This window comes from Croceitalea sp. MTPC5, from assembly GCF_036985505.1.
In the GTDB taxonomy this organism is placed as follows: Bacteria; Bacteroidota; Bacteroidia; order Flavobacteriales; family Flavobacteriaceae; genus Croceitalea.
The window spans coordinates 287,579-345,249 of sequence record NZ_BTGQ01000001.1 but is presented as its reverse complement, the minus strand read 5'-3'; the positions used below and the strand labels follow the sequence as shown (position 1 = coordinate 345,249).

At 40.4% G+C, this 57,671-nt stretch carries 60 protein-coding genes (2 of these 60 running past the window's edge); 34 read left to right on the top strand and 26 right to left on the bottom strand.

The genetic code is table 11. The features are described 5' to 3' along the window. The 3 genes from clpB to AACM45_RS01600 all read left to right on the top strand — a co-directional run. A protein-coding gene (gene clpB, locus AACM45_RS01610) for an ATP-dependent chaperone ClpB (RefSeq protein ID WP_339140316.1) crosses the window boundary here: on the top strand, positions 1 to 948 show its final stretch. 1,653 nt of this gene lie to the left of the window's left edge; only the last 948 of its 2,601 coding nucleotides appear in the window; its start codon lies off the left edge, out of view; its stop codon occupies positions 946 to 948. 100 nt (positions 949 to 1,048) lie between these two features. Beyond that, entirely contained in the window at positions 1,049 to 1,645 is a 597-nt protein-coding gene (locus AACM45_RS01605; RefSeq protein WP_339140315.1) for a TetR/AcrR family transcriptional regulator, read from the top strand. A 155-nt stretch (positions 1,646 to 1,800) separates the two neighbouring features. Then, positions 1,801 to 2,325 carry a SixA phosphatase family protein gene (locus AACM45_RS01600; protein ID WP_339140314.1) on the top strand — a complete coding sequence of 175 codons (525 nt, stop codon included), beginning with the start codon at positions 1,801 to 1,803 and terminating at the stop codon, positions 2,323 to 2,325. A 5-nt stretch (positions 2,326 to 2,330) separates the two neighbouring features. On the opposite strand, the gene AACM45_RS01595 is transcribed toward AACM45_RS01600, so the two are convergent. After that, complete coding sequence (locus AACM45_RS01595) at positions 2,331 to 3,065, bottom strand: DUF6503 family protein (RefSeq protein ID WP_339140313.1); 735 nt, start codon at positions 3,063 to 3,065, stop codon at positions 2,331 to 2,333. Between the two features lie 75 nt (positions 3,066 to 3,140). Here AACM45_RS01595 and smpB point away from each other — a divergent pair, with 75 nt between their 5' ends. Both smpB and AACM45_RS01585 read left to right on the top strand, forming a co-directional pair. Continuing rightward, the gene (gene smpB / locus AACM45_RS01590) at positions 3,141 to 3,602 is read left to right on the top strand and encodes an SsrA-binding protein SmpB (RefSeq protein WP_339140312.1); all 462 of its coding nucleotides are present in this window, start codon (positions 3,141 to 3,143) and stop codon (positions 3,600 to 3,602) included. A 190-nt stretch (positions 3,603 to 3,792) separates the two neighbouring features. Beyond that, positions 3,793 to 6,273: a DUF5686 and carboxypeptidase regulatory-like domain-containing protein gene (locus tag AACM45_RS01585; RefSeq protein WP_339140311.1), complete on the top strand. Its 2,481-nt coding sequence runs from the start codon at positions 3,793 to 3,795 to the stop codon at positions 6,271 to 6,273. On the opposite strand, the gene AACM45_RS01580 is transcribed toward AACM45_RS01585, so the two are convergent. Then, a complete protein-coding gene (locus tag AACM45_RS01580; protein WP_339140310.1) occupies positions 6,270 to 6,911 on the bottom strand; it encodes a protein-L-isoaspartate(D-aspartate) O-methyltransferase in 642 nt (213 codons plus the stop codon). The two genes, AACM45_RS01585 and AACM45_RS01580, sit on opposite strands and share 4 nt — an antisense overlap. A gap of 100 nt (positions 6,912 to 7,011) precedes the next feature. Between AACM45_RS01580 and AACM45_RS01575 the strand changes: the two genes are divergently transcribed. The 9 genes from AACM45_RS01575 to AACM45_RS01535 all read left to right on the top strand — a co-directional run bounded on the left by AACM45_RS01575 (position 7,012) and on the right by AACM45_RS01535 (position 15,790). Then, positions 7,012 to 7,977, top strand: a complete 966-nt coding sequence (locus AACM45_RS01575) for a Gfo/Idh/MocA family protein (protein WP_339140309.1) — start codon at positions 7,012 to 7,014, stop codon at positions 7,975 to 7,977. A 36-nt stretch (positions 7,978 to 8,013) separates the two neighbouring features. Further along, complete coding sequence (locus AACM45_RS01570) at positions 8,014 to 8,904, top strand: 3-hydroxyacyl-CoA dehydrogenase family protein (RefSeq protein WP_339140308.1); 891 nt, start codon at positions 8,014 to 8,016, stop codon at positions 8,902 to 8,904. Further along, positions 8,904 to 10,139, top strand: a complete 1,236-nt coding sequence (locus AACM45_RS01565) for a DUF1015 domain-containing protein (protein WP_339140307.1) — start codon at positions 8,904 to 8,906, stop codon at positions 10,137 to 10,139. The genes AACM45_RS01570 and AACM45_RS01565 overlap by 1 nt, the downstream gene beginning before the upstream one ends. A 109-nt stretch (positions 10,140 to 10,248) precedes the next feature. After that, complete coding sequence (locus AACM45_RS01560; protein ID WP_339140306.1) at positions 10,249 to 10,908, top strand: YggS family pyridoxal phosphate-dependent enzyme; 660 nt, start codon at positions 10,249 to 10,251, stop codon at positions 10,906 to 10,908. Between the two features lie 14 nt (positions 10,909 to 10,922). Next, positions 10,923 to 12,212, top strand: a complete 1,290-nt coding sequence (locus tag AACM45_RS01555; protein WP_339140305.1) for an exonuclease domain-containing protein — start codon at positions 10,923 to 10,925, stop codon at positions 12,210 to 12,212. 2 nt (positions 12,213 to 12,214) lie between these two features. Then, positions 12,215 to 13,057 (top strand): ion transporter, encoded by an 843-nt coding sequence (locus AACM45_RS01550; protein WP_339140304.1) that lies wholly within the window; start codon positions 12,215 to 12,217, stop codon positions 13,055 to 13,057. Next, positions 13,054 to 13,965: a tRNA (adenosine(37)-N6)-dimethylallyltransferase MiaA gene (gene miaA, locus AACM45_RS01545; RefSeq protein WP_339140303.1), complete on the top strand. Its 912-nt coding sequence runs from the start codon at positions 13,054 to 13,056 to the stop codon at positions 13,963 to 13,965. The genes AACM45_RS01550 and miaA overlap by 4 nt, the downstream gene beginning before the upstream one ends. A gap of 2 nt (positions 13,966 to 13,967) precedes the next feature. After that, a complete protein-coding gene (locus AACM45_RS01540) occupies positions 13,968 to 14,456 on the top strand; it encodes a gluconokinase (protein ID WP_339140302.1) in 489 nt (162 codons plus the stop codon). Continuing rightward, complete coding sequence (locus AACM45_RS01535; protein ID WP_339140301.1) at positions 14,453 to 15,790, top strand: GntP family permease; 1,338 nt, start codon at positions 14,453 to 14,455, stop codon at positions 15,788 to 15,790. The genes AACM45_RS01540 and AACM45_RS01535 overlap by 4 nt, the downstream gene beginning before the upstream one ends. Before the next feature lie 60 nt (positions 15,791 to 15,850). Here the strand turns inward: AACM45_RS01535 and AACM45_RS01530 are convergent, their stop codons facing one another. From AACM45_RS01530 to AACM45_RS01470, 13 genes are all read right to left on the bottom strand, one after another. Next, a complete protein-coding gene (locus AACM45_RS01530) occupies positions 15,851 to 16,573 on the bottom strand; it encodes a response regulator transcription factor (RefSeq protein ID WP_339140300.1) in 723 nt (240 codons plus the stop codon). 6 nt (positions 16,574 to 16,579) lie between these two features. After that, positions 16,580 to 18,160 (bottom strand): sensor histidine kinase, encoded by a 1,581-nt coding sequence (locus tag AACM45_RS01525; protein ID WP_339140299.1) that lies wholly within the window; start codon positions 18,158 to 18,160, stop codon positions 16,580 to 16,582. Positions 18,161 to 18,231: 71 nt separating this feature from the next. Continuing rightward, positions 18,232 to 18,822, bottom strand: coding sequence for a dephospho-CoA kinase (gene coaE / locus AACM45_RS01520; RefSeq protein WP_339140298.1), 591 nt, complete (start codon positions 18,820 to 18,822; stop codon positions 18,232 to 18,234). Next, entirely contained in the window at positions 18,819 to 19,772 is a 954-nt protein-coding gene (locus tag AACM45_RS01515; RefSeq protein WP_339140297.1) for a CdaR family protein, read from the bottom strand. The genes coaE and AACM45_RS01515 overlap by 4 nt, the downstream gene beginning before the upstream one ends. A 3-nt stretch (positions 19,773 to 19,775) precedes the next feature. After that, positions 19,776 to 20,807: a glycosyltransferase gene (locus AACM45_RS01510; protein ID WP_339140296.1), complete on the bottom strand. Its 1,032-nt coding sequence runs from the start codon at positions 20,805 to 20,807 to the stop codon at positions 19,776 to 19,778. A gap of 36 nt (positions 20,808 to 20,843) precedes the next feature. Next, entirely contained in the window at positions 20,844 to 21,656 is an 813-nt protein-coding gene (locus AACM45_RS01505; RefSeq protein ID WP_339140295.1) for an enoyl-ACP reductase FabI, read from the bottom strand. A 111-nt stretch (positions 21,657 to 21,767) separates the two neighbouring features. Then, positions 21,768 to 23,432, bottom strand: a complete 1,665-nt coding sequence (gene recN, locus AACM45_RS01500; protein ID WP_339140294.1) for a DNA repair protein RecN — start codon at positions 23,430 to 23,432, stop codon at positions 21,768 to 21,770. A 48-nt stretch (positions 23,433 to 23,480) separates the two neighbouring features. After that, positions 23,481 to 24,374 carry a type IX secretion system protein PorD gene (gene porD / locus AACM45_RS01495; protein WP_339140293.1) on the bottom strand — a complete coding sequence of 298 codons (894 nt, stop codon included), beginning with the start codon at positions 24,372 to 24,374 and terminating at the stop codon, positions 23,481 to 23,483. Then, positions 24,367 to 25,575, bottom strand: coding sequence for a bifunctional phosphopantothenoylcysteine decarboxylase/phosphopantothenate--cysteine ligase CoaBC (gene coaBC / locus AACM45_RS01490; protein WP_339140292.1), 1,209 nt, complete (start codon positions 25,573 to 25,575; stop codon positions 24,367 to 24,369). Before coaBC ends, porD begins: the two co-directional genes overlap by 8 nt. Continuing rightward, complete coding sequence (locus tag AACM45_RS01485; protein WP_339140291.1) at positions 25,576 to 25,902, bottom strand: DNA-directed RNA polymerase subunit omega; 327 nt, start codon at positions 25,900 to 25,902, stop codon at positions 25,576 to 25,578. Between the two features lie 17 nt (positions 25,903 to 25,919). Beyond that, positions 25,920 to 26,741 (bottom strand): outer membrane protein assembly factor BamD, encoded by an 822-nt coding sequence (locus AACM45_RS01480; RefSeq protein ID WP_339140290.1) that lies wholly within the window; start codon positions 26,739 to 26,741, stop codon positions 25,920 to 25,922. Positions 26,742 to 26,857: 116 nt separating this feature from the next. Further along, positions 26,858 to 27,748, bottom strand: coding sequence for a 4-hydroxy-tetrahydrodipicolinate synthase (dapA, locus tag AACM45_RS01475; RefSeq protein WP_339141174.1), 891 nt, complete (start codon positions 27,746 to 27,748; stop codon positions 26,858 to 26,860). Then, the gene (locus AACM45_RS01470; protein WP_339140289.1) at positions 27,748 to 28,284 is read right to left on the bottom strand and encodes a DUF6913 domain-containing protein; all 537 of its coding nucleotides are present in this window, start codon (positions 28,282 to 28,284) and stop codon (positions 27,748 to 27,750) included. Before AACM45_RS01470 ends, dapA begins: the two co-directional genes overlap by 1 nt. A 68-nt stretch (positions 28,285 to 28,352) precedes the next feature. Here AACM45_RS01470 and AACM45_RS01465 point away from each other — a divergent pair, with 68 nt between their 5' ends. The 4 genes from AACM45_RS01465 to AACM45_RS01450 all read left to right on the top strand — a co-directional run bounded on the left by AACM45_RS01465 (position 28,353) and on the right by AACM45_RS01450 (position 33,422). Next, complete coding sequence (locus AACM45_RS01465; protein WP_339140288.1) at positions 28,353 to 29,117, top strand: 5'-nucleotidase; 765 nt, start codon at positions 28,353 to 28,355, stop codon at positions 29,115 to 29,117. 1 nt (position 29,118) lies between these two features. Next, positions 29,119 to 30,033: a metallophosphatase gene (locus AACM45_RS01460; RefSeq protein ID WP_339140287.1), complete on the top strand. Its 915-nt coding sequence runs from the start codon at positions 29,119 to 29,121 to the stop codon at positions 30,031 to 30,033. A 214-nt stretch (positions 30,034 to 30,247) separates the two neighbouring features. Next, entirely contained in the window at positions 30,248 to 31,279 is a 1,032-nt protein-coding gene (locus AACM45_RS01455) for an endonuclease/exonuclease/phosphatase family protein (protein WP_339140286.1), read from the top strand. A 310-nt stretch (positions 31,280 to 31,589) separates the two neighbouring features. Next, positions 31,590 to 33,422 carry a Xaa-Pro dipeptidyl-peptidase gene (locus AACM45_RS01450; protein ID WP_339140285.1) on the top strand — a complete coding sequence of 611 codons (1,833 nt, stop codon included), beginning with the start codon at positions 31,590 to 31,592 and terminating at the stop codon, positions 33,420 to 33,422. Positions 33,423 to 33,458: 36 nt separating this feature from the next. Here the strand turns inward: AACM45_RS01450 and AACM45_RS01445 are convergent, their stop codons facing one another. Next, positions 33,459 to 33,764, bottom strand: coding sequence for a hypothetical protein (locus AACM45_RS01445; RefSeq protein ID WP_339140284.1), 306 nt, complete (start codon positions 33,762 to 33,764; stop codon positions 33,459 to 33,461). Positions 33,765 to 33,773: 9 nt separating this feature from the next. After that, positions 33,774 to 34,355: a M23 family metallopeptidase gene (locus AACM45_RS01440; RefSeq protein ID WP_339140283.1), complete on the bottom strand. Its 582-nt coding sequence runs from the start codon at positions 34,353 to 34,355 to the stop codon at positions 33,774 to 33,776. A 22-nt stretch (positions 34,356 to 34,377) separates the two neighbouring features. Between AACM45_RS01440 and AACM45_RS01435 the strand changes: the two genes are divergently transcribed. Continuing rightward, the gene (locus tag AACM45_RS01435) at positions 34,378 to 35,397 is read left to right on the top strand and encodes a DUF3089 domain-containing protein (RefSeq protein ID WP_339140282.1); all 1,020 of its coding nucleotides are present in this window, start codon (positions 34,378 to 34,380) and stop codon (positions 35,395 to 35,397) included. Here AACM45_RS01435 and ligA read toward each other — a convergent pair. Genes ligA through AACM45_RS01415 form a run of 4 tightly spaced genes read right to left on the bottom strand, consistent with a single transcriptional unit; the run spans position 35,394 to position 39,368 of the window. Beyond that, the gene (gene ligA, locus AACM45_RS01430) at positions 35,394 to 37,388 is read right to left on the bottom strand and encodes an NAD-dependent DNA ligase LigA (RefSeq protein WP_339140281.1); all 1,995 of its coding nucleotides are present in this window, start codon (positions 37,386 to 37,388) and stop codon (positions 35,394 to 35,396) included. The two genes, AACM45_RS01435 and ligA, sit on opposite strands and share 4 nt — an antisense overlap. 36 nt (positions 37,389 to 37,424) lie before the next feature. Continuing rightward, complete coding sequence (locus tag AACM45_RS01425; protein WP_339140280.1) at positions 37,425 to 38,006, bottom strand: LOG family protein; 582 nt, start codon at positions 38,004 to 38,006, stop codon at positions 37,425 to 37,427. A 3-nt stretch (positions 38,007 to 38,009) separates the two neighbouring features. Next, on the bottom strand, positions 38,010 to 38,876 hold the full coding sequence (prmC, locus tag AACM45_RS01420) for a peptide chain release factor N(5)-glutamine methyltransferase (protein WP_339140279.1): 867 nt from the start codon (positions 38,874 to 38,876) through the stop codon (positions 38,010 to 38,012). Between the two features lie 3 nt (positions 38,877 to 38,879). Then, positions 38,880 to 39,368, bottom strand: coding sequence for a GNAT family N-acetyltransferase (locus AACM45_RS01415; RefSeq protein WP_339140278.1), 489 nt, complete (start codon positions 39,366 to 39,368; stop codon positions 38,880 to 38,882). Positions 39,369 to 39,397: 29 nt separating this feature from the next. On the opposite strand from AACM45_RS01415, the gene ribD reads away from it, so the two are divergent. The 4 genes from ribD to AACM45_RS01395 are packed head-to-tail and all read left to right on the top strand — an operon-like array spanning position 39,398 to position 42,519. Beyond that, positions 39,398 to 40,450: a bifunctional diaminohydroxyphosphoribosylaminopyrimidine deaminase/5-amino-6-(5-phosphoribosylamino)uracil reductase RibD gene (gene ribD / locus AACM45_RS01410; RefSeq protein WP_339140277.1), complete on the top strand. Its 1,053-nt coding sequence runs from the start codon at positions 39,398 to 39,400 to the stop codon at positions 40,448 to 40,450. Next, positions 40,443 to 41,045: an HAD-IA family hydrolase gene (locus AACM45_RS01405; protein ID WP_339140276.1), complete on the top strand. Its 603-nt coding sequence runs from the start codon at positions 40,443 to 40,445 to the stop codon at positions 41,043 to 41,045. Before ribD ends, AACM45_RS01405 begins: the two co-directional genes overlap by 8 nt. After that, the gene (locus AACM45_RS01400) at positions 41,045 to 41,908 is read left to right on the top strand and encodes a DMT family transporter (RefSeq protein WP_339140275.1); all 864 of its coding nucleotides are present in this window, start codon (positions 41,045 to 41,047) and stop codon (positions 41,906 to 41,908) included. Before AACM45_RS01405 ends, AACM45_RS01400 begins: the two co-directional genes overlap by 1 nt. Next, on the top strand, positions 41,908 to 42,519 hold the full coding sequence (locus AACM45_RS01395; RefSeq protein ID WP_339140274.1) for an IMPACT family protein: 612 nt from the start codon (positions 41,908 to 41,910) through the stop codon (positions 42,517 to 42,519). The genes AACM45_RS01400 and AACM45_RS01395 overlap by 1 nt, the downstream gene beginning before the upstream one ends. Positions 42,520 to 42,521: 2 nt before the next feature. On the opposite strand, the gene AACM45_RS01390 is transcribed toward AACM45_RS01395, so the two are convergent. Then, positions 42,522 to 42,917, bottom strand: coding sequence for an acyl-CoA thioesterase (locus tag AACM45_RS01390; protein ID WP_339140273.1), 396 nt, complete (start codon positions 42,915 to 42,917; stop codon positions 42,522 to 42,524). A 205-nt stretch (positions 42,918 to 43,122) separates the two neighbouring features. Between AACM45_RS01390 and dnaA the strand changes: the two genes are divergently transcribed. From dnaA to AACM45_RS01375, 3 genes are read left to right on the top strand one after another with little or no spacing between them, the layout of a single operon-like run. Next, positions 43,123 to 44,547, top strand: coding sequence for a chromosomal replication initiator protein DnaA (dnaA, locus tag AACM45_RS01385; protein WP_339140272.1), 1,425 nt, complete (start codon positions 43,123 to 43,125; stop codon positions 44,545 to 44,547). A 12-nt stretch (positions 44,548 to 44,559) separates the two neighbouring features. Then, entirely contained in the window at positions 44,560 to 45,012 is a 453-nt protein-coding gene (locus AACM45_RS01380) for a low molecular weight protein-tyrosine-phosphatase (RefSeq protein WP_339140271.1), read from the top strand. Next, entirely contained in the window at positions 45,009 to 45,734 is a 726-nt protein-coding gene (locus AACM45_RS01375) for an SAM-dependent methyltransferase (RefSeq protein ID WP_339140270.1), read from the top strand. Before AACM45_RS01380 ends, AACM45_RS01375 begins: the two co-directional genes overlap by 4 nt. 44 nt (positions 45,735 to 45,778) lie before the next feature. Here AACM45_RS01375 and AACM45_RS01370 read toward each other — a convergent pair whose 3' ends face one another. From AACM45_RS01370 to dapF, 4 genes are all read right to left on the bottom strand, one after another. Then, on the bottom strand, positions 45,779 to 46,423 hold the full coding sequence (locus tag AACM45_RS01370; RefSeq protein ID WP_339140269.1) for a hypothetical protein: 645 nt from the start codon (positions 46,421 to 46,423) through the stop codon (positions 45,779 to 45,781). Positions 46,424 to 46,574: 151 nt separating this feature from the next. Further along, positions 46,575 to 47,621 (bottom strand): endolytic transglycosylase MltG, encoded by a 1,047-nt coding sequence (gene mltG, locus AACM45_RS01365; RefSeq protein WP_339140268.1) that lies wholly within the window; start codon positions 47,619 to 47,621, stop codon positions 46,575 to 46,577. Beyond that, entirely contained in the window at positions 47,618 to 48,142 is a 525-nt protein-coding gene (locus AACM45_RS01360) for a GNAT family N-acetyltransferase (protein WP_339140267.1), read from the bottom strand. Before AACM45_RS01360 ends, mltG begins: the two co-directional genes overlap by 4 nt. Next, positions 48,136 to 48,924 (bottom strand): diaminopimelate epimerase, encoded by a 789-nt coding sequence (dapF, locus tag AACM45_RS01355; RefSeq protein WP_339140266.1) that lies wholly within the window; start codon positions 48,922 to 48,924, stop codon positions 48,136 to 48,138. Before dapF ends, AACM45_RS01360 begins: the two co-directional genes overlap by 7 nt. 124 nt (positions 48,925 to 49,048) lie before the next feature. Here dapF and AACM45_RS01350 point away from each other — a divergent pair, with 124 nt between their 5' ends. From AACM45_RS01350 to AACM45_RS01315, 8 genes are all read left to right on the top strand, one after another. After that, positions 49,049 to 50,437 carry a trypsin-like peptidase domain-containing protein gene (locus AACM45_RS01350; RefSeq protein WP_339140265.1) on the top strand — a complete coding sequence of 463 codons (1,389 nt, stop codon included), beginning with the start codon at positions 49,049 to 49,051 and terminating at the stop codon, positions 50,435 to 50,437. A 124-nt stretch (positions 50,438 to 50,561) separates the two neighbouring features. Beyond that, complete coding sequence (locus tag AACM45_RS01345) at positions 50,562 to 52,010, top strand: glyceraldehyde-3-phosphate dehydrogenase (RefSeq protein ID WP_339140264.1); 1,449 nt, start codon at positions 50,562 to 50,564, stop codon at positions 52,008 to 52,010. Between the two features lie 85 nt (positions 52,011 to 52,095). Next, a complete protein-coding gene (locus tag AACM45_RS01340) occupies positions 52,096 to 52,698 on the top strand; it encodes a tRNA (guanine-N1)-methyltransferase (protein WP_339140263.1) in 603 nt (200 codons plus the stop codon). Positions 52,699 to 52,704: 6 nt separating this feature from the next. Then, positions 52,705 to 53,157 carry a GNAT family N-acetyltransferase gene (locus AACM45_RS01335; protein WP_339140262.1) on the top strand — a complete coding sequence of 151 codons (453 nt, stop codon included), beginning with the start codon at positions 52,705 to 52,707 and terminating at the stop codon, positions 53,155 to 53,157. 30 nt (positions 53,158 to 53,187) lie between these two features. Next, positions 53,188 to 53,862, top strand: a complete 675-nt coding sequence (trmD, locus tag AACM45_RS01330; protein ID WP_339140261.1) for a tRNA (guanosine(37)-N1)-methyltransferase TrmD — start codon at positions 53,188 to 53,190, stop codon at positions 53,860 to 53,862. Positions 53,863 to 53,994: 132 nt separating this feature from the next. Then, a complete protein-coding gene (gene rplS / locus AACM45_RS01325) occupies positions 53,995 to 54,345 on the top strand; it encodes a 50S ribosomal protein L19 (protein ID WP_339140260.1) in 351 nt (116 codons plus the stop codon). A 619-nt stretch (positions 54,346 to 54,964) separates the two neighbouring features. After that, positions 54,965 to 57,181, top strand: coding sequence for an NADP-dependent isocitrate dehydrogenase (locus AACM45_RS01320; protein ID WP_339140259.1), 2,217 nt, complete (start codon positions 54,965 to 54,967; stop codon positions 57,179 to 57,181). Positions 57,182 to 57,514: 333 nt separating this feature from the next. Then, positions 57,515 to 57,671, top strand: partial view of a TonB-dependent receptor gene (locus AACM45_RS01315; protein WP_339140258.1) — the 5' portion only. It continues 2,243 nt past the right edge of the window; 157 of the gene's 2,400 nt are visible here — the first part of the coding sequence; it begins with the start codon at positions 57,515 to 57,517; its stop codon lies beyond the right edge, outside the window.

Genomic DNA, 57,671 nt, shown 5'->3' with positions numbered 1-57,671 from the left:
GGCGAACGTGAAAAATTATTACAGCTTGAGACCGTATTACATGAAAGGGTCGTAGGGCAAGAAGAAGCGATTGAAGCGGTTTCAGATGCCATCAGAAGAAGCAGGACCGGTCTACAAGATGAAAAGAAACCAATCGGTTCCTTCTTATTTCTAGGTACGACGGGTGTCGGTAAAACGGAGCTGGCCAAGACCTTGGCGGCTTATCTTTTCGATGATGAGAATGCAATGACCCGAATTGATATGAGCGAATACCAAGAACGGCATTCGGTAAGCAGGCTGGTCGGTGCGCCCCCGGGGTACGTTGGTTACGACGAAGGTGGGCAGTTGACCGAAGCGGTGAGGCGTAGACCCTATTCCGTGGTGCTATTGGATGAAATCGAGAAAGCACACCCCGATACCTTTAATGTTCTGCTACAGGTATTGGATGAAGGTAGGCTGACCGATAATAAAGGTAGGGTAGCCGATTTCAAAAATTGCATCATCATTATGACCAGTAATATGGGAAGCCATATCATTCAAGAGAAGTTCGAGACCAATAATGATAGTTTCAGTGCGACCGAGGCTGCAAGGGTCGAAGTAATGGGTTTACTGCGTAAAACCATTCGACCTGAGTTTTTGAACCGTATTGATGATATTATTATGTTCACCCCGCTGAACCGGACGAACATTCAAGAGATAGTCCATCTACAACTTAATGGGTTGAAAAAGATGTTGTCTAAACAGCATATAACGTTGGATGCGACACCCGAGGCCATAACCTATTTAGCCAATAAGGGTTATGACCCACAGTATGGTGCAAGGCCAATAAAACGTCTGCTACAAAAGGAAGTTTTGAATAAACTCTCAAAAGAGTTACTGTCAGGCACCATTAAAAGTGAAAGCATCATCTTGCTTGATTCATTCGACGATGAAATGGTCTTTAGAAACCAAAATGAATTGGTCAAGTAATACGCACGAATATGAATTGAAAAGCATCCCTAACAGGATGCTTTTTTTTGATATACCATACAGTATCTTTTTTTATCTTCGCTAAAACCAATTCTCTAAGATGACTAGAAAGGCTGAAAGGACCACGCAATATATTATCGAAACTGTAGCCCCCATATTCAATAAATATGGTTATGTAGGAACGAGTATGAGCCATCTGACAGAGGCAACCGGGCTTACCAAAGGGGCACTCTATGGTAACTTCGAGAATAAGGAAGCATTGGCGCTGGCGGCCTTTCAATACAATCGTACTATTTTACTGAAAAAAATAGATGGGCTTTTGACCGCAGAGGGCGATGCCCTTGCAAAAATCGAGTCGTTGATCAATTTTTACAGGCAATATGATGTTTTTACCTTACCAATAGGGGGCTGCCCAATTTTAAATATAGGGGTCGATGCACAACATAATAACTCCCTTTTGGCCGCCGCAGCGAAAGAAACCATAAAAGAGGTCGAAGGTAAAATCGCATTGGTCTTAGAGAATGGTGTTAAACGCAATGAAATTAAAATTCCCGTGCCACCGTTGCAATTTGCAAAACAGCTTTACACCATTCTTCAAGGGGCAGTTGCCATGGGCACCATGACCCGCGATAGAAAATATCTAATAAATACGGCAGCATACCTGAACTATTTGGTTTCCAACGAAATCAAAAAATGACTTGGTCTTCTACCAATCACAAGATGAAACGAAATAGACAGGTTGCGTTTATGTAGTAAGGCTTGTTCATGGCCGATTTAATAATTAAGTACTATTTTTAACTATATTCTAAGGTATTACACATGGGGACTGAAACAAAATATCCAATAAAAAAAATGCTTAAGTCGTTCTTCCCTTTTTTTATTTTTTTGGGATTATTGAGTTGTAACACTACCGAAAAAAGTGAGGCGATACCGAACGAACCGACCGTTTCAAGCTTTTATTTAATACGCCACGCCGAAAAAGATCGTAGTGATTCAACAAATATTGACCCAGAGTTAATGCAGAAAGGTTTAGACCGTGCCATTCGCTGGGCAGAAGTATTTGACGACATTCCCCTTGACGTCATTTATTCCACAAACTACGAACGAACTAGAATGACAGCAGCCCCGACCTCTGTCAAAAAAGATATCGATATCGATTATTATGACCCAAGGGAATTGGACTTCGAAGCATTCAAAGCTGAAAATGTGGGGCTGAACGTCTTAATCGTGGGTCATAGCAACACCACACCGCAATTCGTTAACGAACTGCTAGGTCAAGAAAAATATGGAGCTCTTGAAGATACCGATAATAGTAGCCTCTTTATAGTCACCCTAGTAGATAGCGTTGCAACGGATATCCACTTGCGAATCAATTGATTTCGTCAATTGACCTCTATTTCGGCCAGTTCGATTTTTGAGAGCATTTCCAATTCCTTTTCCTCAAATAAACCGTCAATTTCGTAGATGTCGGCATCTTTAGTTTTTGGTTTGTAGTTATTGTAATCCACAAATCGAATACCATTCACATAACGTTCATTGAATGCTTCCCTAAAGCGTATGCCGCCACCATCAACATGGAATTCATAAGCTAAGAAATCGGGTTTAAAGGTCTCTTTATTGAACCAATAGATATAAACATCATCAAAATCATCACCTCCCCCTTCGGTATCGAAGGTCACCTTGACTTTGTAATAGGTCTTTCCCTTTAAGTTGGTCTCCCCAAGTAATTCCCTGTTCACGGCCGGGTCATTCAACCCGAAGGGCAATCTCGCAAAGTAATGTACCGAGTTGACCGAATTGGCATATCTATTGGCCATCGAATCCGATAAAATGAGTAAGCTGTCATTAAAGAAGCGTTGAAATCCTGAATTTGTCTTAACATCCGTTATTTTTAAAGAATCCGTGTAGGTAATCCTTTGTAATATTTTCTTCCCATTTGTAACCTTCGATAGGTATTTTTTGTTTCTGAACGAGAATGAAGTTCCCTTCTCTTTGTATAATTGACCACCACTCACCTCAATCGATTTGTTTACGATTTCATCGACCATTGGTTGTTTTGCAATTTTGGCACAGCCTGATAGAACTAAAAAAAGTACTCCAACTAAAGAAATTTTCATAATACCTATTTGATTTATAATCGTAAAAACAAACCCTACATTACAATTTGCGAATTAAACTTATTTTTGCCCAGTATGCAGAAAAATATAAACATAAAAAATAAAAGGGCCCGTTTTGATTATGAGCTATTGGATACCTATACCGCGGGTATAGTACTTTCAGGTACAGAAATAAAATCCATTCGCCTAGGGAAGGCATCCATATCGCAAAGCTTTTGCGAATTTAATGATAAGGATGAGCTTTTCGTTATCAATATGCAAGTTGATGAATACAGTCACGGCGGATATTACAATCACAAACCCAAGGCAGAGCGTAAACTTTTATTGAATAGGCGGGAGCTGAAGAAACTAAAGCGCGAGGTGGTGACCTCTGGTTTGACCATAGTTCCCTTGAACTTATTTACCAATGATAGGGGCCTAGCCAAATTGAATATTGCATTGGCAAAAGGTAAAAAACAATTTGACAAGCGCGAAACAATTAAGGACAGAGACAATAAAAAGAACTTAGATCGAATCAAAAAGAGCTTTAATAGCTGAAAAGACAAATTTTAACAAATACTAAACAGCGCTTTATCCGAGCATTATTTAATATTACTTTGAACTAAATACCAGCAATTGACGACTAACCCTATTATAAAGCGATTTTCACATTAGCACAACAATAGTATTCGTAGCAGCAAATTTTATGGGGCATCATTGTCTTACTAACCCTTCTAAAAAATAAACCGTGCCAAAGGTCTTTGCAATTTCAAGGCAAATTTATCTTGTCATAGTTCTTTTCATATTACCCTTGGCCATCTCGGCACAGATTCAAGGTCGGGTAACGGACAATAACAATGAACCACTTTCTTTTGTCAGTATCTATTTTGAGGGCACGCTGAATGGTACCATTACCAATGATAATGGGTTTTATGAGCTCGAACTGCAACGGACCGGCACCTACACCATCGTATTTAAGTATTTGGGGTTTAAAACAAAAAAAGAAACTATTACCATCGAACGTATTCCTTTCACATTCGACATGGTACTGGAAGAAGAAAACATTACACTGACCGAAGTCGCGGTCACTGCTAGCGAAAACCCTGCGAATAGGGTCATTAGAAACGCTATTGCCAAAAGGAAAGCTTACAAAAAGGAAATCACTTCCTATACTGCCGATTTTTACTCGAAAGGACTTATAAAAATCAAGGATGCCCCTGAAAAAATACTTGGGCAAGACCTTGGGGATTTTGGTGGGGGACTTGATTCTACAAGGTCTGGTATTATATATCTTTCTGAGACCATCTCAAAGATCGCGCAACGCAACAACAAGTTCAAGGAAAAAATCTTTGCTTCTAAAGTAAGTGGAGACGACAACGGTTTTAGTTTTAACAATGCCTCTGATGTCAATTTCTCATTCTATAAAAATACCATCGAGTTTGGCAATCAACTCGTGTCACCTATCGCTGATAACGCTTTTGCGTACTACAGATTTAAATTAATCGGTACTTTTTACGATGACAACAATAACCTTATCAATCAAATAGAAGTCTTACCAAAAAGGGTTAAAGACCGTGTTTTTAGTGGTATCATTTACATCGTAGAGAATAGCTGGGCCATCTATGCGGTCGATCTAAGGGTGACCGGTGAGCAAACGCAGATTTTACCCGTTGACACAATCTCTTTAAAACAGACCTTTAACTATTCCCCAAAAGATAAAACCTGGCTCAAGGTGCTGCAAAGTCTAGATTTTCAATACAGCATATTTGGTTTTAAAGGCGATGGAAGGTTCACTGCGGGATATAAAAATTACAACCTAGACCCACAATTTCAAAAGAAGGATTTTACAAATGAAATTCTTTCTTTCGAAGAAAATGCAAATAAAAAGGATTCATTATTTTGGGAAGAAGTTCGCCCAGTGCCTTTGACCAATGAAGAAACCGTAGATTATGTAGTCAAAGATAGTGTTCAAGTAATTCGAAAATCGCAACAGTATTTAGATTCCGTCGATGCAAAAGGAAACAGACTTACCCTTGGTTCACTACTTTTTGGCTATACCCATAATAATACCTTTAAGGAAAAATCATATACCCTAAAAACGCCTGTTTCGGCTACGTTTTATAATACCGTACAGGGTTGGCATGGTGGCTTTGGTCTTGATTACGTAAAACGGAATGAGGAAAAAGGTACAAGGTTCAATGCCAGTAGCAGTTTCGATTATGGCCTTTCAGACAAACGCTTTAGACCTAAGGTATCAATTGCATACCGTTTTAATAATTTCTCAAGACCCTACCTTAGGCTAAGTGGTGGCAATGAAGCAGTTCAGTTCAATAATAACAATCCCATAACACCCTTTGGCAATACCTTGGCCTCACTACTGTTCGAAGATAATTTTGCCAAGTTTTATGGAAAAACCTTTTCAGAGGTATTTTACTCGCAAGAGCTTACCAACGGAATTTATGGGTATTTGAATTTTGGTTACGAAGAAAGAAGACCTCTTTTCAACACTACGGATTATGTTTTGTTCGGTGATGAAAATGAGGATTATACTTCAAATAACCCCCTAGCCCCTTTGGATTTTGAGAACCCTGCTTTTGAAAGACACAACATATTAAAATTGTCATTGACAACAAGAATACGGTTCGGGCAAAAGTATTTGAACTACCCAGATGGAAAGTTCAATTTTTCTGAAGATAGGTTTCCCACACTTTTTATTGGCTATGAAAAAGGATTTGCCAGTAGTGACGCACAAAACAATTTTGATCAGTTTAAAATAAGACTGGTGCAAGACTTTTCAATTGGTGACAAAGGAAGGTTCGCCTATAACCTCAAAGCCGGTACATTCGTGAATGCCGAAGCTATATCTTTTGTCGATTTTCAACATTTTAACGGTAACCGAACACGGGTCACAAGAGGTAATTATCTAAATTCGTTCTTCTTGCTGCCCTACTATGACCTAAGTACCAATGGCGATTACTTTGAAGGCCATGTAGCACATAATTTCAAGGGATATATCATGAACAAAATACCCTTATTGAACAAACTCAATGGAAATTTGATAGTCAGTGCAAAATTATTGGCGACTGAGGGCACTAGCATGTATTCTGAATTCGGTCTGGCCTTGGGAAATCTAGGTTGGAAAAAATTTCGGTTTTTAAGGGTAGGCTATGTTCAAAATCATTTTGAGGGCATCACGGAACGTGGTGTGAATTTTGGTGTTCAATTCTAATTTTTGTCCTCTAATAAAGGTACGAACCTGAAATCACCAAATTCCTTTTTTTCAAATTCCTTATCCGATTTTCTAATAAAAAGGGTCATTATCTGGCTCTCAACCCCAACGGGAATTACCAACCTACCCCCTACCTTTAATTGTGCCAATAATGGTTTGGGTACTATCGGTGCCCCGGCGGTTACGATTATCCCATCGAAGGGAGCCGCTTCTTGATATCCCTTGTACCCATCGCCAAAAATCACCTTTTTGGGGCGATAACCCATTTTTGAAAAAAACAGTTTCGTTTTTTTGAACAACTCTTGTTGCCTTTCAATAGTGTACACCTTAGCTTTTAAATGAAGAAGAACCGCGGTTTGGTAACCACTACCGGTACCAATTTCCAAAATTTTGGCGTTTGGCCCCATATTCAAGAGTTCGGTTTGAAAAGCAACCGTATAAGGTTGTGAAATCGTTTGGTCGGCCCCAATGGGAAAAGCCTTGTCTTGATAGGCATGGGCTTCAAAACCACTATCGAGAAACAGATGTCGGGGCACTTCACGAATCGCATTTAGTACTTTTTCATTGGCAATTCCCTTACTGGCAACTACCCCTGCCAATTGATTACGCATTCCCTTGTGTTTGAAAGTATCTTGCATGTCGTGGTTTGGATTACGAAATTAAAAAGTTCTATGATCTTGTGGTATCAATTGACTTAAATTCTAGTGATATTCCTATTTTTGAAAAAAGAAGAAATTCATGTTGAGAGTAGGAGTCTTAGGAGCTGGACATTTAGGTAAAATCCATTTACGTTTACTCAATCAATCCTCAAAATACGAACTTGTAGGTTTTTATGACCCCGACGAGATCAGTGCACAAAAGGTGGTCTCTGAATTAGGGTACACCTTTTATGAAAATATCAATGCCTTGATTGACGCCGTTGATGTAGTCGATATCGTGACCCCTACCCTTTCGCATTTTGACTGTGCAAAAAAAGCCATGGAAAAAGGCAAGCATGTTTTCATAGAAAAACCCATTACCAATACCCTTGAAGAGGCCGAACGATTGGTCGCGATGGAAAAAGAACACCGCGTAAAAGGCCAAGTAGGTCATGTAGAACGATTTAACCCAGCTTTCATCTCGGTGAAATCGAAAATTGAACGGCCTATGTTCATTGAAACACACAGGTTGGCTGAATTCAATCCGAGGGGTACCGATGTTCCTGTCGTCTTAGATTTAATGATACATGATATTGATGCGATTTTAAGCGTTGTGCATTCCGATGTGAAACAGATCAATGCAAGTGGGGTTTCCGTTATAAGTAACTCCCCAGATATTGCGAATGCGCGAATTGAATTTGAAAATGGATGTGTGGCCAACCTAACGGCGAGTCGTATCTCTTTAAAAAATATGCGTAAATCACGTTTTTTTCAAAAAGACGCCTACATCTCCGTTGACTTTCTCGAAAAGAAAGTAGAAGTCGTTAAAATGAAGGATGCCCCTGAAAATCCTGGGGATTTTGATATGATCTTACAGAATGCGGAAGGGGTCAAAAAACAGATCTATTTTGAGAATCCCAATGTCGAAACGAATAATGCCATTCTCGATGAGTTAGAGACTTTTGCAGAGGCCATAACCAATGATACCACACCGGTGGTTTCTTTGGCGCAAGGTACCAAAGCGTTAAAAGTAGCCTTACAGATCATCAATGCCTTCGAAAAATAAACAAGCACATATAAACGCGATAGAAAATCCAATAATATGAAGAATATAGCAGTCATAGGTGCCGGCACGATGGGTAATGGTATTGCCCATGTATTTGCACAAAATGGGTTCGGGGTACGGCTTATCGATATCTCAGAAACTTCATTGAAGCTAGGTCTGGAGACGATTTCCAAAAATTTAGATAGAATGTTGGCCAAAGGCCTTATTACGGAAAATGATAAAAACGCCACTTTAGGCAATATTAGCCCATTTACCAGCTTAAAAAGTGGTGTTGAAAATACCGATTTGGTCGTCGAGGCAGCCACCGAAAATCTAAAGGTAAAGCTGGACATCTTTAAAGAATTGGACCGCATTTGTGATGCGGAAACGATACTGGCTTCCAATACTTCCTCCATATCAATAACCCAAATCGCCGCGGTAACGCAAAGACCTGATAAAGTAATAGGCATGCATTTCATGAATCCGGTCCCCATCATGAAATTAGTGGAAATTATTCGGGGTTATAGTACTTCAGACCTCGTTACCAAAAGTATTATGCAGCTTTCGGAAAAACTGGGCAAGACGCCTACTGAGGTCAATGACTATCCAGGTTTTGTGGCGAACCGCATTCTTATGCCCATGATCAATGAAGCAATCGAGACCCTATACAATCAAGTAGCTGGCGTCAAAGAAATCGATACTGTTATGAAATTGGGCATGGCCCACCCTATGGGGCCTTTACAATTGGCTGATTTTATTGGCTTAGATGTGTGTTTATCCATCTTAAAGGTGATGTACGATGGGTTCAAGAATCCGAAATACGCCCCTTGTCCCTTACTTGTGAACATGGTCAGGGCGGGTAAACTTGGCGTGAAATCAAAAGAAGGGTTTTATGATTATTCGGCATCACGAAAAGCTGAACAAGTTGCCGTACAATTCAAAGCATAATGGCGACCATAAAACCTTTTAAGGCCATAAGGCCGACCAAAGACAAAGTCGCATTTGTTGCCTCAAAGTCTTATGAGGAATACGACATGGAAGAACGCAATGCCATACTGGCCTACAATCCATTTTCATTTCTGCATATCATAAACCCAGGATTTAAGTTCCACAAAACCATATCAGGTAAAGAACGCTTTAAGCTGGTACACAACAGGTATCTCGAATTTTTAGAGGAAAACATTTTTCTTCAAGATGAAAATCCTTGCTTCTACCTTTATCAAATCGAAAACGATGACTTTAAAAGCCTAGGTTTCTTTTGTGCGACCAGTGTTGATGATTACACTGCCGATATTATAAAAAAGCACGAAGATACTTTAAGAAGTAGGGAAGAACTGTTTGCAGACTATCTCAATACCGTAGGGTTTAATGCAGAGCCCGTATTGATGACCTATAAAAATAATCCAGAGATAGCCCAATTACTATCCCAACAGATCAACAATACCCCCGAATATGATTTTACTACGACTGATCGGGTCAGACATCAGGTCTGGAAGGTAGTCGAAAGCGACGTGATCCATCAAATTCAAGAAATCTTTGAGGCATCCGAAGCCCTATACATCGCAGATGGTCACCACAGAAGTGCCTCTTCCTTTTTGTTACGAGAAGAACTAAAGGCCCGTAATCCATCACATACTGGCAACGAAGCTTATAATTTCTTCATGTCATATCTGATTCCAGAGTCAGAGGTAAGGATTTATGAGTTCAACAGAATGGTCAAGGATCTAAATGGATTTTCAAAAGAAGGGTTTTTAATACAATTGGACACCTATTACCGAATAGAGGAAAAGGATGATGGAATTTACAAACCTTCTAAAAAGCATCACTTTAGTATGTATCTAGACGGTCGGTTCTATTCGCTATACTTGCGCAAAAAAGTCTATGATTTCACAGATGCCCTAAGCACCTTGGATACACAGATCTTATATAAGACCATTTTAGAACCCATATTGGGAATCAGTGATTTGCGAAACGATAGTAGAATAGCCTACGGTTACGGTAAATACAATTTATTGAAAATGAAGGATACGATTGATAACGGTGAATTTGCGGTAGGGTTCAGTTTGGTGCCGATAACCATTGATGAGGTCAAGGCAGTTGCCGATGAGGGTCTCGTAATGCCACCAAAAAGTACGTATATCGAACCTAAATTGCGAAGTGGACTTAGTATATATAAACTATAAGTGCCCATTGCCAATTTTTTAGCGCCATTATCGCGTCAATTTTATATAAAACCCTTATCATAATCGGCCTAGTTTTAATAGGGTCAACAGTAACAAATAGCAAATTATAATGTCAATAGCCGACAACTTAAAAAAGATTAAAGAAAAGCTTCCTGAGCAGGTAACACTGGTCGCCGTTTCAAAAACGAAGCCAATAGGCGACCTGCAATCGGCATACGAATCGGGACAACGAATTTTCGGGGAAAATAAGATTCAGGAGATGACCGAAAAATGGGAATCCCTACCAAAAGATATCAAATGGCATATGATAGGCCATGTACAACGCAATAAGGTCAAATACATGGCTGAGTATGTTGATTTGATCCATGGGGTCGATAGTCTGCGGTTATTAAAGGAAATCAATAAACAAGCCCTAAAAAAGAAACGGGTGATTTCTTGCTTACTGCAGGTACATATTGCCGAAGAAGAGACCAAGTTTGGCCTGAGTCAAAAAGAGCTTTTGACAATGGTGGACTCAGACGATTTTAAAGTATTAAAGAACATCAAGGTGAAAGGTCTAATGGGTATGGCCACCTTTACCGACGATACGACACAAGTACGCAAAGAATTTAAAACGTTGAAATCTTGCTTCGACCTTCTAAAGACAAAATTGCCAGACCTGCACGTCCTTTCCATGGGAATGAGTGGTGATTATCAAATAGCGATAGAAGAGGGTAGCACAATGGTGCGTATTGGAAGTAGTATCTTTGGGGCCAGAAATTATTCATAAAACCATCATTTTTCATGTTTGCCATTTTAGATATCGAGAGTACCGGGGGTAAATACAATGAAGAGGGTATTATGGAAATAGCCATTCATCGGTTCAATGGCCACGAAGTAGTCGATAAATTCATCGGGCTCATAAATCCTGAAAGAACCATTCAACCTTTTGTGGTCAATTTGACTGGTATCAATAACAAAATGTTGCATTCGGCACCTAAGTTTCATGAAGTAGCCAAAAGAATCATTGAAATCACCGAAGATGCCATTTTGGTGGCCCATAATGCACAATTCGACTATAGAATATTACGAACCGAATTTCGAAGATTAGGGTATGATTTCAAACGAAAGACCCTTTGTACCGTTGACCTCTCCAAACAATTGATTCCTGAGGCAGAATCGCACAGTTTGGGTAAACTGGTGCGTTCACTAGGCATACCGGTTACCGATAGGCACAGGGCAAATGGAGATGCAATCGCCACTTTAAAATTATTCAAGTTGTTATTGGCAAAAGATTCTGATAAGACTATAATCAAATCGGTCATTAGGGAAGAATCAACCGGGGAACTTTCTTCAAAACAGCTTGACATCGTTGAAAACCTGCCATCTGAGGTCGGGGTATATTATATGCATAATAAAGATGGGGAAATTATTTATATAGGTAAGACCAAGAACATTAAAAAGAGGGTGAACCAACACTTTACCAATGTTGGCGAGCTCGCCCGTAAACTTCAAAAGGAAACCAAAAAAGTATCATTCGAAAAAACCGGAAGTGAACTGGTAGCCCTACTCAAAGAGTATCATGAAATAAAAGGTAATTCCCCTAAATACAATAGTAAGAAAAATAAAAACGGGTATTCGTATGGGTTATACCTGAATCAAGATAAAAAAGGTAAGCTCGGTTTCGTAGCGGAAAGAGCAAACGGACAAAGCAACAGATTAAGTAGTTTCGGCAGTCTTAAAGCTTCAAAGGCGTTTCTGCAAAAATTGAATCGGGAACTCTCACTTGACCAGACCGAAAGCACCGTTGAGAGAGAGCAACGTATTGCACAGGTCTTTCAAAAGTATAGTATCGATCATAGAAGCTTGGCCCTAGTAGACCGCGGTCGTGAGCTTGGGGAAAAAAGTGTGATACTCGTCGAAAAGGGGCATTTTCTGGGTATCGGTTTTGTAGAATTGAATTACCAACTAAATAATATTGCTATCTTAGAAAAATTGATTACTGCAATGAATGGTGATGAAAATAGCACATTTATCATTGAATCCTACCTCAGGAAAAGAAATAGGTTATCAGTTTTAGAACTAAACCAGTAAGATTGGAAAAAGAAGAGGTTCATTCCGGTTGGAAACATCGACTGCATGAAATTATTTATGAGGCCGATACCCCCTTAGGTAAATTATTTGATGTTTGCCTATTCATCTTGATCATTTTGAGTGTGATCCTTGTCATGCTTGAAAGCGTTAAAGAAGTAGATGTAAAGTATCACCGACTTCTACTAATTCTAGAATGGGTGGTCACCGTATTTTTCACCATCGAATACTTCGCCAGGATAATCAGTATCAAAAAACCATGGAAATATGTTTTTAGTTTTTATGGTATTATAGATTTTATTTCAACCATCCCCCTATACCTGTCGTACATTTTTGCCGGTTCACAAGTACTTTTAGCGGTGAGGGCATTTCGATTATTACGTATTTTTCGAATTTTAAAATTGGTGAAATTTTTAGGGGAGGCCTCTCAATTAAAGTCTGCATTAAAGGCCAGTAGGGCCAAAATAGCGGTATTTATTTATGTTGTTTTGATATTGTCGGTAATCATGGGAACCCTCATGTACTTGATTGAAAGTGACGAAGCGGGTTTTACAAGCATCCCCCGAAGTATTTACTGGACCATTGTTACGCTTACAACGGTAGGGTATGGCGATATTGCCCCACAGACCAACTTTGGTCAATTTATAGCGACGATAATCATGGTCTTGGGGTATGGCATAATTGCGGTTCCGACGGGTATCGTGACCGTTGAGTTTTCAAGACATGGCAAACAGAAAGATAATGCAGGGCCTATCGTCCATTCGAACACACAAGCTTGTCCATCTTGTAGTATCGAAGGCCATAGGGATGGCGCAAAATATTGTTTTAAATGCGGTGATCCCATATGATGGAAAAAACGCTGATCGCGGTTATCGGACCAACGGCCATTGGAAAGACGAACATGGCCATCAAGCTCGCCCAATATTTTAAAACAGAGATAATATCTGCAGACTCGAGACAATTTTACCAAGAAATGGAAATAGGGACTGCTGTTCCCAGCCCAGAAGAATTAGGGATGGTTCCACATCATTTCATACAACATAAAAGCATTTTTGAATCGTATAGCGTAGGGGATTTTGAGAAAGAGGCCATCGCAAAATTGAATCGCTTGTTCAAATCAAATGATGTGATAGTTATAGTCGGTGGAAGTGGACTTTATGTGGATGCTGTGGTAAATGGTTTGGATGATTTTCCGGATATTTCGGAGGAGATAAGGACCAATCTAATTTTAGAACAGCAGCATAAAGGGCTACCTTATCTTCAAGAAAAATTGAAAGTACTTGATCCTGTTTACCACAAAACGGTGGATTTGTCAAACGCACATCGCGTCATAAGGGCACTTGAGATTTGCATTGGAACCAATAAGCCTTATTCTTCGTTCTTATCAAAAAAAAAGAAAAGCCGTTCGTTCAAGACCATATATGTTGGTTTGCATGCCGAGCGTACTTTGATTTATAAACGAATCAACCTTCGAGTTGATAAGATGTTGGAAGCTGGTCTATTGAAAGAAGTCAAAAAACTGGAGGAACATAAACATTTGAACGCCTTACAGACCGTAGGCTATAAAGAACTTTTTTTATATTTAGAGGGGCGTTGTTCCTTAAACGAAGCCGTAGAGGAAATTAAGAAGAATACGCGTAGGTTTGCCAAACGACAATTGACTTGGTACCGTAAAAACCAAAATATCCTTTGGGTAGACCACAATGCGGACTTAACAGCGGTCATTGCTAAATTGCATATTACAGGACGACCATAATAATGGAAAAAAAGATCTTTTACGTAATGGGGGTCTCAGGAACCGGAAAAAGTACCATTGGTACACTTCTCTCGAACAGATTGAATATACCCTTTTTCGATGGTGATGATTACCACCCGAAGGAAAACATTGCCAAAATGAGCTCTGGCAAACCTTTGAACGATGACGACAGAAAAGATTGGTTACTGCGCTTAAATATACTTGCATTCGAAAATAGCGACAAGGGCGCGGTAATAGCTTGCTCGGCTTTAAAGGAGTCTTACAGGACCCTGCTCAAGAAGAATATTGAAGACAGCGTAGTTTTTATTTATCTAAAAGGCTCTTTTCAAGAAGTTCAAGAACGTTTGCGCAAGAGGGGAGGCCATTTTATGCCCGCAGCACTGCTACAATCGCAATTTGAAACTCTCGAAGAACCAAGAAATGCGATGGAAATATCCATTTCAGCACCTCCTGATGTATTATTGGAAACGATACTAAACCAACTATCATGATTGAAATCAACCTAATATTGGCAGTACTAGCGGGAATAACCGTTTTACTGGTCTTAATACTGAGATTCAAGATCAATGCATTTATCGCACTGCTAGTAGGCAGTATAGTGGTAGGTATCATAGCAGGCCTCGATGCGCAACAAATTATCAAAACCATTCAAGAGGGAATGGGCAATACACTTGGTTTTGTAGCAACAGTAGTTGGCTTGGGTGCCATGTTCGGTGCCATTTTAGAAGCTTCGGGTGGCGCAAAGACCATAGCCGACTTTATGATAACAAAATTGGGAATCAAAAATTCACCTATTGCTATGGTGATTTCGGGTTTCTTGATTGCGATACCCGTTTTTTTTGATGTGGCCTTTATCATCTTGGTACCCATGATCTATGCGTTACAGAGAAAAACAAAAAAATCACTTTTATTATATGCCATACCCCTGTTGGCCGGTTTGGCAATTACCCATGCGTTCATTCCCCCTACCCCCGGGCCCATTGCGGTAGCGGATATTATCGGAGCGGAATTGGGTTGGGTGATTTTAACCGGTTTTTTGGTCGGAATCCCTACAGCATTAATGAGCGGTTTGGTTTTTGGAAAATACATTGCAAAAAGAATACATGTCAAAGCCCCGGAAACTGTTGAGGAAGAGCTTCCGGCAGAATTACCCCATATAAGTACTACTTTGATTATTATTGCCATACCCATTTTCTTGATTTTGTTGAATACGATAACATCAAGTGGTATTCTGGGAGTGAATAATGAATCCGTATTAAATGTTATTGCCTTGATAGGTCATCCATTTACGGCATTGTTGATAGCGAACTTTTTAGCCTGGTACTTTTTTGGGATAAAAAAGGGATTTTCAAAAAAGGAGTTGTTTCATATTACCGGCAAATCACTGGCACCGGCCGGTACTATTATATTACTGACGGGTGCCGGTGGGGTTTTCAAACAAGTCTTGACCAATACCGGTGCGGGCGAGCTATTGGCAAATTCATTGAGTACGATTGGTTTTCCATTACTGGCATTTGCCTTTATAAGTGCTGCCATTGTAAGGATTATTCAAGGTTCTTCTACTGTTGCGATGATTACCGCCGCTGGTTTGGTCTCACCGCTGATTGCACAAGCAGCATTCAGTGAAATGCAATTGGCCTGTATGGTGATCGCCATTGCATCAGGGGCCAGTATTTTTTCACATGTCAACGATAGCGGATTTTGGTTGGTAGGCCAATATCTGGGCATAAGCGAAAAACAGACCTTCAGATCATGGACCATGATGACCACCATACTTGCCTTTACGGGAATTTTGAGTGTTTCGATACTCTATCTATTTCTATAAAAAAACCGTTTCAGTATTGAAACTGAAACGGCATGGAAACATTTTATAGAAATGATTTCTTTACGCTGTTGTCTCGCCCTCGGTTTTCACAACAAGTCTAAAGCCTTCTCCGTGAATATTGAGAATTTCGACGACATCATCGCGTTTTAAATATTTACGAAGCTTGGCAATATATACATCCATACTTCTAGAGGTGAAATAATTATCATCCCTCCAGATTTTTGTTAGCGCCAGCTCCCTTGGCATTAAATCATTCTCATGAAGTGCCAAAAGACGTAACAACTCGTTTTCCTTGGGTGACAATTTTATGGCCTCTTCATCTTTATACTTTAAGAAGCGTAGTTTTGAGTTTAAATGGAAATTACCGATTTTAAATTCAAATTGCTTGCTATCGGCTAAGGTATTGGAAGCTTTTCGTTGCATGAGCGCCTTGAGTTTCATTAACAAGACCTCTGAATCAAATGGCTTGTTCAAATAGTCATCGGCACCTGCTTTATACCCTTTGAGAACATCTTCTTTCATGGTTTTCGCGGTCAAGAAAATGATAGGTACATTTTCGTTTTTTTCGCGAATTTCCTTGGCCAAGGTAAATCCGTCCTTATAGGGCATCATAACGTCAAGAATACACACATCATAATTGTCTTTCTTGAACTTCTCAAAACCTTCCATTCCGTTCTTTGCAAGAACCACATCAAAGTCGTTCATCTGCAAATAATCTTTTAAGACGATACCAAAATTTGGATCGTCTTCAACCAATAATATTTTCTTGTTTTCTGTTTCCATAATATTTTAAATTAGAGGGAGCTTGATATAAAAAGTACTTCCTTTTCCTTTTTCACTTTCTACATAAACCTCACCTTGGTGATCATCTATTATTTTCTTGACATAAGCCAGGCCTAAACCATGGCCTTTGACATTATGTATATTTCCCGTATGTTCCCTATAAAACTTCTCAAATACTTTTTTAAGTACCGCTTTGCCCATACCGGCACCTTGATCCTGCACTTTTACGATGATATGGTTCTTTGCCACCTCGGTATACACATCGATTTTGGGGGCTTCCGGAGAATACTTTACCGCATTGTCCAGAATATTCACAATAACATTGGTGAAATGCATATCGTTGGCCAAAACGTCGGTTCGCTCCGCATTTAAATGAGCGTTGACGTATCCGCCCCTGTCTTGTACGATTAATTCTACATGGGTGATGGCATCGTTTATAATGTCGTGTACATCTACCCTATCCTTACTGATGTCCAATTGATTTTTTTCCAATTTAGAAATCCGTAATACGTTTTCTACCTGTGCATGCATTCTCTTATTCTCATCACGAATCATACCCAAATACCGTAAAACCTTATCTTTATCCTCAATGGACTTTGGGTTTCTAATAGCCTCAACCGCAAGGTTGATCGTCGCTATCGGCGTCTTAAACTCATGGGTCATATTATTGATGAAATCCGATTTTATCTCCGAAATCTGTTTTTGCTGGATCAATTGATAAATCGCACTTGAATAGGCAACTACGATTACCAGTGTGAACAGCAATGACAAAATTGCCATGGTCATAATACTACCCAACAAAAAACGCTTCTTTTTAGGAAAAGAAAGTAGCAATGAAAAGTTGGTCTGCCCCTCGCTGTCCCGAAATATGGGTGTCTCATAAATCGAGGCGTTCGAAAATTTAAACTTTTTCGATTTTACCTTGGTCGGAAAACCCTGACTGTAAACCCCATATTCAAAATCTATGGTAATACCCCTATTTTGCAGTTCACGCTCTAAAAGCAGCTCCAATTCTTGTTTTGTTACCCTTTCGTGAATTGGGTTTTTATTGGCCATCTCTCGAAACAGGTCATCGAACTGCGCCTTTTCCATCGAGGTCAAACCCCCGATTTTCTCGATTTTTTGTATGGGCGTCATTGCGTAACGTTTACCATCCAATCCAAAATCCTCTTTGAAAATCGTAGTGGTTCGCTTGCTTGTGAAATTCTTTATTATCGTTGAATCATCACCATTTTCACTGTCAAAGAACATTGATGAAATTCCGTAATCCTCTTCCAAGATTCCGTGTTCGTAAAACTTGATCTCATCTGAATTCAAATCTCGGTTAACGTAAAAAATACTGCTTACTTGAGAAGATTTTGGCGTACCTACACTATCCACTAGAGCCGCTAGTTTATCGGAATAGTCTTTGCGCTCCCTACTTTCAATCCTCTCCGCAACTTTATCCAGAATATCTTCAACCGCATTTGAAAATTGCTCTTTCTTATCATCTACCGATTTCTGGATCCAATAGACTTGAACCGAAATAATACCAATAAGAGAGAGGCTCATCAAAATGACTAGAAGTACAAACCGCTTCTTGTTCATCAAAGTAAAATTAGAAATTTAACATTCAGCCTATCGACCGTTTAACCTAACCTTAACAAAAATGTTAAAATTTAGGATGATTTTGCCTTGGCCATGAGCTTTTGATGGATTTTCGCTACTTCTTTACCAGTAAGCACTAAATCGTCGTTTTCAATCACAAAATCTGCGAGTTGTATTTTGGTGTTTTGCGGTAGTTGGTTGGTCATTCTCCGTAATACTTGGTTTTTTTCGACTTTATCCCGATTAATAACCCTTTGTATCCTAATAGCTTCAGGGGCAGAAACCACGATAATCATATCGTAACGACCTTGGGTTTTGTTTTCATAGATCAAAGCATTCTCTTGAATTACGTACGGAAAGTCCTGTTTTTCTTCCCATTCCTTAAAATCCCGTTGTACCGCGGGGTGTACGATTGCATTCAATGCTTTTAGTAGTTCTTTATCTTTAAATACTTGCTTGGCAATAAAGGTCGTATTCAGCTTTTGATCGGCATACGCCGCTGTACCTAAAAGGTCAATAATCGCTTTTCGCAAGCTATCGGAACTGGTCATAAGTGATTTTGCCGCACTATCGGAATCATAAACGGGAACGCCGATGTTCTTGAACATATCAGCTACGGTACTTTTACCGCTTCCTATTCCTCCTGTCAGCCCAACAATCATAATTTTTCCAGTACAAATTCGATTTCACTCCGCAACAAGCGCACGGCAAAGACATCGGGAGGGGTTTTTAACAATTCTACTTGCAAGGTATTCTCTCCCCTTTCGATTTTGGAACAATCAACAACCACATCGAAATCACCCTCATTCAAATTTTTTAAACGATCTACACTTGCTTTGCAAACCACATTTATCGTATTGGGAAACATACGTATGCGGTATCCTGTAGGAGTATTAATCGCAGCGACAGGTACTGTAAACTCTTTCTCTGAAAAACGTGTGACCTTACCCGATAATCTAACGGTTTTAGTCAGCAATTGCGTGTTTACCAATAAATCTGGTTTTATCAGTGTCAATTTTTGAGTGAAATCTTGAGTCAATCCATTGAATTCAAAAGGTACGGTAGTTATTTTATCAATCTTAACCAGTTCTGCCCTTGGCCCCTTCAAAGTTGCAACACTGGGTTCTAACAACAAATTTCCCTTCATCAAATGGTTTTGCGCGAGGTTAACGGAGACATCGGCTTGAATGGGCACTTCTTTTAAAATAACCTGATATAAATCGACATACAGTAATTCAGATTCCAATTCAAGAAGCGAAGTGTTGTTTGGAAACTGTTTCTCAAACTGTACCTTCAAATTCTCATCGGTAACGAAATAAAGTTCATCTTGAACTTGTACCGACGATAAGTTTACCTTCAACTTCTTTTGACCCATTTTGTATCTTAAAAATTGAAAACCACTCGTTCTTAATTTAATTTCGATATTCTTTTTATCAGCCGTATTGAGCAGCAAACTATCAGGAAAGCTATGAAACGTAAGTTCGAATGAGGCCCTAGATTCATATGAATCGGATAGTTTACTTATCGTCCATGCCAAAAATGAGCATAACAAAAAAAGTGAGAACACCTTTACTTTGCGCTTATTGATCGTGGCTAATAGATTTTTGAACACATGCTACTTTTTGGTGAAAAACAAATTTGGAAACAGTTCTTCAGCAGGTTTATTGTTAAAGTTAAGCACAAAGGTCGACTTTATGAAACCTATTCCGTAACCTAAAAATTGTATGATAGCGGCAAAAATGGAAAGTATGGCAATTACAAGGCTTTTATTTTTAAACCACGCATCGAAAAACAATAGCGTAAAGTAAATACCATACAAATACAAAAACAAGGGTGCCCCTAGGGAATATAATATGCCTGAAACCAGAAAACCAATACTAAAAACAGAAGGGAACCAATAGGTAAGTCTTGACGTGTTGGGGTGCCATTTATTTAATATCGGCCTTACCAAACCAAACTTATTTACTTGTGTATAAAATTTTACCCAATCGATCCTTCTTTTATGGTACACCTTGGCTTTTGGGAATAATCTTGTGGAATATCCCTTCTCCCATATCCTAAATGTTAAATCTGGGTCTTCACCGGGGTGAATGGTACCAAACCCACCGGTGGCCTCAAAAACTTCTTTTGAGATTCCCATATTGAAACTGCGTGGTTGAAATTTATCAATGGCATTTTTTCCGCCACGAATACCCCCAGTGGTCAAAAATGAGGTCATGGCATGATTAATCGCCTTTTGAACGATGGTAAAAGATGCATGTGCGGTATCAGGGCCCCCAAAGCAATGTACATATTCATCGTTCAATGCTTTTTCTACTTGCTCCAAATAGTTCGGTGGAACAATACAATCAGAATCTAAAATGATAAAATAATTGCCCTTAGCCCTTTGCATACCATAGTTTCTGGAATCTCCCGGACCTGAATTCCCCTTATAATAGTATGAAATCTGAAGTTTATCTTGAAATGCCTTTGCAACTTCTTGCGAACGATTCGTAGACCCATCTTCGACAAGCACCACCTCAAAGGCCTTGTCGTATTCTTGGGTGGCTAAACTATCCAGTAATTCCTTAATTTCATCTGGTCGGTTATATACCGGAATCACAAAGGAAAAAAATACGTTGTCCATGGGTATAAATACAAAGGCCATTCTTTAAGGAATGGCCTTTATTTGTTTTATTCAAGTTTACTTGGTAAACTCATCGATGACCTCTTGACTGACCCCCGTATTGGAGAAACCACCATCATGGAACAAATTCTGCATGGTAACTTTTTTCGTCAAGTCGGAAAATAAGGTCACCGTATAATCCGCACACTCCATCGCAGTGGCATTACCCAAAGGGGACATTTTCTCGGCATATGAGATAAATCCATCAAAACCTTTAACGCCCTGTCCGGCTGTGGTGGGTGTTGGGGATTGTGAAATCGTGTTTACACGCACCTTCTTTTCCTTACCGAAAAAATAGCCAAAACTACGTGCGACAGATTCCAAATAAGCCTTGTTGTCGGCCATATCATTATAATCGGGAAAAGTCCGCTGTGCCGCCATATACGTCAAGGCCACAATACTGCCCCATTCGTTCATGGCATCCGCTTTGTATAGCGATTGCATGACTTTATGAAAAGATAAAGCGGAAACGTCCCAACCCTTTGTGGTGAAATCGTATTTTTCATCGGTATAGGCCCGACCTTTACGAACATTGACTGACATTCCGATGGAATGCAATACAAAATCCAGCTTACCATCCAGAATCTCGACGGATTTCGCAATTAAGTTTGCTAAATCTTCCTCATTGGTAGCATCGGCAGGAATAATTTCAGAACCCGTTTTTTCGGCCAATTCATTAATTTGGCCCATTCGCATCGCTATTGGGGCATTCGTAAGAACAAATTTTCCGCCTTCTTCATGAACCCTTTCCGCGGTTTTCCACGCTATGGAGTTGGCATCTAACGCCCCAAAAATAATACCTCGTTTTCCTTTCAATAAATTATGACCCATATAGTGTGATGTTGGTTTGAGTGGCAAATATATTTAAAAAATGATTGTTGATTTTATATTTGATAGTAATGCCCAAAGAAAAACACGGCAGCCCGATTATTCGATTCTTGGCTAGTTTTGAGGATTCTCGAGCAATTCACGGGCATGCGCCAATGCAGAATCAGTCAGGTTCTTACCACCCAGCATTTCTGCTAATTCATTGACACGTTGCTCAGCGCTTAATTCACGCATTCCCGTTCGGGTAGAATCACCTAGTTCTTCTTTGTATACTTTGAATTGCGCCACCCCCTTTGCAGCGACCTGCGGTAAATGTGTAATGGAGAATACTTGCATGGTATTGCCCATTTTCTCCATTATTGCTCCCATTTTAGAGGATATTTCGCCTGATACCCCCGTATCAATCTCATCAAACATCAAGGTAGGCAATTGTTCATAATTGGCCAATATTGATTTGATGGTCAGCATGATTCGCGAAAGCTCTCCGCCAGAGGCGACTTTTTTAAGTTCGCCATAATTAGAACCTTTATTCGCTGAAAATAAAAATCGGAGCTCATCTTTTCCATTGGGTTTGAACTCAGTATCTAAATTAACCGATATGTCGAATGTTGCCGAGGGCATACCTAATGTAGTCAATTGCCCAATGAGCATCTTCTTTAAATCAGGAATTACGGCATTGCGCTTTTTATGTAACGCTTGGGCGTGCGCATTCAAAGATTGCATGGTATCATTAACAATCTTTTTCTGGGCCTTGATCTTGGTCGTAATATTAATCGCCGAATCGACTTTCGTACTCAGGTCTTCTTTAATTTGAAACAGGGCATCAACTGAATTGACCTGGTGTTTTTTCAACAAATCATGAAGCAATTGTAGTTGGCCGTTGACTTCGTCTAAACGATTCGGGTTTGCCTCAACATTTTCTTGTAACTTTTCCAATTCGGTGGCGACATCAGCCGTTTCAATGACCATTGCCTGAACGCGCTCGTTCAAATCATGGAACTGCTTGCCGTAACCGCTTAATTTTTGAACTGCTTGTTGCAATTGTGAAAACGTGTTCAATATCCCTATTTGCTCATCATTTAAAAGCTGATGGCCTTGAGATAGTAACTGCATGATTTGCTCCACATTGCTCAACTGTTCATATTCCTCCTCCAATTCTTCTTGAATACCTTGTTTTAAGGATGCTTTTTCAAGCTCTTCAAGTAAAAAACTATTATAATCAAGTTCTTTTTGGGCGATTTCTTGATAATCCTGTAACCTGGTCAACTCTTTAAGGGCATTCTTGTAGGTTTCAAAAGTATGTTGATACGAAGACAGGTCCTCTTTCGTATTTGCCAAGGCATCAATGACCCGAAATTGAAACCCATTCTCGGTCAACTGAAGCGTTTGATGTTGCGAATGTATATCTACCAATTGATTGCCTAGACCGGAAAGCACATCCAAGGTCACGGGGGTATCGTTTACAAAGGCCCTTGATTTGCCACTTGGTAGTATCTCCCTACGTAGTAAGGTTTCTACATCGTAGTCAAGATCGTGCGCTTCAAAGTAGGTCTCAAGCTGGTATTTGCCCAAGGTGAACGCTGCTTCAATAATGCATTTTTCTTCTTTATTTTTTAATGAGGATAAGTCTGCGCGTTTGCCCAAAACCAATGAAAGTCCACCTAAAAGAATGGACTTACCGGCACCGGTCTCACCTGTTATCGTAGTAAAACCAGGGCTGAATGAAACTTCGAGTTCATCAATCAGTGCATAATTTTTAATGGAAAGTCGTGCGAGCAATTCTTACGGGTTTAGCTTCGCAAAGATATAAGTATTACAACTAAAAATTCAATACTTTATCGCATTCCAGGTGCTGGAATAAAATGGGGCTACCCGATTCAAGGTTTCCTTTAGTTTTACGATATCGATCTTTGGTCCATCTGAAAATACATTTTGGATTTCCTCTGATTTGGCATCAAAAAAAGTTTGGATCAAAAATGCATTGGGGCGCCGCTTGATCAAGGTCTCAAACAATCGCAAACTACCTGAGATCACTTGTTTACCCGTACTGTTATTATCGCCTAACACATCCATACCCTTGCGGTGGTAATTGTACATTGCTATTCGATACTCTCGAAAGGTATTGGAAAGAAGGTCGTCTATCAAGTCAAAACGTGTCCTGTTATCTTGGGCGGTTTGGGTCCAACCCGAAAAACTTGTTCCTTGTGCCTGGGTAACTATATTTTGAGCTATCCTGTAGTATTCATCCCCACCTTGAAGTGAAAAAGTATCCGCATCCAAGCCCAAAATAACATACACATAATACGAAATCACACCGACCAGATTGGAATCAAAGGAATTGGGATTGTAGACTAGAGGTTCAAATTCTTGATACTGAAAGTCAAAACTGTTGTCTTTATAATTGAAAATAGGGGTCTCGTATGAGGTATTGTACACTGGCCTTGAAGACTGTATTTGAATGTTGGCATTAAAACGATCTGACTCGTATTCCGTAACCGTAATGAACATACGCGCACTTACACGCTCATTCTCCGCATATATCCTATCCGTCCATTTATTCTTGTTTACAAAATCATTCAAAGAACGCTCTAAGGTCTTAAAAATTTGTTGGTTGGTTTGACCGACTTGGTCAGAATTTACCGTGATGGTACAATTAAGTTCTTGCGCCGTCGCCTGAAAGGCAAAAAGAAGTAAAAAAACAAAGGTAAAAACCTTATTCATTGCTTTGAGAGATAATTTCATGCCAAATGTCTGAGGCAACCTCGGCTTTGTTCTTTAATTCAAACGCTTTTACATTCAAATTCTTATCTATAAAACTGACTTTATTAGTTCCGCTACCAAATCCCGCACCTTTATCTTGCAACGAATTCAAAACTATGGCATCAAGGTTCTTCTTGGTAAGTTTACTTTTCGCATTTTGCAACTCATCATTGGTCTCCAGTGCGAAGCCCACCAAGAACTGATTTTTCTTTCGTTCACCCATCGATTTCAAAATATCCTTAGTACGTTCTAAAGTCAAATGCAAATCGCCATCACCAGTTTTCTTAATTTTTTGTGCAGCAATGGTTTTTGGCCTGTAGTCTGCTACGGCAGCAGCGCTTATGGCATAGTCAACGTTATCGTAATACTCATGAACGGCCTCGTACATCTCTTGGGCTGCCGTTACACGAACCAATTTGATATTCGAATGGTCTGTAGCCAAACTGGTTGGCCCCGATACTAAAATAACATATGCCCCGAGATTGGCGGCATGCTCAGCTAGTTTAAACCCCATGGTACCAGAGGAACGATTGCCGAGATAGCGTACGGGATCCAATGCCTCATGGGTTGGGCCTGCGGTAATCAAAACCCTTTTACCTGACAACGATAGGCCTTTCGCCAAATGATCTTGCAAAAAACTTAGGATATTCCCTGGTTCTGCCATACGGCCCTCACCACTTAATCCACTGGCCAATTCACCCGATTCTGCAGGTATAATGGTGTTGCCAAAACTTTCTAGCTTGACAAATGTGTTTTTTGTCGAGGGATGTTTGTACATATCCAAATCCATCGCTGGAGCCACATAAACAGGGCATTTGGCTGATAAGTACGATGCCAATAACAGGTTATCGCAAGTTCCGGTAGCCATTTTGGAAAGTGTATTCGCCGTTGCCGGGGCAATCAGTACAAGGTCTGCCCAAAGCCCTAGATCAACGTGATTGTTCCATGAGATACTTCCATCTTCATCATTCACAAAATCCATGAGTACCGGATTTTTAGATAAGGTGGATAAGGTAAGGGGAGAAACGAAAGAGCTGGCACTTTGGGTCATGACTATCTTGACTTGGGCACCAGCTTTTATCAATAACCGAACAAGAAAGGTGGTCTTGTAAGCGGCAATCCCCCCGGTAATACCCAAAAGGATGTTTTTTCCGCTTAACATTTACGTGTCTTTCTCGGTATTTCTGTAGTAAATTTTATCTTCCAACCACTCATGTACTGCAAGGGCATGTGGTTTCGGAAGTTTTTCATAAAATTTGGAAACCTCTATCTGCTCTTTGTTCTCAAAGACTTCCTCAAGACTATCGCTATATGTTGCAAATTCCTCAAGTTTTTCCAACAACTCCTTCTTAATCTCAGAATTTATCTGGATAGCCCTTTTAGAGGCAATGGAAATCGCTTCGTAAATGTTATCTGTTTTCTCGTCAAATTCGTTTTTGTTATGGGTAACCGTTGAAACCGAGGCTTTTGTGTTTTTTAAATCGTTCATACGTTCTAAAAGTAAAATTATTTGGACAAGTCTTTTGACTCGCTCAGGTTATTGTTTATTTTTTTTAACAAAGAGGCTACTTCTTTACTATACTTTGTCTCAGGATATGCCTTCATTAGTGCGTCGTAATGAACCTTTGCTTCTTTAAATCGTTCAGGTTGTCTGCGTAAGGTACTGTTCTCGGCTAAGTGGACCGCCGATTTCACCCTGTAATAAAATGCATCTTCCCTATATACCGAGCCTGGGTTTTCGGCAATGAAATTATCTAGGGCCGCTATGGAAGATACCAGTATAGGAAAATTAAACTCGCCTAGTTTATCAAACTGTTTGGCAATTTCGATTTCCTTTTTTTGTTTTTTTCTGGTCAGCTCTTGTGCCATTTCGTTGGCTTTTGCAAAATACTCAGAATCAGGATAGGTATTCACGAAGTTCTGTAACTTACTTAGTGCCTTATCCGTTTCAGATTGGTCCAGCGAGTACCTAGGTGATAGTTCGTAATAGCTTTTGGCCTCTAAATACAATGCTTGTTGCAACTTTTCGCTCTTTGGATATGACTTGACGAAACGCTCGAATTGATACCCAGACAAATAGTAATCACCAGATTGAAAATAAGAATCCGCAAAAAAGAACATAACACGTTCCCCTTGAGGTTTTCCAACATAGCGCGGTGCAATCTGTTCAAAAAGTCTTTTGGCCCTTTTGAAATCCCCTTCTTTGTACAATTTTTCAGCTAAATCGTATTTTGGCTTAACTTCTTCATTTTTAAGTACTTTTTGGTACTCATTACAAGAAACTAGAAGGAAAAGGGTGCAAACGATTGTGGTAAAAGGTATCCTCATTTTCAAAAACATCCTGCAAAATTAGTGATTATCAATCGATTTCAAAATTATTACAGAAAATAAAGTTAAACCACATTTGAAGCCAACCCAATGGTTTTGGGCAAAATTTAACGCAATCAAGCAGTAACCAAATGTGTGGATTTCAAAAAAGTCTTGATTCTTTTCTTCAAATCGGTGCTGGCTTTTACCAAGGGCAACCGAACGGTATCCGTGGAGAGATCGTAATGCTCCATAATCACTTTTATTCCCGCGGGATTCCCCTCTTCAAATATCAGGTGCATGCCATTCAATAAGGTTTGGTGGATTTCATAGGCAGTTTCCGATTCACCCCGTAGCCCTAGAGTGATCATTCTTGAAAATGCTTTGGGTAATCCCTGTCCTAAAACCGAAATCACCCCAGAACCCCCTGCAAGTACTGTTGCAAGGGCAGTGAAATCATCCCCTGAAATCAAATGGAAGTCACTGGGTTTGTTTTGAAATATCTGATCCAGCTGCAACATATCGCCTGAGGCCTCTTTGATTCCAATGATATTCTCAAAATCACGGGCTAATCTTAAGGTAGTTTCCGGCAGCATATTACTACCTGTTCTAGAAGGCACGTTGTATAAGATAATCGGTAACGGTGAAGCAAGTGCCAATGCTTTGAAGTGCTGATATATACCCTCTTGCGTAGGCTTGCTGTAGGCAGGTGATACAGATAGTATGGCCTCATAGTCCATGAAATCGGTTTGCCGTAATTCTTCTACCAAGGCATGGGTATTATTACCGCCAACCCCGAAAACAAGGGGTAAGCGGCCAGCATTGGTTTTTGAGACGGCACCCATGACCAAGGCTTTTTCAGATTTGGTCAATGTAGCGGATTCGGCAGTAGTACCCATGACCACAAGATAATCGATTCCACCGGCGATCTGATATTCCACAATACGCTGTAATGCCCCAACATCGACCCTTCCGTCACTATCAAAAGGGGTAATCAAAGCAACCCCGGTACCAACAAATTGTTCCATCATTCAATTTCTTTAAACACTTTTAAATACTTTCTCAATTCACTTTTGAACATTTTAAAGTCTTTCAAGTCCGTATGGAACATCAAATCGTTGATTTTAGCATCTACACCAACAAAACCTACGCGCAAACGGGCATGTACCTTTACCGATAACAGCTTGAGCATAAGACGGTCCTCATTGTAATAATTCAATAGAAGATCGTATTCCCTACTGATGAATTCGGCAACATGGCTATTCTCTATCGAACCATTCCAACCCATATCCTTATCGGTGAAAAATTGTATGGAAAATGGAGTATTCTTGTCTTCCCCCCTTTTGTAACCGATAATCTGTATGGCATTGGGTGCCAGTGAAAAATCATTCCGAAGCTCATTGAGCATTTCCGCATTCGGAAAGTTATCCATGTCAACAACACACGCCACAGCCTTAATGCCCTTTTCCCGATTCGTAGGTACTTTTGATTTTACCAACTCATCCTCTAAATACTTTAGACTTGACTTAACCTTAAATTTATCCTGTATGGAACGAAATATCATTTACAATTCTGCATTTTTGCAAATGTAATTAATATACTCGCTTTCCTGTAGCGAAGATAAAACGGAATATGCTTTTAAAAATAAAACAATTTGTTGTATTTGTAACATTTCTAGCATTATATTCCTGCTCGAACAAGGCAGGGAATCCATCACATATCACTGCAAAACAATTGCCCATTGGCAAAACACTACAGGTCGTAGATTCCATACAGGACTTTGTTGCCCCTTATCGTGACCGTATCAATACCATATTGGATAGTACCCTGGCCTATGTGCCTAAAACCCTTGTTAAAGACGATGGCAAATTGAATACTTCGGCCGGTAATTTTATGGCCGATGTCGTTTCGGCACAGGCGAATCCCATTTTTGAATCCAGAACCGGAAAATCCATTGATTTCGTAGTGCTTAACCATGGAGGTATACGCTCCATCATTTCAAAAGGCCATGTAAATGCAAGAACCGCTTATCAAATCATGCCTTTTGAGAATTATATCGCCATCGTAGAAATGAATGGGAAAGCAGTTAAGGACCTGTTGGATTTTTTAGCAAGATCTGGTAGGGCCCACCCTATTTCAAATATGAAATTGGTTATTGATGCCTCAAGAAACATTGTAAAGGCCCATATTAATGGTAAACCTTTTGACGAAAATAGCACGTATTACGTAGCCAGTAACGATTATTTGGTACAGGGCGGTGATGATATGGGTTTTTTCAAAAACCGAACGGCAGTTACCTCTACCGATTATTTAGTGCGAAACGCCATTATTGACTACTTCAAAAAAACAGATACCATCAAGGCAACGGTCGATGACCGTTTTATTCAACTCAACTAATATGCGACGACGTTCTTTTATTACAAAAACCGCTGCTTCCAGTACGTTGTTGGGGCTTGGCGGATTGGCTTTGAATTCTTGCACAACAGTAGGCAAAAAGCATCTAACGATATTGCATACCAATGACGTGCATAGTCATATCGACCCGTTCCCCAGCGATCATTCACGTTACGCCAACCTAGGGGGCTTGGCGCGAAGGGCAAGTTTGGTAGAACGAATACGCCATGAAAACCCAAATACCCTATTATTCGATGCCGGCGATATTTTTCAAGGGACCCCCTATTTCAATTTTTATGGTGGGGAATTGGAATTCAAGTTGATGAGTATGCTCAAATACGATGCCGCTACCATAGGTAACCATGACTTTGACAATGGTATCGATGGACTTCTTGCCCAAATGCCCCATGCCCAATTTGAATTGATATCGGCCAATTATGATTTTACCAATACCGTGATGGACGGTTTAGTAAAACCTTACCAGACCTATCTTATTGACGGTATTAAAATCGGTGTTTATGGCTTGGGCATTGCCCTCGACGGGTTAGTAACCAAAAAGCTCTACAAAGAAACCCAGTATGAACATCCTTATGATGTAGCTTTTGATATCGAGCGTCGGCTAAAAAATGAAGAGCATTGTGATATTATTGTATGCTTATCCCATTTAGGCTATGACTATGACGGAAATCCGAATCGGCCCGATGACGTGCGTCTGGCACAAAAAACCTCATACACTAACCTAATTATCGGGGGCCATACACATACGTTTCTAGAGAAACCCCATGTTTTCAACAACAAAATGGGGATGCCCGTTTTAGTGAATCAGGTAGGCTGCTATGGCCTGAATTTAGGACGGATTGATTTTTACTTTGATGCTAGCAAGCATATTTCTGTAGATGGTATCAGTATTTCGGTGTAGTCGTCTTAGATAGCATCATGTTCTGAACGGACATACGGTACCTGTTTCATTTTAAGATTACCATCTTCACATACCTCGTATTGCCAATTATGGAATAGTGGCTGCCAAGCATACAATAATGAAGTAAATCCTTACAAAAAGATATGTATCACTGTAAGTAAAAACTTAACTTATAGGCTTTATGTAACAGCTAATTCACCTTAAAAACAAAATGATGGCCCGAAGGACACAACTGAGTTTTGCTACTTTCAATTTGTACAATCTACATACTCCTGGAAACCGTATATATAGGGATGCCGATGGATGGAGTCAAGCGGAATATGATAAGAAGATCACGTGGTCAGCAAATATTATCAAAAATACGGATGCCAAGGTATGGGGTTTTCAAGAGCTTTGGCATAAGGATGCCTTGACAGCCCTATTTGAAGAAGCCGATTTGATGGCAGATTATGATTTGTTGCTGCCTGATAATCATGGCAATACTAAAATCATTTGTGCTGCCGCCGTAAAGAAAGGGCTTTTGCAGGGTACTCCCAATTGGATCGTTAATTTTCCAGATAAGATGCGGTTGGAAAGTTCTGGCGACGATGACCAAACACCCGATATATCCATTGCAATAAACAAATTTTCGAGACCTACCCTAAACTTCAAGATCAAACCACGTTCTGACGGTAAGGAAATATCAGTTTACGTTGCCCATTTAAAATCGAAATCACCGACACAATTGTGGCGCGAAGGGTGGTACCGTGATGATGTCGATTTCTATAAAAAGCATGCTACTGCATTAGGCGCTACGATAAGTACCATTAGACGATCGGCCGAAGCTGCGGCCTTGCGCATGTTGATTATTGAAGAAATCAAAGGTAACGACAATCCTTTGGTCGTCATGGGCGATATCAACGATGCGCAACTGAGCAACACCATGAACATCTTGACCGGGCAACCCAATTATTTGTTAAGTGGCCTTTCAAAAGGGGGCTCTGATACCGGCCTCTATACCGTTGCCACCTTACAAGAGTACCGAAGTTTACGTGACGTTTATTATACCCACGTTTATCAAAACACCAAAGAATCCCTGGATCATATTTTGGTTTCCCAAGAATTCTACGATAGCTCAAGAAAACGTATTTGGGCATATAAGGGAATGGAAATCGTGAACGACCACCTCGATAATGATGCCCACAAATTATCGGGCACCACGGACCATGGTATAGTCAAGGCCACTTTTGAATATAGGCCCATCTAATAATCACCTCAATTGTATACCCGGTTTTGACTCACGAAGGTCACCTAACTGAGATTAACATAACGTAAGTTCGACATAGACTTTCAATAGCTTATTTTGATTTTCAATGGTTTATATTTTACTTTCAGGTCGAGCCTGCCTTGTCGGAAGACAGGCGCTCGAGGTGACCGCTGTTGAATTTATTGGTCTTTATCCTTTTTAAAGGACAAATCTCAAATCGAAACTCCCGTTATCATAGGTATTTTTATCATAAGTCCATAATTCTTTTGGCTATTGCTTATTTTTAGGGCTAAACAAACACATCGAGTTCATGAGAAGCTTTTCCCTTTTGGTATTTCTACTGGCTACCCCAATGCTATCACTAAATGCCCAGACCGATTCAAAAACGGTTCCCATATTTGAAAATGGTGAAGCACAGGTCGTTGACGGATTTAAAGATCCCTCGAAATGGATACGACACGATCTTTTTGTGGAGACCGAATTTGACACGGATGGGGATGGTAAATTGGACCGGATGCATGTATCGGTCACTAGACCTGAACAAACAGAATCAGAAGATCTAAAATTACCGGTGATTTATGTTTCTAGTCCCTATTTTGCCGGAGTTGCGCCTTTTGTAGAAGGATTATTTTGGAATGTGGAACATGAGCTGGGTGAACTACCAGAGGAGCGTATCCACCCTGAGGTCAGACGAAAAGGGGAACGCCCCATCATTTCAAATTCGCATATCAACAAATGGATTCCTAGGGGATATATCGTCGTGCATTCTTCTTCACCCGGTACCGGTCTTTCACAAGGGGCCCCCACAGTTGGTGGAGACAATGAATCACTGGCCCCAAAAGCGGTCATAGATTGGCTAAACGGCCGAGCGAAAGGCTATACCGAACTTTATGGCGACCAGACGGTAGAAGCGTATTGGACCACCGGAAAAGTTGGCATGACAGGTACCTCGTACAACGGAACCATTCCCCTAGCTGCTGCCACCACAGGTGTAGATGGTCTAGAGGCCATAATACCTATAGCCCCGAACACCTCATATTATCACTATTACCGATCCAACGGTTTGGTACGTTCGCCCGGGGGATATCTTGGCGAGGATATCGACGTACTTTACGATTTCATCCATAGTGGCGATGAATCAAAACGTGAGCACAACAATAAAAAAATCAGGGATACGGAAATGAAGGACAATATGGACCGTATCACCGGAGATTACAATGATTTCTGGGCGGGCAGGGATTATCTGAACGATATGGGGCCAATGAAAGCTGCCCTGCTAATGTCACATGGCTTTAATGATTGGAATGTAATGCCAGAACATAGCTATCGTATTTATAAAGCCGCGAAAGAAAAAGGGTTGCCCATCCAAGTCTATTACCATCAAAATGGACATGGCGGACCGCCACCCCTCAAACTGATGAATCGATGGTTCACCCGTTACTTGCACGGTGTTGAAAATGGTGTTGAAAACGACCCCAAGGCATGGATAGTACGTGAAAATGACAAACAGGAAAACCCAACGTCTTATGCCGATTATCCGAATCCCAAAGCGGAAAAAGTAATTTTGAACCTAACTTCCGGAGGTGCTGCGGTCGGAAACTTAAGCTTACAAAAAGTAGAGAAGCAGGGAACGGAAACCCTTGTGGATGATTTTACTATTTCTGGCAAAGACCTGGCAATAGCACAAAACTCAAAACATCGCTTACTTTATGCAACAACTGAATTAAAACAAGACCTTCATATATCGGGCACCCCAAGAGTGACCATAAAACTGGCCTCGAGCAAGCCCGCGGCAAACCTCTCGGTTTGGTTGGTCTCATTGCCTTGGAATGATGACCCTAAAGCAAAAATAACCGACAACATCATTACGCGAGGGTGGGCAGACCCACAGAACCATACATCATTGACGCAAGGCGAACCCTTGAAACCGGGTAAATTTTATGAGATTTCTTTCGATTTAATGCCCGATGATCAGCTCATACCTAAAGGGCAACAAATCGGGTTGATGATCTTTTCAAGTGACAAAGAGTTCACCCTACATCCAAAACCAGGAACAGAACTAACAATTGATTTAGATGCAACAGTTCTAGAATTACCTATCGTTGGTGGCGTAGAATCGTTGAAAGGGGCCATTGAAGAATGACTTGACCCGAAGATTCTATTTAAAAAGTATTCCCCATTAATTTTGGGCCAACACCACGGCCGCTATTTCCCTGATCTCATCTGAAAAAGAAGTGCTACAAAATGGTCTTCTGGCCTGTCGGTACCAATAGCCCGCATTGAATTCATCACCCTCTACCCGATGTAAATGGGCATGTATCCAGCTGCCAATTTCAGTATGTAAATCTTGTGCAATGGCATGGGAAGCCTCCCAATTTCCGTTGGGAGCAAACCATAAAGCTTGAAAGGATTCAGGCCAATTGGTATCAGGGGCTTTCTTTTGAAACGTTAGTTGAAATTCTTTATAGTTTTTAGGGATTTTCATAACCAAAGATTAAGGTCGTAACCAAGTATCGGGATTTAAATAAAACATCTTTTTCCAACCTTGAATGGCCTCATCATCCTTTAAATGAGCATAAGGAAAAGGAGTAGTGATGGCGTAATGCAAATGGGGTGGTTTCCCTTTCGCATTCCCGGTGTCGCCAACGGTGCCTAATGCGGCACCTCTTGCTATGGGCTTTAAAGCAAATGTTTGTATTTCATCTAAATGGGCATAATAGTGAAACCGCCATTTGGGACCCAAAACCATGACGGATTTTCCTCCCTTGCCCCCATCATAGGTATAAATAACGATTCCGTTAGTGGATGCAATGACGGAAGTACCCCGCTCTGCAAAAATATCAATCCCCTTATGGGTAATGGAACTGCCCCATGGGTAGGCCCAAAATGAATCTTTGTGCCATGAACTGGTAGCTGCGCCATCTACAGGGATTATGAGATCTTGCGGAATCAAAAAACCCAGTAGAAGGATCAATACTGGAAACCAAAACCATTTTTTAAAGTACCGGTATCGTACCATAAATGCAAAACTCGAAAGTAGTACAAACCAAAAGCGTCTTGTGGTATTTGTTATCATTTCTTTTTCTAATTTAGACAATATGATTCGAAATATCCCTTCCTACGCCTCAATTCTGCTATTGTTGACCTCAAGCCATATCGTTTGCCAAGTCAACACATCCAAAAAAGAAACTTTAAGTGAAATTGATTATGGAAATCTTACCCATTGGGCGGCACACCCCGATAAACGTGACAATGCCGATCTAATACCAGGATCTGATGCCCTCGCCCAAGATAAATTGGAAGCTGATGTGTTTTTTATACATCCTACCATATACAAGGAAAAGGGCAAAAACCTACCTTGGAACCCAAATATCAAGGATTCGGTCTTAAACACCCAAGTCGATAATTCAACGATAAAGTTTCAGGCCAGTGCATTTAATGCTGCAGGGCGTGTTTTTGCGCCTAGATACCGTCAAGCACATTTGAGAAGTTTTCATACCGATGACAAGGCATCGGCCAAAAAGGCTTTTGCCATTGCCTATGCAGACGTGAAAAATGCTTTTGAACACTATTTGAAATACTACAATAACGGTAGGCCGGTAATTATCGCCAGCCATAGCCAAGGTACGACACACGCTGCCCCTTTAATCAAAGAGTTCTTTGATGGAACGCCGTTGCAACAGCAATTGGTGGCAGCATACCTGATAGGAATGCCCGTTACCAAAGAGTATTTTAAGACCATTTGGCCTTGCGAAAGTGCGGATGGTCTGAACTGTACCATTTCGTGGCGTACTTTTAAACAGGGGTACATACCCGATGACCGTCCGTTAGGTGATTCTATTTTGGTCACCAACCCCCTAAGTTGGAAAATTGACACCACTTATGTGGCCAAGACCAAAAACAAGGGTGCGGTATTCCGTGATTTTGATAAGGTACTGCCCCGTCGGGTCGATGCCCAAGTGCACAATGGGATCTTATGGGCAAACAAGCCCCGTTTTCCTTGGAGTTTTCTTCTAAGAAGGAAAAATTATCACATCGCGGACATCAATTTCTATTATGTCAACATTCGCGAAAATGCCAAACTTCGTGTAGAAAAATGGTTAGAAGCTAGAAACTAGACCATTGCTAAAAATTCATTTTCAGAAATTATAGGTACTCCCAGATTTTCAGCCTTAGTGCGTTTGCTTGGCCCCATTTTATCACCTGCCACCAAATACGACGTTTTTGAAGAAATCGACGAGGCCACTTTACCCCCATTATCTTCTATGAGCTTTTTGAGTTCTGTTCGACCTAAGGTCTCAAAAACGCCTGAAACAACAAAAGTCTTTCCTTTTAGGGTATCAGATTGATTTTTCAGTTGTGCTTCAGACAATGAAAATTGTAATCCATAACTTTTTAATCTTGTGATGATTTCTTGATTGGTCCCATCACCGAAAAATTGTACAACGCTTTGTGCAATGCGTTCGCCAATCTCATCAACCGCAACCAAACCTTCTTCGGTGGCCATCATCAATGCGTCTATATTTTTATAAGCTTTCGCCAGTTTTTTCGCCACGGTTTCACCCACATAGCGAATTCCTAGTCCGAATAGCACACGCTCATACGGAATCGCCTTTGAGGCCTCGACTCCCTTGACCAAATTCTCTGCAGACTTTTCTGCCATGCGTTCAAGGGGCATAATTTGTTCTTTGGTAAGCAGATACAAATCAGCGTAGTTTCGTATCAGTCCTTCTTTAAAAAGTAATTCCACCGTTTCTCCACCAAGGCCCTCAATATCCATTGCCTTTCGCGAAATAAAATGTTGGATACGACCTGTTATTTGCGGAGGACAACCCATATCATTAGGACAAAAATGTTGTGCTTCGCCGGCTTTACGTATAAGTTCCGTTCCGCATTCAGGACAATGTGTTCGATATATGGTTGGTTTAGAATCCCGTCGGCGTTTTGTAAAATCAACTGCGATGATCTTCGGAATAATCTCACCACCTTTTTCAACAAAAACGGTATCCCCTTCCCTGATATCGAGTTTGGCTATTTGGTCTGCATTGTGCAATGATGCCCGTTTTACGGTCGTACCCGCCAATAATACCGGTTCAAGGTTGGCCACTGGGGTAATGGCCCCTGTACGACCGACCTGATAGGTGATTTCATTTAAAACCGTTGAAACCTGTTCTGCCTTGAATTTATAGGCCATGGCCCATCGCGGGGCTTTGGCAGTATATCCTAACTCTTCTTGATACCGCAGACTATTTACCTTTACCACGACACCGTCGGTCTCATAGGGCAGTTCATGACGTTCGAGATCCCATACCTCGACAAATCGCATCACCTCTTCGGTAGTTTTACAAAGTTTTGCAACGGTGGGTACTTTGAAACCCCATTGCCGCGCTTTTTCGAGCATCTCAAACTGGGATTCAAAATTCAGGTCTTTTCCGACAATACTGTAGAGCAAACATTCTAAAGGTCGTTGGGCTACCAAGGTACTATCTTGTAATTTCAAACTTCCAGAAGCGGTATTGCGTGGGTTCATATAGGCTTCTTCGCCATTGGCCAGTCGTTCTTGGTTCATTTTAGCAAACCCCTCTAAGGTCAATATGATCTCACCACGAATATCGAACTTTGCAGGATAGTCCCCCTTTAGTTGTAATGGTACGGATTTGATCGTTTTAATATTGGTAGTTACGTCATCACCTTGAAAACCATCGCCCCTAGTGACCGCACGTACCAATTTACCTTCTTCATAGGTAAGGTTGATGGAAGCGCCATCATATTTTAATTCACAGGTAAATGCTACCGGAACATCGCCCAAAATACGTTGTATGCGTTTTTCCCAATCGTCCAGATCTTCTTTAGAATATGAATTATCCAAAGAATACATTCGGGATTCGTGGGTCACCGTTTCGAAATTTTTCGTGACCGCACCGCCAACCCGCAAAGTTGGTGAGGTTTCATCAAAGAACTCTGGGTGTTCTTCTTCCAAGGCCTGAAGCTCTTTGAGTCTCATATCGAACTCAAAGTCTGAAACCGTTGGCTTATCTAAAACGTAATAATTGTAATTATGCTCACGAAGTTCATTTCGCAAAGTTTCGATTTTTTCCTGTACGCTCATTATTTCTGTGATTTTCCTAAAATCCAAAGGTTTTGTTCAGGTCTGTTCTTTTGTAATCCATTTAGGAACCGGTTTAGGACTATAATTTTTCATTTTGTGCAATAAGTTATCAATGTTATCATCAACCAATACCATTTCATAATTGAAGGGTTTCACAAAACCTTGATGAACCATGTGTTTCAGCATTTGAAGTAATGTATCATAAAAACCGTTGGTGTTCAAAACGCCGATAGGGTAATTGTGCAACCCCAATTGCGCCCATGTCAGCATTTCAAAAAACTCTTCCAAGGTTCCGTATCCGCCCGGCAACATCAAAATACCGGAAGACAGCTCGTGCATCCTCATTTTTCGTTCATGCATGTCTTTGGTGATTATAAGTTGCGTCAAGTTAGGGTGATAAACCTCTTTCTTCATTAGAAATTCAGGGATTACACCGATTACTTTCCCCTTGTGGGTTAAAGCTCCTTTAGCCACCGCGCCCATAATACCGATTCGTGCCCCACCATATACCAACGTAATGTGCCTCTCGGCAAGTATCCGACCCAGTTGAAGGGCATCATTTACATATTTGGCATCATCACCTTCGCTACTTCCACAAAAAACAACTATACTATTCATCCCCTACTTTTTACAACGCAGCATTCGTTCATTTCCAAAAATATCTTTTTTTAGTACTACATCCTTAAAATTTTTCGATTCAAAAATTGATTTTGTCTCTAAACCAAGGTATTGATTGATCTCTACATAAAGTGTGCCCCCATCTTTTAAAAAAGCAGCGCTAAATTCAGCCAAGGCCTTATAAAAAACCAAGGCATTGTCATCAGGTACAAATAGTGCCGTAGTAGGTTCGTACCCTTTTACGTTATTGTGCATCTTGGCTTTTTCAGACTCCCGTACGTAGGGAGGGTTGGAAACGATGATATCGAACATGCTTTCAGAAAAATCAATGGCATCCGTTTCTAAATTCAAGATATTGCCCTGTACAAATTCTACTTCAACCTCATGTAGCCCTTTATTCTGATTTGCGACTTTAAGGGCTTCCAAAGATATATCCAATCCGTAAACCTTAGTATGGGGTAACAACTTGGCCAAAGCTATGGCGATACAGCCGCTACCCGTACCAATATCAATGGTATTTAAAATACCATCGGATTGTTTATTGTGATCTTCAATAATCCATTGTACCAACTCCTCCGTTTCAGGTCGAGGTATTAAGGTATGTTCGTTTACTTTAAAGACAAGGTCCAAAAAATAGGCTTCCCCTAAAATGTATTGTACTGGTTCTTCTTTTTTCAGCCGCGACAGGGTTTCAAATAATGGCTGTTCCTCCTTTTTGGTCAAGGTAAGGCGTGGCTGCAAAACGAGAACAAAACGCTCTAGATTTAAAAAATGTTCAATTGTTCTGTAGAAGAGACTGTCTATTTCCTCTTTCCGATAAATTCCCTCAAGTTCATTGTGGTAAATATGCTTTACTTCCGCTAACTGCATGTCCTAGAGCTTTTTTAACATGTAGACCGGGCATGAAGTATGGCCAGTACAACCCATTGCAGAATCCAAGTAATCAAACCCATTCTTTTTGTAAAGCGCTTGGGCTGCCTTCATATAGGGCATGGTTTCAAGGTAACAGCTTTCAAAACCGTATGCTTTTGCTTGGTGCAAACAAGTTTCAATGAGCTTTTTACCCAAACCCCGCCCCCGGGCCTTAGGCAAAAAATACATCTTTTGAAGTTCACAGACATTACCCTCATGATTTGCCAAGGGCGCGATGCCTGCACCACCGATAACAACACCGTTTTCTTCAATGACATAATAGTCGGCATTGGGTATGGCCGAAAAGGCTTCATACATGGTATCCAATTCTTTATCCGCATAGGCAGTTCCCACTTTCGGAACTCCCAATTCTTCGAATACATACCGTACCAGTTTGGCTACTTGCTCATTATCGGTGGGTACTATCTTGCGTATTACAGTGGTCTGCATGTTGCAATTTATTGTGGTATTTTTACGATGTGAATATAGATGAAAAATACCTCTTTCGTTGTATCGAGCTTGGTAAAAAAGGCCTGGGGACCACAGCCCCCAATCCTATGGTCGGCTGTGTCATTGTTCACAATGATAAAATAATCGGGGAAGGTTTTACAAGTCCGTTCGGTGGGCCACATGCGGAGGTCAATGCAATCAATTCGGTAAAAAATAAACTACTATTGCCCCAGGCGACACTTTATGTGACCTTAGAACCATGTTCGCATTACGGAAAAACACCACCTTGTGCCGACTATATCATCAAACATGCCATACCGAAGATCGTCATTGGCTTGAAAGATCCCCACACTAAAGTAGCCGGTAAAGGCATTGAAAGATTAAGGGCTTCAAGTTGTGATGTGAAAGTCGGTGTTTTGAGCAAGGAATGTAGGGAATTGCATAAACGTTTTCTTACATTTCAAGAAAAAAAGCGACCATATATCATCTTAAAATGGGCTGAAACCCTAAATGGGTTCATTGCCCCGGAACCCTCTAAACGAGGTGAAAATCCAAAACCCTTTTGGATTACCAATACGTATTCCAGACAATTGGTACACCAGTGGCGTAGTGAAGAGCAGGCGATTTTGGTCGGTACCAATACCGTACTTTTAGATAATCCGAAACTTGATGTTCGAGACTGGGCCGGTACAAACCCAATGAGGGTGGTATTGGACGCCCGTTTACGTATTCCCCAGAATTTTCATGTCATGGACGAGTCGGTGGATACCCTGGTTCTGCACGACTCAAAAATTAATGGTAACCACAAAAGGGGGATAAGGTATTTGGCTATAGATTACACTAGCCGGATTGCTCCCCAAATTTGCCAAGTGCTTTACGAACATCAAATTACGAGTGTATTGATTGAAGGGGGAAAACAAACGCTTGAAAGCTTTATTACTGCCAATCTATGGGACGAAGCCCGGATATTCACGGGTGCATCATCATTCAAAAACGGAACATCCGCCCCAAAAATCTCAGGAAGGGTGGATTCGACAAAAACAATTATACAGGATACTTTAACTGTGCTCAAAAATGATTAAAAACATCATACTTGATTTTGGGGATATCTTTATCAATCTGGATAAACCCGCTACGGCCCGAGAAATGACCAAATTCGGTTTTAAGGAAATCACTCCTGAACTGGATACACTTTTTAAGGATTATGAGAAGGGGCTACTTTCTTCTGAAGCTTTTTTGGATACTACCCACAGTGCTTTCCCCAAGGCATCGAAACAAGATTTAATTCAAGCTTGGAATGCCATTCTATTGGATTTTCCTGAATACCGTTTGGATTTTTTAGAGGAATTTGCGCAACAAAACAGGTACAAATTACTACTATTGAGCAATACCAATGCCATTCATATCGACCACGTAAAAACCATCATGGGCATGGACAGGTTCAACCGTTTTAAAAATGCGTTTGACCAATTCTACCTTTCCTATGAAATGAAGATGCGTAAGCCAGATGCCGAGATTTTTGAATATGTTTTGCAAGAAAATGGTCTGGTAGCAGCGGAGACCCTTTTCGTAGACGATACCAAAGAAAACACCGACACGGCCTCATCCATGGGAATACAAGTTTGGAACCTTCAGGTAGGTAAGGAGGATATTATTGATTTAAAGCAACATCTGTAATGTTGGACCTCGTTTTTAGTGTATTGTGTTCCTCCCTGATATTTGTAATCTTTAAATTATTCGATACGTATGGAGTACAGACCCTATTTGCAATCATAACCAATTACATGGTCGCTTGTATCACTGGGTTACTATTATATCGAGAACCCATTGATTTTGCTTCAATTCCGTCAAAAAACTGGTTCTTAGGCACTGTATTTCTCGGGATATTGTTCATAGTCATCTTCAATATTATGGCTAAGACCGCCCAAAAAGTAGGTGTTTCAGTGGCATCCGTGGCCACGAAGATGTCTTTGGTGATTCCGGTTATAGTCGGCGTTTTTGCCTATCAAGAACAGCTTTCATTTTTAAAAATAGCAGGTATCCTTTTGGCCTTGGCAGCGGTTTACTTTACCTCAGTGAAGCAAAAATCCTTGGTTATTGCCAAAGATGTACTGCTATTGCCCATACTGGTCTTTCTCGGCTCTGGTACCATTGATGCCAGTATAAAGTACTTTCAAGAAACGCAACTCGAAGTTCAAGAGTACCCCATATTTTCAGCGACGGTGTTTGCCGCAGCTGCATGTACCGGTCTGGTGTTCATTACAATAAAATCATTTGGAACACCACTGAAAATAAACCTGAAAAATATTCTTGGGGGTATCGCCCTTGGTATACCCAATTATTTTTCCATTTTCTTTTTGTTGCGGGCCTTACAAAATGAAAACTGGAACAGCGCGTCCATTTTTACCATCAATAATGTAGCAATCGTGATGTTCTCTACTTTACTAGGTATCGTTCTGTTCAAAGAGCGGTTGAGCATAAAAAACTGGGGTGGTATTCTTTTGGCGGTCATTAGTATTTTGTTGGTCGCACTTTATTGATGGGGTTCGAAGCTGATACATACCGTACTTTGGCAAAGCCTTCTGAAGAAATTCTTTTGAAAGAACGAAAGAGCAAGTTTTATGGCCATGCATACCCCATTCAATCAGAAGAAGTCGTCAAGCCAATAATTGAAATGCTCCGCAAGCAATACGCGAATGCCGGCCATGTGTGTTATGCATGGCAGTTAGGGATAGAACAAACCACCTATCGTGTCAGTGATGACGGAGAACCCAATAATTCCGCTGGGATGCCGATCTATGGGCAGATAAAGGCCTTTGGGCTAACCAATGTATTGGTGACGGTCACCCGTGTTTTTGGTGGTACCAAGTTAGGCGTTGGAGGGTTAATCCAAGCCTATAAGACCGCAGCGCAAATGGCACTTGAAAATTCTGAAACCGTGGTCAAGACCCTCGAGACTTCACTTCGAATTACATTTGCCTACAGCGACATGGAAAAAGTAATGCGAATCGTCAAAAAACACGGTTTGGGCTTGGTTTCGCAAAAAATGGAACTTGATTGTGAATTTGAAATTAGTTGCAGAAAAAAAATGGAAGAAAAAGTAGTTCAACTATTCAATGCACTACCATCCATTTCTATCCACGGAAAATAATATTATCCCAACTTCACCAGAATAGATTCCGGACATTTTATCGGTCTATTGGTCCGTTTATCCATAAAGGCCAATACCGTATTTGCCTCGGCCAACAATTCCCCACTTTCAAGATAGATTTTATAGTCAAATTCTATTTTGACCAAAGGCACTTTTTTTAAAAAGGTCTCGACTGTAATCAGGTCGTCATAAAGTGCGGATTTTTTATAATCTATTTGTAGGTGAATTACAGGTAAGATAATTCCATCATCTTCCAAATCCTTATAACTGATACCCATGGATCTTAGCCACTCTACCCTACCCAACTCTAGATATTGCGCATAATTACCATGGTACACTACCCCCATTTGGTCTGTTTCGCTATACCTTACCCTAAAAGAAAATTTGTGAAAATCCATAGAATTCTGATGAAAAAGTATATATTTATAAGCTAGCTCTTACTGCCGATAACATGAGAAAAAAAAAGTATAAATTCAACGGCTGATTGATTTTTTTTTTAGGTTTTTTGTTCACATATTTGTCGCACGATTGGCATTTGATAATTCGTCAAAAGTTAGCCTACTTAAACTCGAAATACTAACCAAAAAATAAGGAAAAACTTTTATGGGTGTTACTGCTACTTCCGTATGGAACAATTGTTTGGCTTTTATCGAAGATAATATCCAACCGCAGGCATTCAAAACGTGGTTTCTCCCCATTAAACCAGTTCGACTGCAAGATAATGCTTTAAGCATTCAAGTACCTAGTAAATTCTTTTACGAATGGCTAGAAGAGCACTATGTAAAACTTTTAAAGGTAGCCCTACGAAAAGAATTGGGTGCCAATGCCAAACTGGTCTATGTGATTAAAATGGAAAACAAATACGGTAATAACGAGCCATTTACCGAAAAAATTCCAAGTTCAAATCGTTCTACAATGGCACCCCAGGAGTTGGACGTACCCATCACTTCAAAAAACCCTGAACTCAAAAATCCGTTCATAATACCGGGTATACGAAATATCAAGATCGAGTCACAGCTCAATCCAAACTATAACTTTGAAAATTTCTTGGAAGGGGATTCCAACCGACTTGCACGTTCGGCGGGTATGGCCGTAGCGAATAAACCCGGTGGCACTTCCTTTAATCCCTTACTTGTATTTGGGGGCGTCGGTTTGGGAAAAACACATTTAGCACATGCCATAGGTGTTGAAATAAAGGAAAAATATCCAGAACGCACCGTATTGTATATCTCAGCGGAGAAGTTTACACAGCAGTATATCGAATCCGTAAAGAAGAACACGCGTAATGATTTTATTCATTTTTACCAATTGATCGATGTACTCATCATTGACGATGTACAATTCCTATCAGGTAAATCTGGTACACAAGACGTCTTCTTCCATATATTCAACCATTTACATCAAAATGGAAAACAGGTTATCTTAACTTCTGATAAAGCACCTGTTGATATGCAAGATATTGAACAACGATTGTTATCTCGATTTAAGTGGGGGCTTTCTGCAGAGTTACAAACCCCTGATTATGAAACGAGAATCTCAATATTAAAAAACAAGCTCTATCGAGATGGTGTTGAAATGCCTGAAGAAATCATCGAGCATGTTGCCAAACACATCAAGACAAATATCAGGGAGTTGGAGGGTGCCATCATATCATTGATTGCCCAGGCATCTTTCAATAAACGTGAGGTTACCTTGGATTTGGCCCAACAAGTGGTTGAAAAATTTGTCAAGAATACCAAACGTGAAGTTTCAATAGACTATATTCAAAAAGTAGTCTCGGATTACTTTGAAATGGATGTGGCCACTTTACAATCAAAAACCCGTAAGCGCCATATCGTTCAGGCACGCCAACTAGCCATGTTTTTCGCCAAGAAATTCACCAAAGCGTCTTTGGCAAGTATTGGTTCGCAAATAGGGAAACGTGACCATGCCACTGTGCTTCATGCCTGTAAGACCGTTGATAATCTGGCGGAAACAGATAAGCAATTCAGAAAATATATTGAGGACCTCAATAAAAAATTCACGTAATCAAATTTTATCATGACCAAAGTTTTGATGGTGTGCCTAGGCAATATTTGTAGGTCTCCATTGGCAGAGGGTATTTTAAGATCAAAAGTCGATCCCCGTATGGTCGATGTTGATTCGGCCGGTACCGCTGGGTACCATATTGGCAATTCACCGGACCCAAGGTCTATAGCAGTAGCACAAAAATACGGCATTGATATCAGTGCCCAAATCTGTAGGAAGTTCGTTCCTGAGGATTTTTCGCGGTACGATACGATTTATGCTATGGATTTGAGCAACTACAATGATATTATCGCACAGACAACTGATGATGATTATCAAAAAAAGGTGAAGCTCTTACTTGATACCGTTTCAGTGGGTATCAACGAAGTTCCCGATCCCTATTACGGCGGCACCAATGGTTTTGAGAAGGTGTTTCATTTGATTTCACAGGCGTGTGATACTATAGCACAAAACTTGAAACAATGAGGGAGGGCAATCAATCCAAAAAAGGAAACCTTTATTTAATTCCTACCACTTTAGGGGCTAACGCCCCTTTAGAGGTTTTACCCATATCCATAAAAAGAACCATAGAAAATATAGATCATTACATTGCTGAAAATGAAAAGACCGCAAGAAGGTTCATTAAAAGTATCAGTACCAATAAATCACAACCAAGCCTGAAATTTGAGCATTTAAACAAGTTTACGGATCCTACTGAAATTCCGAGTTACCTGAATCCGTGCCTCGACGGTTTCGACGTAGGCTTACTTTCAGAGGCAGGTTGCCCTGGCATTGCTGATCCAGGAGCCGATGTTGTGCGGATCGCCCACGAAAAAAAAATCAAAGTGGTGCCCTTGGTTGGACCTTCCTCTATTCTTCTGGCTTTAATGGCCAGTGGCATGAACGGTCAGAATTTCGCCTTTAATGGATACCTACCAATAGATAAAAACGAACGTAAGAACAGAATCAAAAAACTTGAACGCCACTCAAGGGATTATCAACAAGCGCAAGTATTTATTGAGACACCTTATCGCAACAACAAATTACTTGAAGAATTTACTAAGATTTTACAACCAGCTACGCTATTATGCGTGGCTGCAGAAATTACACTACCTACAGAGTACATCGTAACACAACCGATTGAAGAGTGGTATACTATAGACCTTGATCTGCATAAAAGACCCACAATATTCATTTTTCAGGCGTAAAACCTAAACGCCTATCATAATTACAGGGAGTCTTGGAAGGTAGCTTATACCTTGGGGTTGTGCTTCGATTTGACCTGTGAAATATCGAATCCCCCGAACTTTCTCATATATTGTGCCATTGAGGTACCATAGGCATCTGAAAAGTCTTGCTTACCATAAGACCTAAGATACTTTTTAACATTACCGGCACCAGCAAGATGCGCTGCAGCGATAATCCCAGATTCAGAAATAACGGTCCCGTTTATTCTTTTGCCCACAAAACGTTTGATATCGCGCCTTAGTATCCATTTGTTGCGCGCCACGTTTAATTTGAATACTTTTTCTTGTAGTACAGGGTCTTGTAGAAAAACCTCGGTATCGCTGACTCCCATTAGTCGTAAGGTACCAATACCAAATTGATACTTTCCCAAATAGCCTAATGTGTTAATCGTATTATACTTGCCTTGCGATTCTTTAAAGGCCAATGCTTCTTTAAAACCGATATAAGAGCTGCCTAGAACGATGGGTGTTGAATACGGTATCTCTAAAAGTTCTGTGTTCAAAACCGGGCCATTGACGAAGTACGAAGACGCTGTTCGCAACTCGACAGGTACTTCAACCTTCTTTTCACTCTTAAAAGAATATGTTCCAAAACTTGTGAGAATCACAATCATGGCAAGATGTCCAAAAAAACCAATCCATCTTTTCATAACCTATAAATTTAGACTCCGAAAACCGAAGTATAATTCAAGCGGGCAAATATAATGGGGGATTTTTTAAAGGGGACACTAAAATTCTTAAGAAATTCTTAATCAACTGATAAATAACGTTAAACGGTTGAAATTACCCGACGAAGTCTACTTATCTACTAATATGCTGATTGTTCAACCATCGGACGTATTGCGCTTTATTTCGGTTATGCTGCGCTAGGGTTTTGGCAAACATATGATATCCAAAGTTCGAAACGTTGGCGACAAAGTATAGATAATCATGTTTTTCAGCATTCAAGACGGCATCTACCGAAGAGATATCGGGCATCGTAATCGGACCTGGGGGGACGCCAGCATACTTATAGGTATTGTAAGGGGAATCCATTTCCAGATCTTTGTACAAAACCCTTTTGATTATCGTATCAAAATTTCCGGTCTCTTTTTTTATGGCATAAATTACCGTGGGGTCTGCCTGCAAGAGCATCCCTTTTCGTATTCTATTAAGGTAGACTCCGGCAACCCTGGGCCTCTCGTCTATCTTTACCGTTTCTTTTTGTACGATTGCGGCGATTGATATTATTTCCATGGGATCAAGGTTCAACGCTCCGGCCTTTTTGACACGTTCTTCATTCCAAAACCGATCATATTCCTTCTTCATCCTGTCACGAAATTTCTCGGCACTGGTATTCCAAAAGAACTCGTACGTATTCGGAATATACATTCCGAGTTTGGTATCTTCATTAAAACCGTTGGACCCAAGAAATTTCTTATCGTTCAAGACACTGACCAAACTTGCACTATCGGCTTCTATTTGAGTTGCGATCCTGCCTGCAAGGGAGTTGAGGTTCTCTTGATTATTGAATGATACTTTTACGGGTAAGTTTCTGCTGCGAAGGGTATTTACAATAGCATTGTTGCTCATTCCCTTGGCTATGGCATAGCGACCGCCCTTGATATTATTAGTGTAGCCTTTTCGTTGCGCTACTGCTTCAAACGAACCAATATCGCTTAAAAGCGGTTGCAATTGTTGTTTTACGTCATTGAAGGTAGCATTTGAAGTGATGTAGACAAAGGCTTCTTCATTTTCAAAATCCGTATTTGGCGAAAAAATAGCATCATAGATCTTGTATGCCATGAAACCACAAATGACCAGACCAAGGATTGCGGTTGCCCAGATTACTTTTTTAAGATTTTTCAAGGTTTTAGTTTTTGATATAAAACTTCATTTTTAAACATCGATTCTGAATAAATCCAATCCTTTTTTATTCCCACCCTAGTAAATCTAAGCTTTTCAAACACATGGATGCTCGCGAAATTATGCTCTAACACGTTGGCATAAATTTGGTGCAGGTCAAGTTTCTGAAATGCATAATCACATAGTAACCCAATTGCCTCAGACCCGATGCCTTTATTACGATTGCCTGCATCAGCGATGATAACCCCCAACCCTGCCCGCTTATTTTTTGGATCGAAGTCGAACAGATCAATCAAGCCCAATATCATATTATCTTTCGAACATATGCAAAGGCGCAACTGTTTGACTTCGTAAATATCACGATGGGCATTTTCGAGATAGCGTTGGAGTACGGCTTTTGAATAGGGCGTTATCGTTCCACTGACCTCCCATAAAACCGGATTATTCTCCAATTGATAGAGAAACTCCAAATCAGAAGGTTCGATTGCCCTTAAATAGACATTTTTCCCTTGAATGTTCACCATTCCATTTCTCCTTTGAAAACCATTTTTGCCGTTCCCGTTAATTTTACATCGGTATAACTAGCATTGCCAGCCGCAAAAGAAACTTCAAGGTTTCCCCCGACAGTCTTAATTTTCACCTTTTCCTTTTTTGTTTTTCCCGAGCGGTGCATGGCCAAGGCAACCGCAGTTACACCGGTACCACAAGATAACGTCTCACCTTCTACCCCTCGTTCATAGGTTCTAACGTCAAACGACCCGCTGTCATTTTCATTAACAAAATTAATATTACTGCCCTCTTCACCATAAATACCATATCTAATCTTGGCACCCTCTTTTTGAACGTCCAATGTATCTAAATTAGGAACCAACTGTACGTGATGCGGCGACCCGGTATTCAAATAAAAATATTTCCCGGTTTCCCTGATATTCGTTACGTCGATCATTTGTAAGGTCACCACATCATCAACAATGGTAGCCTTATGCTTTCCATCTACCGCCATGAATACGGTTTCCGGCCCGATTATCCCCAATAATTTGGCAAACGCCACAACACACCTACCTCCATTGCCACACATCGTGCTTTCATTTCCGTCAGAATTATAATACACCATCTTAAAATCAAACTGGGTATCATTTTCCAATAATATCAAGCCATCGGCACCAACACCAAACTTTCTCTCGCATACAGACCTTATAAGTTTTTTATCTTTTCTCGGGAAAAAGTTTTGACGATTATCGATTAAGATGAAATCGTTGCCCGTTCCCTGATATTTAAAAAACGTAAATTTTCGGGTGTTGTTCATAGGGTAAAGATAAGATATTCTTTAAGGTTTTTTTTGCAGTTAAAAACACGTTAAACTGTTAAAATGGATTATGCATTTCCATTAATTTTAAACTGTTTAATTTAAATTAAAAGGAGATTAAATTATGAAAAGAACAGCGAGTTTATTTTTGGTTGCCCTTTTCGCAGGGGCAATTACGCTAGGCAGTTACAAACTATTCTTTGAAAAAGATAATTTCAAGTATGTACAAGAAACGGCGACACCTTTCGTAACCACAAGTTTACCCACATCCGCTGCCGGTGCGGGCATCAATGAAGTAGACTTTACCGTTGCCGCAGAGAAAACGGTACATGCCGTAGTGCACGTCAAAAATATGACATTGAGCAAAAGTAGTCCGTTGGCTGGCTTCTTTTATGGTTTTGAAAGCAGTCAAAGACCTCAAATAGGGACAGGTTCTGGTGTGATCATCTCTGCCGATGGCTATATCGTAACCAATAACCACGTCATTGATAAATCAAAAGAACTTGAGGTAACGCTCAATAACAATAAAACCTATGAGGCTGAGATTGTAGGTGCCGATGCCAGTTCTGATATTGCCTTACTTAAAATAGATACCGAAGAACCTTTACCATACTTGGCTTTCGGCGATTCTGACGGCACAAAAATAGGCGAATGGGTTTTAGCCGTTGGCAACCCCTTCAATTTAACCTCTACGGTAACCGCTGGGATTGTAAGTGCAAAAGCGAGATCTATCTCGCCAAGAAGCAATCAATCATTCATACAAACGGATGCCGCGGTAAATCCCGGTAATTCTGGCGGTGCGCTTGTAAATACAAATGGCGAGCTTATCGGTATCAACACGGCGATAACTTCGCAAACAGGTTCTTATGTGGGCTATTCATTTGCAGTACCCAGCAACATCGCCAATAAAGTGGTAAACGATCTCTTAGAATTTGGAAGGGTACAAAAAGGTATATTAGGAATTTCTGGGGCAAACATCAATGCGGCTTTGGCCGAGCAAGAGGGACTGAATGAAAATGAAGGGGTGTATGTAGCCACAGTAGAAGAAGAATCCGGTGCTGCCGACGCAGGTATAAAAAGTGGCGATATCATCAAACAAGTGGATAATGTAAAAGTGCGTAAATTTTCGGAATTGACCGGTTATCTATCCGCGAAGCGCCCGGGAGACAAGGTAGAGGTCGTAATCGATCGTGAAAGTGAGCTTATAACCGTACCGGTAACACTTAAAAAACGGCTTACGGTAGAATTGCCGCAAATGGGCCTAACGGTCAAAGACCTATCGGAAAAAGATAAAAAGACCTATAAAACAAAGTCTGGGGTCAAAATTATAGCAGTGCCACAACAATATCAAGATTATGGTTTGGAAAATAAGGTAATCGTCAAAGTTGATGATAACGATGTACGTAATATCGAAGAGGCTAGAACCGTATTCAATGGTATTTCGAAATACGGTCGTACCAGTATTACTTTGATAAGTAAGGATGGTGAACGTGAGAGGCTTATTTTTCAATGATCAAGCACTTTCTACACTGAATACAACGCCCATTCGTGGGCGTTTTTTTATTCCATCATTTTGCTTTACGAAAACGTTTGAAATACCTAATTTTGCCAAGATTTAAAAACAACCAAAACCAATTATGAGCGATATTAGGTCATACGAGAAAGAGTTGGCGTTTCAGGCAGATAGAAGAAAAGCCACTACGGAATTCATTAAAATAATCAGTGACTTATGGTATGATAAGGCCATAGAGGTAGTACTGTTCAAAAATCAGGTCATTGATAAAAATGTAAGTGAGATAATCAACTTGCACGAATATGCAGGGGAGTTCGTTCAAAAACCAATCTCTATTTTTGACTCCGTTGAACTTTTGCGTGCTATCAACGATATCAATTTACCCCCGGCCAAACTTGATATCGGCAAATTAACCTATGAATTCCATTCTCAAGATAGTGACCATTTAAACGTAAAATCGTTTATAATAGATAAGTTGAATGAAGCGAAGGAATCAAGGGAAGTAAAACCAAAAGATGTAGTGCTCTATGGTTTTGGCCGTATCGGAAGGTTGCTCGCTCGCGAACTGATGGCCAGAACGGGAAAAGGAAACCAGTTACGTTTGAGGGCTATTGTAACGAGGGGGAAAATAGATCGGGAAGTGCTGGAAAAAAGGGCCGCTTTGTTGAGAACGGACTCCGTTCATGGACAATTTAGTGGAACCGTTGAGGTAGATGTGCAAAAAAAGGCACTACTGATCAATGGTACCACCGTTTACATCATTACGGCGAGTAGGCCCGAAAACATTGACTATACCAAATATGGTATTTATAATGCCTTGATTATCGATAATACCGGAGCCTTTAGGGATAAGGCTGCTTTAGAAAGGCATTTGGAATCAAAAGGGGCCCATAAAGTGTTATTGACCGCACCGGGTAAAGAAGTGCCCAATATTGTTCATGGGGTAAACCATAAGGATCATGATCCCGACAAAACCAAGATTTTTTCCGCAGCCTCCTGTACTACCAACGCCATAACGCCCGTTTTAAAGGTTATCGATGATTCGTTAGGTATTAAAAAAGGGCATCTCGAGACCATTCATGCCTATACCAATGACCAAAACCTTGTAGATAATATGCACGACAAGTACCGTCGTGGCCGTTCAGCTGCCTTAAATATGGTAATCACTGAGACGGGGGCGGGAAAAGCCGTATCAAAGGCATTACCCACCTTGAAAGGTAAATTGACCTCAAATGCCATAAGGGTACCTGTGCCAAACGGATCCTTGGCGATACTGAATCTTGAAGTGGACAATAAAACATCGATTGAGGCCTTGAACACCATCTTAAAAAAGTATGCTTTAGAAGGTGACCTTGTGGAACAAATTAAATATTCTTTGAGCAATGAGCTTGTTTCCTCTGATATCGTGGGTACCTCTGCCCCATCCATTTATGATAGTAGGGCCACAATCGTATCAGCAGATGGAAAAAATATCGTGCTTTACGTCTGGTATGATAATGAATATGGATATTCGCACCAAGTGATCCGTTTGGCAAAATATATTGCTAAGGTGAGGCGATATACCTACTACTAGACTTTACGATTCGTATTTTTTGGTGAATTGTATTAATGATGTAACTTCGTTCTGCTCTAAATCGATTAATTAAGTATAAGAACCTATGAAAAACTTTTTATTGTTTTTTAGTGGCGCATTGCTGTATTTCAATACGTTGAATGCCCAAGAAGAACCCACAGTAGATGATATGACCATAAAAGGTCAATTTGAGACTTTGGTCAGAAAATCCACCAACTATCGTCAAGGAGGAAAACGATATGAGGTCGTTCGCCTTTTGGAGTTGGAAGCCTTTCAAAAAAACGTTTTGGATACCATAAGTGCGGCAAATAACAATATATCGGAACTTCAGGCCACTATCGCCAAAAATGAAACCACGCTAAGTTCCCTAAATACAAAACTAGATGAAACGTCAAAGAAACTTGGGGAAGTTACTTCAGAAAAGGATAGTATGTCATTCTTTGGGTTAATGGTCTCAAAAGGTTCTTATAAATTGATTGTTTGGTCGATTATCTTCGGCCTTTTGGTACTGTTCGTGTTGTTTGTCTACAAGTTCAAAAACAGCAATGCATTGACACAACTGGCCAAGGCCAATTTAGCCGATGTGGAAATGGAATTTGAGGAACACCGAAGAAGGGCCTTGGAGCGAGAACAGAAAATAAGCCGTAAACTACAAGACGAGATCAATAAAAATAAAAAGGGAGCCTAAATCGCAATGCTTAAGATCATTCGCGCCAATGGGCGACACATTGATTTGATTACACCCCTTTTTGATGCTTACAGGGTCTTTTACGGACAAAATTCAGGAAATAACGCCTCAGCCTTTTTTATTGAAGAAAGGCTCAAACGAAACGAATCCATTATTTTTTTGGCGCTTGAGAAGGAGCGTCCAGTTGGTTTCACCCAACTTTACAGGACTTTTTCATCAGTTAGCTTGCAGCCATTTTTTATTTTGAACGATTTGTATGTCGATAAAAAATATCGGTGTAAAGGAATCGGGGCGGCTTTACTCGAACATGCAAAAATGCATTGTACCGAAATGGGATCAAAAGGTTTGGCCCTTGAAACAGCTATAGACAACCCTGCACAAAAATTATATGAAAAGCTGGGATGGGAGAACGATGGTTCCATAAAACATTATTTTTGGACCGCCCCAAAAGGGACATGATTTTCCACACCCAATTTAACGAGACGTACCATGCGAATTGATATCATCACCGTTTTACCAGAGCTTTTAAAAAGTCCTTTTGATGCTTCCATTCTCAAAAGGGCCATTCAGAAAGGCTTGGTCGAGGTACACCTTCATAATTTACGCGATTTTGCTATTGGCAATTACAACCAGGTCGATGATTACCAATTTGGTGGTGGTGCAGGCATGGTGCTCATGATTGAACCCATCGACAAATGCATCACTTCCCTTCGCCAAGAGCGTGATTATGACGAGATCATATATATGACCCCTGACGGCGATACCTTAGATCAGAAAATTGCAAATAATCTTTCTTTAAAGGGGAACCTCATTATTCTTTGTGGTCACTATAAGGGTGTTGACCAGAGGGTACGTGATCGATTCATTACCAAAGAAATATCCATTGGTGATTTTGTTTTATCAGGTGGTGAACTAGCGGCCGCCGTACTTGCAGATTCGATAATTCGTCTACTACCAGGCGTTTTGAATGATGAGACATCAGCTTTGACCGACACGTTTCAAGATGGCCTTTTAGCCCCGCCGGTATACACACGACCTGCTGCTTATGAGGGAATGCAGGTTCCTGAGGTACTATTGAGTGGTAACTTTCCAAAAATCGAGGCTTGGCGTGAAGAACAGGCTTTGAACAGAACCAAGGAAAGAAGACCAGATCTTTTGGAATAAGCTATCATTCGCCCAAATAATCAAGAAAACCTCTTGCTAGTTTTAAAATAAGCATTAATTTTGCACCGCATTAAAATCAACCTCTGACGAAAATCGTGAACGTTGTTTTTGAAAAATCCATAAAACACAGCTATGGAATCTTTAATAAAATTTGTAGAGAGCGAGTTCGTCGCAAAAAAAGAGTTTCCCAAATTTTCGGCAGGTGATACCATAACGGTATACTACGAAATCAAGGAAGGGGAAAAAACCCGAACCCAGTTTTTCAAAGGTGTCGTCATTCAACGAAGGGGAAGTGGTTCTACAGAAACATTCACCATTAGAAAGATGTCCGGTACTGTAGGGGTTGAACGTATTTTTCCAGTAAACATGCCTGCTTTACAAAAAATTGAGATCAATAAAAAAGGTAAGGTCCGAAGAGCTAGAATATTCTACTTTAGAGGATTGACCGGCAAAAAAGCTAGAATTAAAGAGGTAAGATCTTAATAAAAGATTAAAAGATATTCCCAAAGCACCTGATTTTCATCAGGTGCTTTTTTATGAACAATTGTTAATAACAAGAGTTTATAAATTGTTGATTACTAATTAGTTGTAAAATTTGGATTATTCATGTTTTCCCCTACTTTAGTGACAGGAATTTAGACCGATTAATCGATTTAGATTTTTTTCAAAGTTGACGTTCTTTAAAATGTTGTGCGATTATTACTGGTCAGTAGTACTACCAATCAGCAAATAATCCATTGTACAACTGCTCGCATGAATACAATGGTGCAACTTGTGTGCGAACAGGGGAGCATTCCTTTGTTTTGACAGGATGTAGGTAACAACAAAAAAGATAGGTGGACATCGTTTAATTGAAAAATTGAAGACAATAAACCTATCCAAACGTTGAAATGATACGATAGCCGTGGCCCAAGGCCGAAAAATAGTGATTACATTATTTTTAAAAGCTATGTAGATTTCTAGAAAGCCATATCAACATACTCGTATGATGATATGGCTTTTATCATATATAAAGTGCCGTCTTCTCTTTTTTCGAGACATATTTCTACTTTTCGGCACACCTAAAGTTGTATATTTGCAACCGCAAAAATACTCTCTATATATGGCAACCATACGTTATACGAAGACTGATGAAGCCCCGGCACTGGCAACCCAATCTTTTTTGCCAATCGTCAAGGCATTCACGAAAACCGCAGCTATCTCTATTGAGACGAAAGATATTTCATTAGCAGGAAGGATAATAGCTACTTTCCCGGATTTTTTGACCGAATCACAACGTATTTCCAACCATTTAGAAGAGCTCGGTGCCCTCGCAAAAACTGCTGAGGCAAATATCATCAAGCTTCCGAATATCAGTGCTTCAATTCCACAATTATCAGAAGCTATCGAAGAATTGCAATCAAAAGGTTATGCCATACCCGACTATCCTGCCGATCCAAAGACCGATGGGGAGAAAAGTATAAAGGCCCGTTATGATAAAATCAAGGGTAGTGCCGTAAATCCGGTCTTACGGGAAGGCAACTCTGATAGACGTGCGCCAAAAGCAGTAAAAAATTACGCAAAAAAGAATCCACATAAAATGGGGGTTTGGTCTTCAGATTCAAAGACCCATGTGGCCACGATGACCTCGGGCGACTTCAGTCATAACGAAAAATCACTTACGCTACAAAATCCGACTGAAATCAAAATCGTTCATAAGACCGCTACAGATGAAGTGATATTAAAGGCGTCGTTGGCATTACAAGAAGGGGAAATTATCGATGCGACGGTAATGGACAGAAAAGCCTTGGTGTCGTTTTTAAAAGCACAGTTTGACGCCGCCAAACAAGATGGTCTATTACTTTCCTTACATTTGAAGGCTACCATGATGAAGGTCTCTGATCCCATCATTTTTGGTCATGCCCTTGAAGTCTACTTTGATGCTATTTTCCAAAAATATGGTGTTTCACTCGAGAAAGCCGGGGTCAATCCGAATAATGGTTTAGAAAGCCTATTTGACAAGCTTGAGAACCTATCCGATGCTGAACAGGAAGAAATTACGAAAGCCATTCATCAAGTACTTGCAGATGGGCCTGACCTGGCCATGGTGAATTCCGATAAGGGAATTACCAATCTTCATGTGCCAAGTGACATCATTATAGATGCGTCAATGCCTGCGATGATACGAAACTCAGGTAAAATGTGGGATAAGAACGGAACACTTCGAGATACCAAGGCGGTTATACCTGATAGCAGCTATGCGGGTATTTATCAAGCAACCATAGATTTTTGTAAAGCCAATGGGGCTTTTGATCCCACAACTATGGGTACCGTACCCAACGTTGGTCTTATGGCCCAAAAAGCTGAGGAATATGGCTCGCATGACAAGACTTTTGAGATAAGCTCAAAAGGTAAGGTGCAGGTGATAGATCTCAAAACGAATAACGTATTGATTGAGCACGAGGTTGAAGAGGGTGATATTTGGAGAATGTGCCAGGTCAAGGATGCCCCTATAAAAGACTGGGTAAAACTTGCCGTCAATAGGGCAACGGCAACAGGTGTTCCCGCCGTTTTTTGGTTGGATGAAAATAGGGCCCATGATGCCGAATTGATAAAAAAAGTAAATCAATACCTTAAAGAGCATGATACTGAGGGATTACAATTGCATATCTTATCCCCAGTAGAAGCCACCCACTTTACGTTGAAAAGAATAAAGGCCGGTCAAGATACCATTTCTGTTTCCGGTAATGTATTAAGGGATTACCTCACTGATCTATTCCCTATTTTGGAGGTTGGAACGAGTGCAAAAATGCTTTCCATCGTACCATTGATGAATGGTGGTGGCCTTTTTGAAACCGGCGCCGGTGGTTCTGCACCAAAACACGTAGAACAATTTTTGGAAGAAGGGCATTTGCGATGGGATTCACTGGGGGAATTCTTGGCTCTAGGCGTTTCATTGGAACATTTTGGGGAGAAAAATGATAATACCAAAGCACGAATTCTAGCAGAAGCTTTAGACAACGCCACCGAACAGTTCTTAGATAACGATAAATCGCCGTCACGAAAAGTGAATGAGCTCGATACCCGTGGGAGCCATTTTTACTTAGCCCTCTACTGGGCGCAGCAATTGGCCGCCCAAAATGAGGACCTTGACCTTAAGGGGATTTTTACACCTATTGCAAACGCACTATCAGGTAATGAGACCGTAATTTTAAAAGAGTTGATAGAGGCACAGGGCAAGAAAATGGATATCGGTGGATACTACTTGCCCGACCCTGAAAAAGCTTCTAAAGCCATGAGGCCAAGTGACACCCTGAACAACATTATCGGTAACTTGTAAAACGGTTTCACGCCGATGATAAAAATCCGCGTTTCTTAAAGCGGGTTTGTTGTAGGTAGCATTTAAGCGATTAAAGATATCCATCACCGATATGTACCTGGGCTAAATTGGAATAAGAAACTTCTTAAAACTGACTATTCGCAAAGCAGGGCCATAAGGGAATTATTCAGATTAACCGGCTTGAAAGGATTAAAGGTGTCTATTTAGATGCTAAATTCCATCTTTGAAGGTTGTCAAAATCGCTCAACGTTAAATCGCCGTACGATATAAATAGTTCTAAGTTAATGTTGTAAATTAGAAACTAAAACTTGTTCTAATCAGAAAACCAAACCAATGCCGAACACACTAAAAGCCCCTCTTTTGGTGCTACTTTTCTTTTCAGTTTTTTCATTTTCCCAAAACAATTACACCATTAGCGGTACCATTAGGGAAGCCTCAAGTAACGAAACACTGATAGGGGTTACCATTGCCGTTCCCGAGTTAAAAACGG

Coding starts and splice junctions, on each gene's coding strand:
- AACM45_RS01605 (WP_339140315.1), top strand. CDS start 1,049: ATGACTAGAAAGGCTGAAAGGACCACGCAATATATTATCGAAACTGTA.
- AACM45_RS01600 (WP_339140314.1), top strand. CDS start 1,801: ATGCTTAAGTCGTTCTTCCCTTTTTTTATTTTTTTGGGATTATTGAGT.
- AACM45_RS01595 (WP_339140313.1), bottom strand. CDS start 3,065: ATGAAAATTTCTTTAGTTGGAGTACTTTTTTTAGTTCTATCAGGCTGT.
- smpB (WP_339140312.1), top strand. CDS start 3,141: ATGCAGAAAAATATAAACATAAAAAATAAAAGGGCCCGTTTTGATTAT.
- AACM45_RS01580 (WP_339140310.1), bottom strand. CDS start 6,911: ATGCAAGATACTTTCAAACACAAGGGAATGCGTAATCAATTGGCAGGG.
- AACM45_RS01575 (WP_339140309.1), top strand. CDS start 7,012: ATGTTGAGAGTAGGAGTCTTAGGAGCTGGACATTTAGGTAAAATCCAT.
- AACM45_RS01570 (WP_339140308.1), top strand. CDS start 8,014: ATGAAGAATATAGCAGTCATAGGTGCCGGCACGATGGGTAATGGTATT.
- AACM45_RS01565 (WP_339140307.1), top strand. CDS start 8,904: ATGGCGACCATAAAACCTTTTAAGGCCATAAGGCCGACCAAAGACAAA.
- AACM45_RS01560 (WP_339140306.1), top strand. CDS start 10,249: ATGTCAATAGCCGACAACTTAAAAAAGATTAAAGAAAAGCTTCCTGAG.
- AACM45_RS01555 (WP_339140305.1), top strand. CDS start 10,923: ATGTTTGCCATTTTAGATATCGAGAGTACCGGGGGTAAATACAATGAA.
- miaA (WP_339140303.1), top strand. CDS start 13,054: ATGATGGAAAAAACGCTGATCGCGGTTATCGGACCAACGGCCATTGGA.
- AACM45_RS01540 (WP_339140302.1), top strand. CDS start 13,968: ATGGAAAAAAAGATCTTTTACGTAATGGGGGTCTCAGGAACCGGAAAA.
- AACM45_RS01535 (WP_339140301.1), top strand. CDS start 14,453: ATGATTGAAATCAACCTAATATTGGCAGTACTAGCGGGAATAACCGTT.
- AACM45_RS01530 (WP_339140300.1), bottom strand. CDS start 16,573: ATGGAAACAGAAAACAAGAAAATATTATTGGTTGAAGACGATCCAAAT.
- AACM45_RS01525 (WP_339140299.1), bottom strand. CDS start 18,160: ATGAACAAGAAGCGGTTTGTACTTCTAGTCATTTTGATGAGCCTCTCT.
- coaE (WP_339140298.1), bottom strand. CDS start 18,822: ATGATTGTTGGGCTGACAGGAGGAATAGGAAGCGGTAAAAGTACCGTA.
- AACM45_RS01510 (WP_339140296.1), bottom strand. CDS start 20,807: ATGGCCTTTGTATTTATACCCATGGACAACGTATTTTTTTCCTTTGTG.
- AACM45_RS01505 (WP_339140295.1), bottom strand. CDS start 21,656: ATGGGTCATAATTTATTGAAAGGAAAACGAGGTATTATTTTTGGGGCG.
- porD (WP_339140293.1), bottom strand. CDS start 24,374: ATGAATAAGGTTTTTACCTTTGTTTTTTTACTTCTTTTTGCCTTTCAG.
- coaBC (WP_339140292.1), bottom strand. CDS start 25,575: ATGTTAAGCGGAAAAAACATCCTTTTGGGTATTACCGGGGGGATTGCC.
- AACM45_RS01485 (WP_339140291.1), bottom strand. CDS start 25,902: ATGAACGATTTAAAAAACACAAAAGCCTCGGTTTCAACGGTTACCCAT.
- AACM45_RS01480 (WP_339140290.1), bottom strand. CDS start 26,741: ATGAGGATACCTTTTACCACAATCGTTTGCACCCTTTTCCTTCTAGTT.
- dapA (WP_339141174.1), bottom strand. CDS start 27,748: ATGGAACAATTTGTTGGTACCGGGGTTGCTTTGATTACCCCTTTTGAT.
- AACM45_RS01470 (WP_339140289.1), bottom strand. CDS start 28,284: ATGATATTTCGTTCCATACAGGATAAATTTAAGGTTAAGTCAAGTCTA.
- AACM45_RS01465 (WP_339140288.1), top strand. CDS start 28,353: ATGCTTTTAAAAATAAAACAATTTGTTGTATTTGTAACATTTCTAGCA.
- AACM45_RS01460 (WP_339140287.1), top strand. CDS start 29,119: ATGCGACGACGTTCTTTTATTACAAAAACCGCTGCTTCCAGTACGTTG.
- AACM45_RS01455 (WP_339140286.1), top strand. CDS start 30,248: ATGGCCCGAAGGACACAACTGAGTTTTGCTACTTTCAATTTGTACAAT.
- AACM45_RS01450 (WP_339140285.1), top strand. CDS start 31,590: ATGAGAAGCTTTTCCCTTTTGGTATTTCTACTGGCTACCCCAATGCTA.
- AACM45_RS01445 (WP_339140284.1), bottom strand. CDS start 33,764: ATGAAAATCCCTAAAAACTATAAAGAATTTCAACTAACGTTTCAAAAG.
- AACM45_RS01440 (WP_339140283.1), bottom strand. CDS start 34,355: ATGATAACAAATACCACAAGACGCTTTTGGTTTGTACTACTTTCGAGT.
- AACM45_RS01435 (WP_339140282.1), top strand. CDS start 34,378: ATGATTCGAAATATCCCTTCCTACGCCTCAATTCTGCTATTGTTGACC.
- ligA (WP_339140281.1), bottom strand. CDS start 37,388: ATGAGCGTACAGGAAAAAATCGAAACTTTGCGAAATGAACTTCGTGAG.
- AACM45_RS01425 (WP_339140280.1), bottom strand. CDS start 38,006: ATGAATAGTATAGTTGTTTTTTGTGGAAGTAGCGAAGGTGATGATGCC.
- prmC (WP_339140279.1), bottom strand. CDS start 38,876: ATGCAGTTAGCGGAAGTAAAGCATATTTACCACAATGAACTTGAGGGA.
- AACM45_RS01415 (WP_339140278.1), bottom strand. CDS start 39,368: ATGCAGACCACTGTAATACGCAAGATAGTACCCACCGATAATGAGCAA.
- AACM45_RS01405 (WP_339140276.1), top strand. CDS start 40,443: ATGATTAAAAACATCATACTTGATTTTGGGGATATCTTTATCAATCTG.
- AACM45_RS01400 (WP_339140275.1), top strand. CDS start 41,045: ATGTTGGACCTCGTTTTTAGTGTATTGTGTTCCTCCCTGATATTTGTA.
- AACM45_RS01395 (WP_339140274.1), top strand. CDS start 41,908: ATGGGGTTCGAAGCTGATACATACCGTACTTTGGCAAAGCCTTCTGAA.
- AACM45_RS01390 (WP_339140273.1), bottom strand. CDS start 42,917: ATGGATTTTCACAAATTTTCTTTTAGGGTAAGGTATAGCGAAACAGAC.
- dnaA (WP_339140272.1), top strand. CDS start 43,123: ATGGGTGTTACTGCTACTTCCGTATGGAACAATTGTTTGGCTTTTATC.
- AACM45_RS01380 (WP_339140271.1), top strand. CDS start 44,560: ATGACCAAAGTTTTGATGGTGTGCCTAGGCAATATTTGTAGGTCTCCA.
- AACM45_RS01375 (WP_339140270.1), top strand. CDS start 45,009: ATGAGGGAGGGCAATCAATCCAAAAAAGGAAACCTTTATTTAATTCCT.
- AACM45_RS01370 (WP_339140269.1), bottom strand. CDS start 46,423: ATGAAAAGATGGATTGGTTTTTTTGGACATCTTGCCATGATTGTGATT.
- AACM45_RS01360 (WP_339140267.1), bottom strand. CDS start 48,142: ATGGTGAACATTCAAGGGAAAAATGTCTATTTAAGGGCAATCGAACCT.
- dapF (WP_339140266.1), bottom strand. CDS start 48,924: ATGAACAACACCCGAAAATTTACGTTTTTTAAATATCAGGGAACGGGC.
- AACM45_RS01350 (WP_339140265.1), top strand. CDS start 49,049: ATGAAAAGAACAGCGAGTTTATTTTTGGTTGCCCTTTTCGCAGGGGCA.
- AACM45_RS01345 (WP_339140264.1), top strand. CDS start 50,562: ATGAGCGATATTAGGTCATACGAGAAAGAGTTGGCGTTTCAGGCAGAT.
- AACM45_RS01340 (WP_339140263.1), top strand. CDS start 52,096: ATGAAAAACTTTTTATTGTTTTTTAGTGGCGCATTGCTGTATTTCAAT.
- AACM45_RS01335 (WP_339140262.1), top strand. CDS start 52,705: ATGCTTAAGATCATTCGCGCCAATGGGCGACACATTGATTTGATTACA.
- trmD (WP_339140261.1), top strand. CDS start 53,188: ATGCGAATTGATATCATCACCGTTTTACCAGAGCTTTTAAAAAGTCCT.
- rplS (WP_339140260.1), top strand. CDS start 53,995: ATGGAATCTTTAATAAAATTTGTAGAGAGCGAGTTCGTCGCAAAAAAA.
- AACM45_RS01320 (WP_339140259.1), top strand. CDS start 54,965: ATGGCAACCATACGTTATACGAAGACTGATGAAGCCCCGGCACTGGCA.